Origin of the sequence: Massilia sp. DD77, from assembly GCF_036961685.1 — a bacterium.
GTDB lineage: Bacteria > Pseudomonadota > Gammaproteobacteria > Burkholderiales > Burkholderiaceae_D > Telluria.
The window spans coordinates 1-57671 of record NZ_JBAMDH010000015.1 but is presented as its reverse complement, the minus strand read 5'-3'; the positions used below and the strand labels follow the sequence as shown (position 1 = coordinate 57671).

The window sequence follows — 57671 nt, the reverse complement described above, 5'->3', positions numbered from 1 at the left end:
TGGCCAGGCGCTCCGACACCAGGTCCTGGTGCGGCGAAAAGGCGTCGTAGGGCAGGGTTTCCCAGTCGGGCAGCAAATGGCAGGACAGCTTGCCTTCCGAAAACCAGGGAATCTCGTCGAGCAGGCGCTGGCCGTCGCTGGCGTTGGCCACGATCACGGTGAGCATCTGCTTGTTGGCCTTGAGCGCCAGCGCGGCGACGGCGAGCGCGTACGCATCCGAGGAGCCGTGCAGGGCCGGCAGGGCAAAACGTTGACCTGGTTTAGGGAGATGTTTCTTGAGATCGAAGGGCATGCAGCGTGCTATGAAAGTCGCGACGATGGGCCGTCCATTATAGTCGAAGCGGCCCGGCGCCGCCGGGCGCCTGGCGCGGCGCTTCCTGGCCGCTTCCTGGCCGCTTCTTGAGCGCTTCTTGTCCGCTTCGTGCCAAGTCAGCAAGCCGGGGACAGCCTCCCGGGATGGCTGTAAACCACGTGCCGTCCGCCCCGCACGAAGCCGGCCAGGGTCAGTCCGGCGCGCTCGGCCAGCCGAACCGCCATGGCGGTCGGGGCCGAGATCGCGGCCAGCAGCGGCAGGCCGGCCCGCGCGGCCTTCTGCACCATCTCGAAGCTGGCGCGGCTGGTCACCACGGCGAAGCCGCCGGCCGTATCCACCTGCTCGCGCGCCAGGGCGCCGACCAGCTTGTCGAGGGCGTTATGGCGGCCGATGTCCTCGCGCACGCACAGCAGTTCGCCCCTGGGGCCGGCCCAGCCGGCCGCGTGCACCGCTCCGGTGGCGCGGTGCAGGGTTTGGCGCGCGCCCAGGGAGGCCATCGCGCGGTGCAGGGCGGCAGGGTCCAGGCGTCCACCCTCCGCCGGCAGGTTCGCCGCCAGGCCAGGGGAGCGCGTCTCTTCGCCGAACCAGGCCAGGCTCTCGATGCCGCACAGGCCGCAACCCGTCTTGCCGGTGCGGGCGCGCCGGCCTTCCTTGAAGCGCATGAAGGCGCTCGAGGCGATGCGCATGTCGATGGCGATGCCCTCGTCCGTTTCCTCGACGTCGAGATCGTGGATCTCGCGCGCCTGCGCCACGATGCGTTCACCCAGCGAAAAGCCGACCGCGAAGTCCTCCATGTCCAGCGGCGAGGCCAGCATCACGGCATGGGTGATCCCGTTGTAGCTGAGCGCCACCGGCACTTCTTCTGCCACGATTTCGCTGGCCGACTGCATGGCGTCCCCCTGCCAGCGCGCGGCCGCCAGTTCCGCCGCCGCGTTCACGGCGCACTCCCGGCGGGTTCGACGATGACGTCGATGGCCTTGGCGGCGGGCACCTTGCTTTCCTTGGCGTGGTGCCAGAGCGGGATCAGGGGATTGCATTCCGGGTAATAGCCGGCGATGCAGCCGGCCGGCACGTCATAGGGCAGGACGGACAAGCCGTCGACGCGGCGCTCGACGCCGTCGCGCGCCGCACAGCGCAGGTTCACCCTGTCGCCTTCGCGCAGGGCCAGGCGCGCCATGTCGGCAGGCGCCATGAACAGCACCATGCGGCTGCCGTGCACGCCGCGGAAACGGTCGTCGTGGCTGTAGATGGTCGTGTTGAACTGGCCGTCGCTGCGGATCGTGAACAGGCGCATGCTCGATGCACTCAGGCGTAGGTCGGGATCGCCCTGCAGGCTGTCCGGCACCGTGAATCCGGCCTTGCCGCTGGCGGTCTCCCATTTGCGCTCGGCGGCGGCCAGGGGTTTGCGAAAACCCCCGGGCGTCCACATGCGGGCGTTGAAATCCTTGAAGATGGCGGGATAGGTGGCTTCGATGGCCTCGCGCACCTTGCCGTAGTCGGCCACCCAGGCGTCCCAGTCCACCTTCGGGTTCGGATCCAGGGCTGCCTTGGCGATGCCCGCGACGATCGCCGGTTCCGACAGCAGGGTGGGCGCCGCCGGCTCCGCCATGCCGCGCGAGCCGTGCATGCAGGCGGTGCTGTCTTCCACCGTGACGGCTTGCTGGCCGCCCGCCTGCCGATCGATCTCGATCCGGCCCAGGCAGGGCAGCAGGTAGGAGGCCTTGCCGTGGATGACATGGTTGCGATTCAGTTTGGTGGCGATCTGCACCGTGAGCGGAATCTCGCGCCAGGCGGCTTCCATCAGCGCCGTCTCGGGCACCGCGCGCACGAAGTTCCCACCCAGCCCGACGAAGGCCTGTACCTCGCGCGCCAGGATGGCCTCGCAGGCGTCGACCGTGTTCATGCCGGGCTTGCGCGGCGGCTCGAAGCCGTATTGTTCCTTCAGCTTGTCGAGCGGGGCCAGTTCGGGCTTCTCGGTGATGCCGACCGTACGCTGGCCCTGGACGTTCGAGTGGCCGCGCACCGGACACACGCCGGCGCCCGGACGGCCGATATGGCCGCCGAGGAGCAGGAGGTTGACGATCATGCCCACGTTCTGCACGCCGTTGCGGTGCTGGGTCAGGCCCATGCCGTACACCGCCATCACGGCGCGCGCCTTGCACCATACCTCGGCGGCGGCTTCCAGCGCCGCGCGCGCCAGGCCCGATTCGCGCTCGATCCCGTCCCAGCCGGCGGCGCGCACCGCGGCGCAAAAGTCCTCGAAGCCCTGCGTGTGCTGCGCGATGAAGGCGCGGTCCAGGACAGGCGCCTGGTCGTCGGCCGCCAGGATCGCCTTGCACAAGCCCATGATGGCGGCGCTGTCGCCGGCCGGCCGCACCTGGTGGTACTGGGTGCTGATCACGGTCTCGTGACCGCTCAGCATCTCCAGCGGCGACTGCGGATTGGTGAAGCTGACCAGGCCGCGTTCGCGCAGCGGGTTGAAGGTAATGATGGGCACCCCGCGGCGGCGCGCCGCCTGCAGCTGGTGCAGCATGCGCGGACTGTTCACGCCCACGTTCTGGCCGAAGAAGAAGATGCAGTCGGTGTGCTCGAAGTCCTCGAGGCCGACCGTGCCCACGCCCACGCCGATGGTCTTCTGCAGGCCCACCGAGGTGCTTTCGTGGCACATATTGGAACTGTCGGGCAGGTTGTTGTTGCCGTACATACGCGCCAGCAGCTGGTACATATAGGAAGTCTCGAGGGAGGCGCGGCCGGAGCTGTAGAACACCACCTTGTCGCGCGCGAAGCCGCGCAGCGCGGCGCCGATCTCGGCGAAGGCGGTGTCCCAGGCGATCTCGCGGTAGGTGTCGGTGCCTGGGTCCCAGCGCAGCGGCACGGTCAGGCGGCCCTGGTCCTCGAGCTGGTGGTCGTTCCAGGTTGCCAGTTCCGCCAGGGTGTGGCGGGCGAAGAAATCGGCGCCGATGCTGCGGCTGGTGGTTTCCCAGGCGGTGGCCTTGGCGCCGCTGGAGCAGAACTCGAAAGGATGGGGATGGGCCGGCTTGGCCCAGGCGCAGCTGACGCAGGCGTAGCCGTCCGGCTTGTTCTGTTTGCGCAGCAGCGCGCCGTCCTTGGCCACGACGTCCTGGTCGAGCAGGATGGTGGCGACGTCGCTGAGCGAGCCCCAGCCCCCGGCGGGCATGTTTGGCGTGCTGGTATGCGGTTTTCCTTGGTCCTGGCCCATGGGTGCTCCTTCGACGTGAAAGGGTCACCCTAGCTTGCAGCGGTGCCGCGCTCCGTGCGTCGGCGCACCGAGCTTCCTGGTGGGCGGGACAATCGCGGGTCGGCGCTCAAGCGGCGATGCCGGGCCGGCCCGCGTCCTCGGCGCCCGTGCGCCGGTTGGCGATGCCGAAAGGCACGTGGACCATGGGGATGGTGCCGCCCGGCGCGGCCTTGAGGTGGGTGAGCTGGTCGTCGAAGAAGATGTGCGGCTTGAACACCGAGAGCACCCGCGCCTTGTCCATGCCGCCCAAAAAGAAGGTCTCGTCGGCCGAGACGCCCCAGCTCTTCAGGGTCGTGACCACGCGCTCATGCGCGGGCGCGCTGCGGGCGGTGATGATGGCGATACGCACGATCTTGCGGTAGTCCGGGTCGCGGCGCTGGGCGCGGTCTTCCAGGCGCTGCATCATGGCCAGCTTCTGGAACATGCCGGCCAGCGGCCCGGGCTGGTGCGGACGCGCCATGTGCAGGGTCTCGTGGGCGTGGAACTCGCCCAGGTCGTTGTTGCGCTTGAAGACGGTCTCGGATTCGTCGTCGGCCAGCACGCCGTCGAAGTCGAAGGCCACGCGCAGTTCCACGTCGTCCTCGTCGTCGGCGATGCGCGAAGGCAGCACCAGCCCGGCCGGGTAGTCGACGGCGATGGCGCTCCGGACGTCCTCCTCGTGCGCGCTCAGGAATAGCGAGGCGTTGAAGGCCGGCAGGTAGGCGTAGGGCGACTTCCCGTTCATGAAGGCGGCGCGCGAGATGTCCAGGCCGTAATGGGCGATCGAGCGCATCACGCGCAAACCCGTCTCGGGCGAATTGCGCGAGAACAGCACGACTTCGACCGGCGACTGGCGCGGGTAGTACTTGTTGATGTTCAGGAAGCGCCGGATGAAGGGAAAGGCGACTCCCTTGCCGAGCAGGACGTCGAGATGGCGTTCCTGGTAGCCGCGGTAGGCCTCCGGACCTTCCTGCACATAGACCTGGTGCGATTCGGACAGGTCGAACAGGGCGCTGGAGGCGACCCCGATCACGAGTTTCTGCTCGATGGGAAAGGGCATCAGTCGTCCTCGGGAGCCTGGAGTTGGTCGAATACCTGGCGCTCGCGCGGGGCCAGGGCGCCAGCGCTGCGCACGAAGCCCGGCTGGGCGGCGTCGGCCAGCAGGCGCAGCTTGGCCAGGCGGTCGCCGGCCGCCAGTGCCCGTGACAAGGCAAGGACAGGCGGCTGGGAAGAATCGCCGCCTTCGATGGCCGCGGCGACGGTGGCCGGGAGGTCCCAGGCCGCGGCGATGCGCGCCGACAGCGGACGGGCTGCGGCCAGCAGCGAGGCCATGAAGGCCTCGTCATCCGGCAGCGCGCCGCCGGGCAGCACCTGGTCGGCCACCCGCAGCGCCACCACCAGGCCGACGTTGCGCATCAGGCCCGCCAGATACGCTTCGAAGGGATCGGCGCCGTGATAAGGCGCCAGCAGCGAGGCGGCCAGGGCGCATTTCTCGGACTGGCTCCACAGCGCCGGCGCGAGCTGGCGCGCGAGCTGGCCGGCCTGCGACCCGATCACAGGCCGGAAGGCGACCCGCGCGAGCAGCATGCGCAAGCCGTTCTGGCCGAGCAGCAGCAACGCGCCTTCGATATTGCGCACAGGCGTGGCGGGGCGGTACCAGGGGCTGTTGACTTCGCGGATGACTTCGGCGACCAGCACCGGGTCTTGCGCCACCTGGCGCGCCAGGCCGGCGGCCGTGCTGGCCTCGTCGCGCAGGCTGCGCAGGAGCTGTGGAATCACGGCCGGCACGCGCGGCACCAGTTCCGCCGCGGCGTCGGGGCGGGCTTGCAGGCGTCCGAGTTCGTCCAGTACCAGGGCGCCGCCGGGGAGGGCGGGCACGGCGCAGGGGCCAGCGAGCCAATGGAAGAAAGCCAGGTCGAGCGCCTCGCCGGAAACCGGGTCCGAGTCCGCTGAAGCCGGCGCGGCAGGAGCGGCGGAGGCCGGAACCCGCGGTTCAGGCGCGGGTGCGGTGCCGGGTGCGGTGCCGGACGCGCTGCCGAACAGGCGTGCGAGCCAGCTCTTCATCGTGCGGCGGGAATGGTCGGGGCGGATGGCATGGGGCCATTCTAACCCGGGCGCGAGCGTGGACCGTGCTGGATGGAACAAACCCGGCGCAAGAGTCGACTCCGGCGCCGGGCCTGGAAGGCCGGATGGGCCGGCCAGGAGAGGCAATGCGATGGACGCTCAGCGGCGGTTCGGATCGGTCGCTTGCGGATCGGTCGTGGTTGGCGGCGTGGTGGCCGGCGGCATCGTGGTGGTGCTGGACGCGCCGACAGGCGGTGGGGTGGTCGCGCCGGTGCCGGACGAGGTGCCGGTGCCCCAGGTCGAGCTGCTGCCGCTGGTGGAACCCGTCGCGCTCGGGGCGGTGCTGCTGCTCGTGGTCGCGCTGCTGCTGGTGCCGCTGGTGCTGTCCATGTTGTCGCCGGTGGAGCTGCAGGCCGCCAGGGCCAGGGCCATCAGGCCACCCAGCAGCACACCTTGGTATTGTTTCATCGTATTCTCCTTGGGTTGGGGTTGGTCCTCTCATCATGCGGAGCGCTGCAGGCGCATGAAATAGGATCGGAGCGAGATCGCATGTAGGAAGGAACTCACGTTCTCCCGGAATGATTGCCTACTCGAAGTTTTTGTTTCCGGCGCGCAGACCGGAAACGGCGACGGCCACCGTAGTGGCCGTCTTCGAAACCTTGCGGGACGTTCAGCGTCCGGTGCCGGTCGTGCTGCTGTTGGTGCTGGTCGCGCTGCTGCCGGTCGAATCGGTATTGTTGACCGTGCCCGCAGGGCCGGTCGCGCCGGTGGCATTCGTGCTCGACTCCACGGTCGACGAGCCGGTGGCCGAGGTGCTGCTCGAGCCGCTGGCGCTGCCGGAGTTGCCGGTGGTGGTGCAGGCGGCGAGCAGGATGGCGCTCAGGCCCACGGCGACTGCGCCCTGGATGCTGTGCTTCATGAATTCTCCTTGGGTGATGGATGGGTGCCGCCATCATGGGAGCGCGGCAGCGCACACGAAATAGGAGTAATCCAGCAACACGTGTAGGACCGGCCTCACATTCTGTTCAGCTTGCCATACCCTGGCGCTCGGCCAGCCAGGCCAGCAGGTCGCTGGACGCGAGCGGCCGGCTGTAGAAGTAGCCCTGGGCCTTGGTGCAGGAATGGGAGCGCACCACGCCGGCCTGCGAAGGCGTCTCGATGCCCTCGGCCACGGTCTGCATGCCCAGGCTTTGCGCCACCTTGACCGTCGCTTCGATCAGGACCTGGTGGTGGTGGCTGGTGTCGGCCTGGCTCACGAAGGAGCGGTCGATCTTGACCGTGTCCACGGGCAGCAGGTGCAGGCTCGAGAGCGAGGAATAGCCGGTGCCGAAATCGTCCAGGGCCAGCTTGATGCCGAGGGCCTTGAGTTCGTGCAGGCGCTGCTGGACGTCCTGGTCCTGGGCCGCCAGGCTTTCGGTGATTTCGAGCTGCAAGGCGGCGGCCGGCATGCCGGTGTCGTGCAGGATGCGCGCCACATGCGCGATCCAGCCCTGCTGGCTGAGCTGGGCGCGCGACAGGTTGACCGCGACCAGGCGCGGCGCCTGTTCGCCCAGGCGCGCGCGCCAGTCGAGGAAATCGCGGCAGGCGCGCTCCAGCACGAAGTCGCCCAGCGCGCCGATCAGCCCGCTCTCCTCGGCCACCCCGATGAACTCGAGGGGCGGCACGACGCCGCGCTGGGGGTGGCGCCAGCGCACCAGGGCTTCGACTCCGGCCGCGTGGTCGATGCCGCCGTCGGGCAGCATGCCGACCACCGGCTGGTAGACCACGAACAGCTGATCCTCGAGAAGAGCCTGGCGCAGCTCGCCCTCGATGCCGGCGCGGCGCGCGGCCCGCTCGCGCATGCCCTGCTCGAACAGGCACTGGCGGCCGCCGCCGGCGCGCTTGGCTTCGACCATCGCGATGCCGGCGTCGCGCAGCACTTCGTCGGGCGTGGCGGCGGCGCCGGCGCCCCAGGCCAGGCCCAGGCTGGCGCCGCAGACCACGTCGTGGCCGTCGATCAGGTAGGGCCGCGCGACGGCCTCGAGCAGGCGCGCCGCGACCCGCTCGGCGTCTTCGCGCGAACGCATGCCGTCCAGGACCACCACGAACTCGTCGCCGCCGATGCGCGCCGCCAGCTGGCCCCCGCGACCCAGCGGATCGAAGTGGTCGCTGGGCGGGCGCAGGGCGCCGCGGATGCGTTCGCCCATGTGCACCAGCAGTTCGTCGCCCAGCGCCTGGCCCAGGTTGTCGTTGACCTGGCGGAAGCGGTCCGCGTTCAGCAGGAGGACGGCAAAGCATGCGCCATCGGCTGGCCGGAGGGCCATCAGGCGCCCGACCTCCTCGCGCACCGCGTCGCGGTTGGGCATGCGCGTGAGCGCGTCGGTGCGGGCGGCGCTGCGCAGGCGCCGCGACAAGGTGTCCTTCTCGCGCTGCACTTCCAGGGTGGCGTCGGCGACCATGAACATCAGGCGCTCCGGGTCCAGCTTCATCAGGCTCAGGGAGAGCACCTGGACTGCATTCGGGGCCTTGCGCGCGCTCGGCAGCGGCAGGCGCAGGCCGTCCACGATCACGCCGGACGGTCCGGCCCAGGCCTCGACCCGGGCGCGCAGGTCCGGGACCAGCCCGTCCAGCACGGTGAACATGTTGTCCAGCGCTGCGGACGGCGCCACCGGCATCAGCAGGTTCGACGCCATGGGGTTGACCATCTCGACGGCGCCGTCGAGGGTGGTCTGGGCCAGCCCGACCGGCGCGCGGTACAGGAAGTGGATCAGCGCCTCGTAGTCGGCGCCGGAATGGGGCGTCTCGGCGGGCGCGTCGCAGCTCATTTCCCGGCTTGTCTCGCGGCTCATGCGATGTGGCGCTGGACCAGGACGTAGCGGTTGGCGCGGCCGGGCCCGGCCAGCAGCCGCAGCGCCACCTTGACCGGGCGCATGCGCAAGGTCAGGACGTAGTCGATGGTGGCGTCGAGTTCCGCGCCTTCGGCCTCGGCATCCTCGAAGCGTTGCGCCACCATGAAGTTGTTCATGCAAGGTGCGACGCTGGTAAACAGCGGCTGCCCGAGCACGCGCTCGGGCGAGAGCCCGGCGGCTTTCGACTCGAAGGCGTTGTAGAGATGGACATTGGTGTCGGCGTCGAAGCCGATCACGCCGAAGTCGAGCTGGTCGAGCTCCCCGGTGCTGCATCGATCCAGGTGGGCGGCCAGGTCGGGGGTGTCGAAGGTGAGCGGCGTGGCGGTCATGGAAAAACTCGCAGCCAGCTGGGCTGGCGGTTGATTGTGAGAAATAGATGTTGGCATGCGGGCAGCATCGGTGTCAAATGGACGTGCTCCGTCTGTGACATTTTTATCGCCTTGTGGCGCCTTGTGGCGCCTTGTGGCGCCTTGTTCCGCGCCGCCCTTGCGTCTCGTTCGCGGCCGCTACAGGTCGACCAGTACCTCGAATCCGCCATACACCATGCGCTTGCCGTCGAAAGGCATGGCCCCGGGCTGCATCATCTCGGCCATGCGCGGATCCTTCATGACCTTGTCGTTGACTTCGTCGCGGTGGGCGCGCGACGCGTAGACGATCCACGAGAACACGACCGTTTCGCCTTCCTCCAGGTTGACGGCTTGCGGGAAGGAAGTGAGCTTGCCCGGCTTGACGTCGTCGCCGATGCACTCGCGGAACTGCAGGGCGCCGTGTTCGCGCCAGACCTGGCCGGCCTTGGTGGCCATTGCACGGTAGGCCTCGATGTTGGATTTGGGTAGGGGAACGATGAAGCCGTCGACATAAGCCATGTGTGTCTCCTCGTGGTCAGCTGAAGATGGACCGTCCCTGTACAGACCAGCAGGCGGCCCGCAAAGTTTCCGGCGCTCGGACCGAGGCCGGAAACGTTTAGCTTACCTCAAAAAAGACGGTTGTTGACCGGCGCGGCCTGTGGCGGCGGCGCGGCCGGCGGGGCGGGCGGCGTGATCGGGGCGGGCGGGGCGGGCGGCGCATCCGGCGCATTGGGGGCCTGGCTGCCCTCCGGTTCGAGTTCCGGTTCCGGCGGCGCGGCCTGGTCGAGGTCGATGCCGCGCAGTTCGGGTGCATCGACGAATTCCGGATAAACCCAGTCCTCGCCGTCGCGCATCACGTCTTCCGGCGCCACCCGCTCTTCCTCGGGGCGCTTGGCCAGCGCCACCTTCATGTAGTCGATCCAGATCGGCAGCGCCAGGGTGGCGCCGAATTCCTTGCCGCCCAGCGAACGCGGCTCGTCGTAGCCCATCCAGGCCACCGCCACCACGTTGCCGCCATAGCCCGCGAACCAGCCGTCGAAGGCGTCGCTGGTGGTGCCGGTCTTGCCGGCGATGTCGCCGCGCCCCAGGCGCTGGGTGGCGGCGGCGCCGGTGCCGTAGCGGGTCACGTCGCGCAGCATGCTGTCCGAGACGAAGGCGTTGCGCGCCGTGATCACGCGCGCTTCCTCCTGCTTCGCCCTGGGCGGCCTGGCTTCGAAGATGACGGCGCCGTTACCGTCCTGGATCTTGGCAATCAGATAAGGCTTGACGCGGTAGCCGCCGTTGGCGAAGACGGCGTAGGCGCCGGCCATCTGGAGCGGGGTGACCGCGCCGGTACCCAGGGCCAGGGTCAGGTTCTTCGCGTGGCGCGCCGGATCGAAACCGAAGTGGCCCAGCCATTCGTGGCTGTAGTCGGTACCCAGGGCGCGCAAGAGGCGCACGGTGGGCACGTTCTTCGACTTCGCCAGCGAGGAGCGCATGGTGACGATGCCGTCGAACACGCCGTCGTCGTTCTGCGGCGTCCACGGCTCGCCGTCCTCGCCGCCCGGCAGCTCGAGCGGTTCGTCGAGGATGCGGGTGGCGGGCGAATAGCCTTTTTCGAGCGCCGCCGAATACACGAAGGGCTTGATGGCGGAACCCGGCTGGCGCCAGGCCTGGGTGACGTGGTTGAACTTTTGCAGATTGTAGTCGAAGCCGCCCACCAGCGCGTGGTAGGCGCCGGTGTCGGCGTCAATGGCGACGAAGGCCGCGGCCACCTGGGGCACCTGGGCGATCGACCAGTCGCCTTTTTCCAGCTTGCTGATACGGATGATGGCGCCCGGCGTGATCCGGTGCGCGGGCGGGGCCTTCTCGGACAGTCCGCGCGCGGCGAACTTCAGGCCGGCGTCCCTGATGACGATCTCTTCGCCTTCGAGCGTCTCGACACGGACTTCCTTGGGCGTCGCGGCGAGCACCAGCGCAGGCACCAGGCCGTCGCTGGACGGACGCTTCTGCAAGGCCTCGACGATGGCTTCCTCGCGTTCCTCGGGATCTTCCGGCAGTTCGATGCGCGCCTCGGGGCCGCGGTAGCCATGGCGCTGGTCGTAGGCGATCACGTTGCGGCGCACCGAATCGTAGGCGGCTTCCTGCTCGGCCGCCAGGATCGTGGTGGTGATCGTGATGCCGCGCGTGTAGGCTTCTTCCTTGAACTGCTCGTAGACCACCTGGCGCGCCAGTTCGGCCACGTAGTCGGCGTGGGTATCGTAGCGCTGGCCGGCGTCGCGCTTGATGCGCAGCGGCTCGGCCAGGGCCTGGCGGTACTGGCTGCCGGTGATTTCGCCCAGTTCCAGCAAGCGCTTGAGCACCGCGTGCTGGCGCTGCTCGGCGCGCTTGAAGTTGGCGACCGGGTTGTGGCGCGCCGGGTTCTGCGGCAGGCCGGCCAGCATCGCGATCTCGGCCAGCGAGAGCCCGTCCAGGGTCTTGCCGAAGTAGCTGCGCGCCGCGCTCGAGAAGCCGTAGGCGCGCTGGCCCAGGTAGATCTGGTTCATGTACAGCTCGAGGATCTGGTCCTTGGTGAGCGCGTCCTCGATCTTGTAGGCGAGGGCGATCTCGGTGAGCTTGCGCGAGATGACCTTCTCGCGCGACAGGAAGAAGTTGCGCGCCACCTGCATGGTGATGGTCGAGGCGCCCTGGCGGAATCCGCCGCCCAGGTTGGATTTCGCGGCGCCCGCGGCGCGGATCCAGTCGATGCCGCCGTGTTCGTAGAAACGCGTGTCCTCGATCGCCAGCAGGGCCTTCTTCATCAGCGGCGGGATCCTCGCGATCGGCACGAAGTCGCGGTGCTCGACCCCGAACTGCCCGATCAGCACATTGTCGGCGGTATAGATACGCAGCGGGATCTTGGGCCGGTAGTCGGTGACCGCGTCGATGGCGGGCACGTTCGGCATGATCGCCGTCATCAGGTAGGCGGCGGCCCCGCCGCCGGCGAGCAGCACGGCGCCGAGGGCGACGAGGAGGAAAATGCGCACGCGGCTGGCGGGCCGCGCGGCCGTCTTCTTGGTCTTGGTCACTGCGGATCTTTCGTGGTGGGGCCGGGCGAGGGCGCCTCTAGCCGCTTCGTTGCCGATTCGTGGGCGGATTATAATCCGCTTTCATTCCATATCGGCATGTGCGATATTCACGCTTTCAGGTTCTCCCTAGCAAGGTGAACCCCGTGTGCAACGAAGGAAGAACGCAGATGCCTTACGATCCGAACCCGGCCGGGTTCAAGCCCTACATTCCGGCCAACGCCCGCCTGCCCGAATTCACCGTCCGCGCCCTGATCATGGGCGTGGTGCTGGGCATGGTGTTCGGCGCCTCCTCCCTGTACCTGGTGCTGAAGGTCGGCCTCACGGTGTCGGCCTCGATTCCGGTCGCGGTCATCGCGATCACCCTGTTCGGCGTGGCGCGCAAGTTCGGCGCGCGCGAGTCGACCATCCTCGAGAACAGCATCACGCAGACCGCCGGTTCGGCCGGCGAATCGCTGGCCTTCGGCCTGGGCGTGACCATGCCGGCGATCCTGATCCTGGGCTTCGACCTGGAGATCTCGCGCGTGATGCTGGTGGGCGTGCTGGGCGGCCTGCTGGGCATCCTGATGATGATCCCGATGCGCCGCACCATGATCGTCGACAAGCACAATGAGCTGAAGTACCCGGAAGGGACGGCCTGCGCCGAGGTGCTGAAGGCGGCCGCCACCAATGTCTCGCGCGAAGCCGCGGGCGAGGCGCTGGAATCGGATTCCGACGCCGTGCGCGACGCCAAGCGGCGCGCCGCCATCATCTTCGGCGGCTTCGGCATCGGCCTGCTGTACAAGACCCTGAGCGTGTCGCTCAAGGGCTGGAAGGACACCGTCAACTTCGAGTTCGGCGCGCCGCTCAAGGGCGGCTCCGCCGGCGCCGAGGTCTCGCCCGAACTGCTGGGCGTGGGCTACATCATCGGCCCGCGCATCGCCTTCACCATGGCGGCGGGCGGGGTGCTGTCCTACCTGCTCCTGATCCCGATGATCAAGTTCTTCGGCGATCTGCTCACCGTGCCGCTGGCGCCGGGCACCACCCTGATCCGCGACATGTCGCCGGACGACATCCGAAACGCGTATGTGCTCTACATCGGCGCGGGCGCCGTGGCCGCGGCCGGCCTGATCTCGCTGGTGCGTTCGATGCCGATGATCTGGAAGAGCCTGTCCTCGGGCCTGGCCGGCATGAGCAACTCAGTGAAATCCAATCCTGCCGCCGGCGACACCTCGAGCCGCACCGACCGCGACATCCCGATGAAGTGGGTCGTGATCGGCTGCCTGGCCATCATCGCCATCATCACCGTCGCCACGCCCCTGCACATGAACCTGCTGGGCGCGCTGCTTATCCTGGTGTTCGGCTTCCTGTTCGCCACCGTGTCCTCGCGCCTGACGGGCGAAGTGGGCTCGTCCTCGAACCCGATCTCGGGCATGGCGGTGGCCACCTTGCTGTTTACCTGCCTGATCTTCCTGGTGATGGGCTGGACCGGCGGCCAGTACTACGTGACCGCGCTGTCGGTCGGCGCCATCGTCTGCATCGCCGCCAGCAACGCCGGCACCACCTCGCAAGACCTGAAGACCGGCTTCCTGGTCGGCTCGACGCCGCGCCTGCAGCAGTACGCGATCCTGTGCGGCGCCTTCGCCTCGGCCCTGATCCTCGGACCGATCCTGCTCAAGCTGAACGACGCCGGCACCGTCTACGTGCCGGCGGCCCAGGTCGCGCCGGGCCTGACGGTCGACGCCTCGAAGCTGACCCAGACCGCCCAGCTGCAGGGTCCGCAGGCCGAGAGCGACAAGAACACCTATAAGGTCTGGCAAAAGACCGACACGGTGGGCGGCCCGGCGGGCAAATACCTGGTGGCCGACGACGGCAAGCCGGTCTACCTGGTCGACCCGGGCATCAACGGCACCCACAAGACCCGCCCGGACGGCACCGAGGTCAAGAAATACGACGCGCCCAAGGCGGTGCTGATGTCCTACATCATCAAGGGCATCCTGGACCAGGAACTGCCCTGGACCCTGGTGCTGTTCGGCGTGATGATCTCGGTGGTGCTGGAGATGGCGGGTATCGCCTCGCTGGCCTTCACCGTGGGCGTCTACCTGCCGCTGGTATCGACCCTGCCGATCGCCGTCGGCGGCCTGCTGCGCTGGATCGTCGACCGCCGCAACAATGGCTTGCCGCAGTACGAGAAGCTGACGCCGGAGCAGTGCCAGGCGGCGGGCGACCGCAGCGCCGGAACCCTGCTGGCCTCGGGCTACATCGCCGGCGGCGCGCTGGCGGGCATCATCATCGCGATCACCGCGGGCGTGCTGACCAGCTTCGACGGCGACATGACGAAGTGGGCGGAAGCGTCGAATCCCTTCTTCGCGGGGCCGGATGCGCACGTGCTCACCTTGATACCATATGCGGCGATCATCCTGCTGCTGTGGTGGGTGGCGCGGGAGAAGCCTGAGAAGAACTAAGTTGTAGAAAAGCCGGCGATTGCCGGCTTTTTTTGCCTTGGTGGCTTGCTGGGGAACTTGGTTCCCGCCTTATCGGGGATGACGTATCAAGGTAGCGGACTGACGGAATCGATCGCGGCCTGCTTGTCTCGAACGTCATCCCCGCGCAGGCGGGGACCCAAGTTTGCGTCCGGGATCCTACACGTACGCCAGATCGTGCTGCCGAATCACCACATCGATCCAGTCGTTCGTATGCCCGAACCGGTAGCCAAGCGATTTGGCCCGGGCGGTATCGAGCACCAGCGCCGACGGAAAATCGAAGGGCGACAGCACCCCGGGCGCCGCGACCTGCGCAGCCTGGCGCGGGAAGGCGTCCTCGTCGAGCGCCTTCGCCACGCGGGCATGCAGGGCGAATGCCGACAGCGGACCATCGGCGGCCGCGTTGACCGGGCCGGTGAAGGACTGCTCGCCCGCCCACATCAGGAAGTTGGCCGCTTCCTTGGCCTGCATGAAGGAGACCTCGGCCTGGACGTTCGAGTAAGGCAGCGCGGCGCGCAGGCGCACCAGGTCGACGTAGTGGGCCAGGCGGCCGGTGAAGTCGTCAGGTCCGCCCAGCACGTGGGCCAGGCGCACGGTGACGGTCGGCAGGCTGCCGTCGCGGTAGAGATAGGCCTCGGCCTGGATCTTGCCACATACATAACTCTCGACCGCGCGCGCCGGATCGTGCCATGGGTAGCCGACGTCGATCGGCTGGGCGTGCACGTTCAGGTCGCGCTCGGCGAAGGGGCGGCCGGGCGGCGCCAGTTCGCGGTAGATGTCGATGGTCGAGGCCATGACGTAGCGTCCAACGCGGCCGCCGAAGACGCGCACCGAGATCGCCGCGTCGAGCGGCGAATAGCACATCTGGTCGTAGACGATGTCGAAGCGCGCATTGCCGAAGGCGGCGCGCATGGCGGATTCGTTGCGGCGGTCGACGCGCACGCGGGTGATGCGCTCGCCGAAAGGGTCGGGCGCATAGCCCCGTGTCGCGATTGTCACACGGTGGCCGGCCAATAACAGGCGTTGCACCAGCAGTTTGCCGAAAAAGCGGGTGCCACCGATCACCAAAATATTCTTGGTCATGACTTTTCCTTGTGTGTTCGGCTATATTGTATTTTCTGGAGCTTCCTTCCTTCAACCTAGAAAAAGTACAGGTATTGAATAAGAAATTTTTATGCATGGGGCAGCCATGAAGCCTTTACGCAGCCTTTCGGGGCTGATCGACTTCGAGTGCGCTGCCCGCTGGGGCAGCTTCAAGCTGGCCGCGCGCGAACTGCACAAGACCCCGGCGGCGGTCAGCCTGCAGGTCAAGCAGCTCGAGGAAAACATCGGTTTTCCGCTGTTCGTGCGCCATCCGCGCCACATCGCCCTGACCGAAAAGGGCCAGGAGCTGGCGGTCGCCACCGGACGCATGCTGGGCGACCTGCGGGCCAAGGTGGCGGCGCTGCAGCGCGGCGACGAGGAGTCGGTGCTGCGCATCTCGACCACGCACTCGTTCGCGATCAAGTGGCTGGTGCCGCGCATGCACCGCTTCACCAAGCTGTATCCGGAGCTGGACATCCGCATCGACTCGAACGACGCGCCGGTCGATCTGCAGGCCGACAGCACCGACGTCGCGGTCCGCTACGGCCCGGTGCGCGAAGGCGATCCGGCGACCCTGTTCCGCGAACGCCTGGTGCCCGTCTACAGCCCGGAGCTGCTGGCGCCGGGGCAGGCCGATCTCACCCTGGCCGACCTGCCGCACTGCCGCCTGCTGGTGGAAACCTCGCCCGAGGCCTGGCTGCAGCTGCTCAACGAGAACAAGGCGCTCAAGGGCAAGTACGATTTCTCGCGCGGCTACAGCCACTGGGGCGTGCTGGTGCAGGCGGCCGTGGCGGGGCAAGGGGTGGCGCTGGTCCCCTACGGGATCGCGTTCCAGGACATCGCGTCCGGGGCGCTCAGGCAGATTCCCTGCCGCAGCGCGCCCTTCGGGAACGGCTACAAGTTCCTGGTCAATCCGCACAAGGAGCATATGCTCAAGGTGCGGCGTTTCAGGGAGTGGATGGTGGGGGAGATGGCGGAGATGCGGGCGTCGCTGGAGAAGGTGTGAGTTTCGGGCTGGGCCGGAAGTCGTAGGCGCCAGTGGCGCGTACGACGTGCTGAATGAGCGTGTGCTTTCAAAGCTGATCCATGCGCCGTCATCCCGGCGAAGGCCGGGACCCAAGTTCGCACCGCACCCACCAACAAAAACGGCAGCCACGCAGGCTGCCGTTTTCATGAGAAGCAAAACCCGCTTACTTCACGCCATGCATCAGTTTCTGGATCAGCGGTGCGATCAGGAACAGCAGCACGCCGCCGCCCAGCAGGATCCAGAAGCCCGAGGTGTAGCCGTCCAGCGCCGAGGCCACCGACATGCCGCTTTCGCCGGACACGTGCGAGGCGAAGATGCCCGACAGGTTGTTGCCGATACCGGTCGACAGGAACCAGCCACCCATGCCCAGGCCGACCAGGCGGGTCGGGGCCAGCTTGGTGACCATCGACAGGCCGATCGGAGACAGGCACAGCTCACCGATCGACTGGATCGTGTACACCGCCAGCAGGGTCCAGGCCGGGATCTGGCCGACCGGGTCCAGCAGCTGCGACAGCGCGTACATCAGCAGGCCGAAGGCCAGGCCGTTGATGATGATGCCCAGGCCGAATTTGCGCGGGATCGACGGGTTGACGTTGCGCTTGCCCATCGCGACCCAGATGGTGGCGATCACCGGCGCAAGCAGGATGATTGCGACCGAGTTCACCGACTGGAAGTAGGCGACCGGCATCTCCCAGCCGCCGATGTTACGGTTGACGATCTGATCGGCCAGGAAGGTGAAGGAACTGCCGGCCTGCTCGAAGAAGCACCAGAACAGGATGTTGAAGAAGAAGATGATCATCATGGCGATGGTCTTGTCGCGCGACACCTTGCCCTCGCGGACGCCTTCGACGATCAGCATCAGGGCCAGGATCACGAACATGATCGACAGGACGATCTGCAGGTTGGCGGCACCGGCGCGCAGCAGCAGGTACACGACCGGAATCACGACCAGCGAGCCGACGATCACGCCGAGCAGGCGCTTCGGGCTGGCCAGTTCGCCGACCGGCGCACCGATGCCCTTGAGCTGCTTGCGGCCGATGTAGAACCACACCAGTGCCAGCAGCATGCCGATGCCGGCGGCGAAGAACACGGCCTTGTAGGCAGGGACAGCGCCATCGCTGAGGCGCTCGGCGAGTTCGCCGGTCACGATCGGTGCGAAGAAGGCGCCGGCGTTGATGCCCATGTAGAAGATGGTGAAGCCGGAATCGCGGCGGGTGTCGTCGATCGAATACAGCTGTCCGACCATGGCCGAGATGTTCGGCTTGAACATGCCGTTGCCGACGATGATGGTGGCCAGGCCGAGCTTGAAGATCTCCGGATCGGGGAGGGTGATCATGAACAGGCCGGCCGCCATGAAGATCGCGCCGACGATGATCGAGCGCTGGTAGCCGATGACGCGGTCGGCCACGTAGCCGCCGAGGACGGCGCCGGCGTAGACCAGCGCGAGGTAGGAACCGTAGGTCAGGTTGGCGTCGGCCTGGCCGACCGCGTCGCCGCCGTAGAACTGGGCGACGATGTAGAGCACCAGGGCCCAACGGATGCCGTAGAAAGCGAAGCGCTCCCAGAATTCAGTCATGAACAGCATCCACAGCGGAGCTGGATGGCCCATGATCTGTTTGAATTCTGGGATCGGTCCCTTGGCAGGTGAAGTAGCAGCACCGCTCATGCGGTTCCTCCCGAAATAATGTTTTGTCTCGATGGATAGGTATATGGACGATCGGCGTGCCGAGAATTCCAATAGGCACGCATTCTAGTGCATATTTGTTAGCGCAAGCGAATTTTTTCCAGCTGTGTTAATACGCGCGCACGCAGGCGCACGGACCCGGCGCGCAGGGCAGACAAAATGTTGCACTTTGGCGTATATTGCCTCTCAGGCCTGTCTTCATCGGCTCGTTTGACAGTAGAGAAAAGGAAAACAACACCATGACCCATGATGTAGTCGATACGCTGATTTCCCCGGAAGGCCGCCTGGAAGTGCTGTCCAAGGCGGAGGTGGCCAAGCTGCTCGACACCAGCAAGGCCGGCCTGTATGACATTTTTCGCAAGTGCGCGCTGGCTGTCCTGAACAGCGGCAGCGACATCGATGACGGCAAGGAGCTGATGGAGCGCTACGCCAGCTTCGACATCAGCATCCTGCAGCGCGAGCGCGGCATCAAGCTCGACATCCGCGGCGCCCCGGCGCACGCCTTCGTCGACGGCAAGATGATCAAGGGTATCCACGAGCACCTGTTCGCCGTGCTGCGCGATATCGTGTACGTCCACTTCGACGTCACCGACAATCCCAAATTCGACATGAGCCGCACCGACGGGATCACCGACGCGGTCTTCCACATCCTGCGCAACGCCAACGTGCTGCAGCCGCAGCGCAATCCCAACCTGGTGGTGTGCTGGGGCGGCCACTCGATCAGCCGCGTGGAGTACAACTACACCAAGGAAGTCGGCTACGCGCTGGGCCTGCGCGAGCTCGACATCTGTACCGGCTGCGGTCCGGGCGCCATGAAGGGCCCGATGAAGGGCGCCACCATCGGCCACGCCAAGCAGCGCCTGGGCGGCGGCCGTTACCTCGGCATCTCCGAGCCGGGCATCATCGCGGCCGAGTCGCCGAACCCGATCGTGAACGACCTGGTCATCATGCCGGACATCGAGAAGCGCCTGGAAGCGTTTGTCCGCACCGGCCACGGCATCGTGGTGTTCCCGGGCGGCGCCGGCACGGCGGAAGAGATCCTGTACATCCTCGGCATCCTGCTCCATCCGGACAACGCCGAGATCCCTTTCCCCCTGTTCTTCACCGGCCCCGCCTCGGCGCGCGAGTACTTCGCGCAGATCGATCACTTCATCGGCCTGACCCTGGGCGAGGCCGCCCAGCGCCGCTACAAGATCATCATCGACGACCCCGAGGCCCTGGCGCGCGAGATGCACGCCGGGATCAAGGAGGTGCGCGAGTACCGCAAGGCGCACAGCGACGCCTACTACTTCAACTGGCGCCTCAAGATCGACCAGGAATTCCAGCGCCCGTTCCGCCCGACCCACGAGAACATGCGCAACCTGAAGCTGCACCGCGCGCAGGAGTCGCACATGCTGGCGGCGAATTTGCGCCGGGCCTTCTCGGGCGTGGTAGCGGGGAATGTGAAGGAAGAGGGGATCCGCGCGATCGAGCAGTACGGGAAGTACGAGATCCAGGGCGAGAGCGCGATCATGGGGCCGATGGATGCGCTGCTGGCGTCGTTCGTGGAGCAGAGCAGGATGAAGTTGCCGGGGAAGGCGTATACGCCTTGCTATACGATCGTGCAGTAAGTCCGCTCGCACCGTTTACTGTAGAGCCGTCATACGCGCCACTGGCGCCTTCGCCGGAAGTCGTAGGCGCCAGTGGCGCGTATGACGGTCTTGAGGTTACGGGGCATGGTGCGGTTATAGGCTGTTGACTCAAACAAAAAGACGGCCGTGCAATGCACGGCCGCCTTTTTCACTTAGCGCCTTGGCGCTTTAGTCTTCCTTGCGCAAATGCGGGAACAGCAGCACATCCCGGATATTCGGCGAATCCGTAATCAGCATCATCAAGCGGTCGATGCCGATGCCGCAGCCACCCGCCGGCGGCATGCCGTATTCCAGTGCGCGGATGTAGTCGGCGTCGTAGAACATCGCTTCGTCGTCGCCCGCGTCCTTGGCAGCCACTTGCGACAGGAAGCGCGCCGCCTGGTCTTCAGGGTCGTTCAGCTCCGAGAAGCCGTTGGCGATCTCGCGGCCCACCATGAACAGCTCGAAGCGCTCGGTGATGCCTTCGCGGGTGTCCGAGGCGCGCGCCAGGGGCGACACTTCGACCGGGTAGTCGATGATGAAGGTCGGTTCCCACAGCAGGGCCTCGGCGGTTTCCTCGAACAGCGCCAGCTGCAGCGCACCCAGACCCGCGGTGGCGAAAGGCTTGACGCCGAACTTCAGTAGTTCCTGCTTGAGGAAGTCCATCGAGTTCAGCTGCTCGGGGGTGTAGCCGGGCGCGTACTTGTCGATCGCCTCGACGATGGTCAGGCGCTGGAAAGGCTTGGACAAATCCAGCTCGCGGCCGCCATAGCTCAGGACAGCGCTGCCGTGGGCGTCGATCGCGGCCTGGCGGATCACTTCTTCGGTGAAGTTCATGATCCACTTGTAGTCGGTGTAGGCCGCATAGAATTCCATCATCGTGAATTCCGGGTTGTGGCGAACCGAAACGCCTTCGTTGCGGAAGTTGCGGTTGACTTCGAACACGCGGTCGAAGCCGCCCACCACCAGGCGCTTCAGGTAGAGCTCTGGCGCGATGCGCAGGTACATTTCCATGTCCAGCGCGTTGTGGTGGGTGACGAAAGGCTTGGCCGCGGCGCCGCCCGGAATCGGGTGCAGCATCGGGGTCTCGACTTCCATGAAGCCGTTCTTTTCCATGAAGCGGCGCATCGACGACATGGCGGCGGTACGGGCCTTGAAGGTGCGGCGCGTCTCTTCGTTCATGATCAGGTCGACGTAGCGCTGGCGGTACTTGGTCTCCTGGTCCGCCAGGCCGTGGAACTTGTCCGGCAGCGGACGCAGGGCCTTGGCGATCAGGCGCAACTGCGTGACCTTCACAGTCAGTTCGTCGGTCTTGGTCTTGAACAGGGTGCCTTCCACGCCCAGGATGTCGCCCAGGTCATAGGTGCGCAGGGCTTCCATGGCTTCCTCGCCGGCGCTGTCGAGCGTGACGTAGATCTGGATGCGGCCGCTGGCGGCCGGGCCCGAGCTGTCCTGTAGGGTCGCGAAGGCGGCCTTCTTGCCGGCCTCGCGGCGCAGCATCATGCGGCCGGCCAGCACCACGGCGACCGGCTCTGCCTCGAGTTCCTCGCGGGTCTTGCCGGTGTAGCTTTCCACCAGGTCGGCAGCCTTGTGCTGGGGGACGAAGTCGTTCGGGAAGGGATTGCCCTGCTGGCGCAGCGCAGCCAGCTTGGCGCGGCGCTCGGCCATGATCTTGTTCTCGTCAAGGGCCGGGACTGGCGCCTGTTCTTGGTTTTCCGTAGTCATGATGGATGCGATTCTTGTTAAGTTGTTCAGGCGAACAGGCTGTCAACGTCCAGCTCGGAGAAGTCGTTGACGATGGCCACGATATTGTCGAATTCTTCGAAGCTTGCTGCGGGCAGGGTGGTCGTCAGGACCACCGCGCGCATGCCGGCGCGGCGCGCGGCTTCCACGCCCAGCGGCGCGTCCTCGAACACGATGCAGTGCTCGGGCGCCACGCCGCAGCGCCGGGCCGCTTCCAGGAACACGTCCGGATGCGGCTTGCCGCGCGCGACATCGGCGGCGCCGACGATCGCGTCGAAATGGCGGCGCAGGTCCAGGCCGTCGAGGGTGAACTCGATATTGGCCGGCGGCGCGGCGGTGGCCACCGCCAGCCGGGTGCCGCCGGCCTTGGCGCCGGCGACCAGCTCTTCGAAGCCGCGCACTGCGCGCAGGTGCGGCGCGTACAGTTCGCGGTAGACGCCTTCCTTCTCGTGGATCAGGGTGGCCACTTCGTCGTCGGCCAGTTCCGCCTCGAGGTGCGAGCGGATGATCTCCTGGCCCTGGCGGCCGGCCGTGGTGCGGAAGAACTCGTCCGCGTCGACGGCCTTGCCGCGGCGCTCGAAGAAGGTGATCCACGAGCGCGTGTGGAAGGCCATGTTGTCGACGATGGTGCCGTCCATGTCGAACACGAAGGCGCGTGCTGCGGGCCTCATCTCAGATGCCTTGCTTGAGCGAGGCCGAGATGAAGTCGTCCAGGTCGCCATCCAGCACGTTCTTGGTGTTGCCGGTCTCGAAGCCCGTGCGCAAGTCCTTGATGCGCGACTGGTCGAGCACGTAGGAACGGATCTGGTGGCCCCAGCCGACGTCGGTCTTGGAGTCTTCCAGTTTCTGCTGCTCGCTCATGCGCTTGCGCAGTTCCAGTTCGTACAGCTTGGCGCGCAGCATGTCCCAGGCTTCGGCCTTGTTGCGGTGCTGCGAGCGGTCGTTCTGGCACTGGACCACGATGCCCGAGGGGCCGTGGGTCAGGCGCACCGCGGAGTCGGTCTTGTTGATGTGCTGGCCGCCCGCGCCGGATGCGCGGTAGGTGTCGATGCGCACATCGGCCGGGTTGATCTCGATCTCGATCGACTCGTCGACTTCCGGATACACGAACAGCGAGGTGAACGAAGTGTGGCGTCCGTTGGCCGAGTCGAACGGCGACTTGCGCACCAGGCGGTGCACGCCGGTCTCGGTGCGCAGGTGGCCGTAGGCGTACTCGCCGTCGACCTTGATGGTGGCGGTCTTGATGCCCGCGACCTCGCCCTCGGATTGTTCGAGGATCTCGGCCTTGAAGCCCTTGCGTTCGGCATAGCGCAGGTATTGGCGCAGCAGCATCGAGGCCCAGTCCTGGGCTTCGGTGCCGCCGGCGCCGGCCTGGATGTCGATGAAGCAGTTGGCGTGGTCCATCGGGTTGCTGAACATCCGGCGGAATTCCATGCCTTCGATGATCTTCTGGATGGCTTCGACGTCGCCGGCGACCGCTTCCAGCGTGTCCTCGTCGCCTTCCTCGCGCGCCATCTCGAACAGGTCGGATGCGTCGGCCAGGTCGGCCTTGGCTTTTTCGAGCGTCAGGACGACGCCTTCGAGCGCCTTCTTTTCCTTGCCCATCTCCTGGGCGCGTTTCTGGTCGTTCCAGATGGCCGGGTCTTCCAGCTCCTGGTTGACCTGTTCTAGTTTCTCCGACTTCTTATCGAAGTCAAAGATACCTCCGAAGTTCGGCCTCGCGACCCGTCAGGTCGTTCAGCAGGGCGGAAATGGCGTTGATGCGTTCAGCTTCCATGATCTCGGCAGTCTCGTTAGTTGGGTTAAATCGAACCCTAGATTATACCCCATCGCCGGGGGGCGCCATGCACGGGGCGCTTGCCGGGGCATATGCGCTGCCGTATGATCGTTCGGTTCATTTTGGTGGAATGCCCATGGCCCTCTCTTTGCGTTATCAGATTTGCATCGCGCTCGCTCCGGCGCTCCTCAGTTTTCAAGCTTCGGCAGCCAAGCCGCCCGCCGGCGCCACCGCCATGCTCGCGGTGCTGGAAACCACCGACCTGCATTCCAATGTGGTGGGCTACGACTACTACAAGCTGATGGCCGAGCCCTCGTTCGGCCTGGACCGGACCGCTGCCCTGATCGCGCAGGCGCGCAAGGAGTTCCCGAACACGCTCCTGCTCGACAACGGCGACACGATCCAGGGCAATGCGCTGGCCGACTACCAGGCCCAGGTCAAGCCGCTGCGCTGCGACCAGACCCTCGGCATCTACAAGGTGATGAACAAGCTTGGCTTCGAGGGCGCGGGCATCGGCAACCACGAATTCAACTACGGCCTGGCCTACCTGGGGCAGGTGACCGGCAGCCGCTTCGACGTGAAGGGCGTCAAGCCGGCCAAGAAGTGCGCCGGCCCGGGCTTCCCGATGGTGCTGGCCAACGTCTACAGCGGCAGGACGAAGAAGCCGCTGTTCGCGCCATATCACATCATCGACAAGAAGATCAGCGGTGTCGACGCGGATGGCAAGCCGGTGAGCGCGAGCGTCAAGGTCGGCATCATCGGCTTCGCGCCGCCGACCATCATGTCCTGGGACAAGCGCTGGCTCGAAGGCCGGGTCTACACCGAGGGCGTGCGCGAGGCCGCGGAGAAGTACATCCCCGAGATGCAGGCCAAAGGTGCGGAGCTGATCGTGGCGATCTCGCACGGCGGCCTGGATGCCGGCCGCTATTCGCCAAGCATGGAGAACGCCAACTACTACCTGGCCCAGGTGCCGGGCGTGGACGCCATGCTGCTGGGGCATTCGCACCAGCTGTTCCCGAACGCCGACAGCACGGTGGCCCAGTTCAACCTGCCGGGCGTGGACAAGGCGCGCGGCTTCGTGCACGGCGTGCCGACCGTGATGGCCAACCTGTGGGGCAAGCACCTGGGCGTGATCGGCCTGCACCTGAAGCACGACGGCAAGCGCTGGATGGTCGAAAAGGACAAGACCTTCGTCCAGGCGCGCGCCGCGCAGACCGGGGCCAAGTCCTTCGTCGAGGCCGATCCGGAGGTGATGGCGCTGGTGAAGGAAGAGCACGAGGCGACCATCGGGTATGTCAAGACTCCGGTTGGCAGCACGGGTTTCCGCATGTCGACCTATTTCGCCGACGTCGGCGACAGTTCGGCGATTCAGGTCGTGAACCAGGCGCAGAGCGCCTACGTGGCGAAGTACGTGGCGGCCAACCTGCCGCACTACGCCAGGCTCCCGGTGCTGTCGGTATCGGCACCCTTCAAGAGCGGTGTGGCCGGGCCGTCCGACTACACGGACGTGAAGGCCGGCGCCCTGGCCCTGAACAACGCGGCCGATCTCTACCTGTACCCGAACGCGCTGTATGCCGTGAAGGTGAACGGCGCCCAGCTCATGGCCTGGCTGGAAAAGGCCGCGCAGCGCTTCAACACCATCGATCCCGGCAAGAGCGAAGCGCAGGAGCTGGTGAACCTGGCGGTGCCGAGCTATAACTTCGACACCATGACCCACCCGGACGTCGCCTACGAGATCGACGTGACGCGCGCGCCGGGCGAGCGGATCCGCAACCTGCGCTGGCGCGGCAAGCCGGTCGAGGCCGGGCAGGAATTCCTGGTGGCGACCAACAACTACCGCGCCAGCGGCGGCGGCAATTTCCCGGGCCTGGACGGCAGCAAGACCGTGATCGCCTCGCCGGACAACAACCGCGACGTCCTGATCGCCTACGTCAAGGAGACGAAGCAGCTGACCCGCGCGGCCCATGGCGCCGCGCGCAGCTGGCGTTTCGCGCCGGTGAAGACGGCCGGGCCGGTGGTCTTCCATTCGGCGCCCGGCATGATCGAACTGGCGCACGAGGCCGGGCTGCATAATGTCAGCCAGGTGCTGCCTGACGATGGGCGCGGCAAGGGCACGGCGCTGTACGTGATCGATTTGTCGAAATGAGGGCTGTGTTCGTGACGATGCTGGCGGCGCTGCTGCTGGCGCTGCCGGCTGCGGCCCAGCATGGCGACGAGGGCGACGCCGCGCTGAGGCGCGGGCTGGCCTATCGCGGCAATGGCGATGCGGCGCTGGCGGCGCACTGGCTCGGCGTGGCGGCCACGCGCGGGGTGCCGGAGGCGATGTTCATCCTGGCGAACATGCTGCTCGAGGGCGAGGGCGTGGCGCGCGACGAGCCCGAGGCGCGGCGTCTGCTGGAGGAGGCGGCGCAGATGGATTATGCGGAGGCGTGGCAGCAGCTGGCGCTGATGGAAAAGGATCCGGTGAAGGCGGCGCAGTTGATGCGGCGGGCGGCGCATGCGCTCACGCATCGGGGGGAGGGGAAGCACTAGGGGGTGGCGATGAACTTGGGTCCCGGCCTTCGCCGGGACGACGGTTTCAGAGTTAATGGCAAGTTCAAGCACGTCATCCCGGCGAAGGCCGGGATCCAAGTTCCCTACCGCAGTCGGACACTCAGTGCAGCTGCCTCTTCTCCAGCTGCACCAGCACAAACGGACTCACCACCGACGCCCACAAGGTCGCATCCGCCGCCAGCCAGCTCGCCGCCTGCTGGTCGTTCACCTTGGCGATCTGTCCCGATTGCATCCAGCGCGCGATGCTTTCCCTGTCGTCGTGCGCGATGCGCAGCGCGACCTCGATCAGGTCCAGCTCCTGGCTCACGTACACCACCGAGCCGCTGGCGAAGTGCCGTTCCAGTTCGCTCCACTTGACGCGGCCGGTCTCGCGGTTGATCTTGTCGTGCAGTTCGGTGTCTTTGTCGGGATTGGTCTTCATCATGCTCAGCTCAAAATCTCCACCGCGGGCTGCGGCGTACCCCGCCATGTTAACCGATAGGTCTGGGCCTTGCGCACATTCCCCACCAGCGCGGGGCGGAAGCAGGCCAGGCAGGTGCCGCCTTCGTGCCGTACGCTGGGGTAGAGCACGCCCATCGAACCGGCGTCCAGCAGCTCGGCCGCCAGGGCCTGCGAGGCCACGTAGCTTTGCGGATCGAGGCAGTCGCGGTAGGCGTCGATGCCGCGCAGGTCGTGGAAGGGCGCGCTGAAGTCGGCCAGCAGGCATTGGTAGCTGACGCTGTCGTCGAAGCGGTTGATCTCGTGGTACTCGACCGTCTTGTGGAAGATGACTTCGGCCAGCGAGGTTTCGAGCGCGAAGCCGCAGTACCAGGCGCCGCGCTCGCCGTCGTTGAAGCGGCTGCCTTCCGGACGGGCGTAGGTATAGGCCGCGTTGATGATGCGGAAGTTCGGCACGCCGAACACCAGCTCGTCCATGCCGATGCCCGGCAGCAGCCCGGATTCGCCGCGCAGGCGCTCGTTGGTGGCGTTGTCGAGGTCGAACAGGTCGCGCAGCACGTCGTCGTCCTCGGCCAGCGGGGCCAGTACGGAATCTTCCAGGTCGGCGAAGCGGGAGGGAATCAGGCGGCAGGTATCGAACTGGCGCAGCGGGGTGAGTTTGGGAATCAGCCTCAAATCACAGGCCTCCACGGCGCGCGTCCAGCAGCCTGCGTACCGTTTGCATCGCGATCAGCCCGCCGCCGAGCATGTAGGCGAGCGGGGTGCGTCCGGCAAAGACCGGATTGGTGTTGGGGAGGTGGATCCATTCGTCGGCCAGCTTGTCGCCGTAGAGGATGTGCAGGGCCTTGTAGATCCCCAGCAGGTAGGAAATGCGGGTGATGCGGTCGACTTCGAGCACCCGGTCCGGGTTCTTCTTCCAGTCGTAGTACGAGGAAGAGGACAGTCCGCCGAGCAGCTCGCGGGCATCGTCCTCGCGCAGCTGCCAGGCCCCGGCCAGTTTGAAGAAGCCTTTCAGCGCCGAGCACGACAAGCGTTCGCGCTCGGCCTTCGAATTCAGGTCGACCAGCACGGCCGGCTCGAATCGGCTCTTGGGGTAAGAATAGGCTAGGCTCATGGTTCCTCCGGTTATGGAGTCGTTATACTCCGTTTTTGGAGTATTTGCAACCCACGGTTGTCAAGTGCGAGCGACCGTGACAGAATCCTAAACTTGCCAAATCGAAAAGGATTTGTCCATGCGTCTACGTACGATTTCCCTGCTGGCCGCCTGCCTCATGCTGGCGGCCACGGCCAGCAGCGCAAGGGTGTCCCAGGAGGACCTCAAGAAACAGGTGGCGGACAGCGAACGCGCTTTCGCCGCGACCATGAAGGCACGCGACTTCGACGGTTTCACCCGCTTCGTGGCGGACGAGGCCATTTTCATGTCCGGCGAGGGCGCGCTGCGCGGCAAGCAGGCGGTGGCCCAGGGCTGGCGCAAGTACTACGACAAGCCGGAGGCGCCGTTCTCCTGGGAGCCGGACGAGGTCGAGGTGGTGGCGTCGGGGACGCTGGCGTACAGCGGCGGGCCGATCTACGACAGCAGCGGCAAGAAGATCGGGCGCTTCAATTCGATCTGGCGGCTGGAAGCGCCGGGGAAGTGGAAGGTCGTGTTCGACCGGGGGTCGGATTTTTGCGAGTGCAAGAAGTAGGCGCCTGATTTAGCCCGCTCCTTCGAACGTCGTCCCCGCGAAGGCGGGGACCCAAGTTTCACGCACACCGTTAAGGTCTAACGTAGTTGGTTTGCAAGCAAACCTGGGTCCCCGCCTGCGCGGGGATGACGGGATAGCGCCAACTATTTTTCGAGGCGATACCGCTGCTCCCGATACAACAGCGACGGCAGCATCACGTGCGCCATCGCCTGTTCCACCTGCGCCGGCGTCGGCGTCCCCGCATTGAAATCCACCTTCCCGCTGGCCGCATCGTACCTGGCCAGCAGCGGCGCCTGGCCCGGCCGCAGGATGGTCGCCGACGCATCGTCCAGCCACGCAAAATAATCGTTGAACTGGATCAGCGCCCGCCCCGGCGTCGTGTCGTCGCGCGCGAAGTCGCGGCCGATCATCGGGTGCTCGCTCGATACCCCCAGCAAGGACAGCAGGGTCGGCCCCAGGTCCACCTGGCTGGCGATGGTCGCGATGCGCCTGGGCTGGATGTCCGCTCCCAGGATCAGTCCCGGAATGTGGAATTTCTTGATCGGCACCAGGCTGTCGCCATAGACCCGGTTGTCGTGGTCGGCCACGATCAGGAATACCGTTTCCTTCCAGTAGTCCTGCCGCTTGGCCTCGCGGATGAATTTGCCGAGCGCGAAATCGGCATACTTGACCGCGTTGTTGACGGTCTGCTTGGGCGCCTCATGCAGGGCGATCTTCCCGTCCGGGAATTCAAAGGGTTCGTGATTCGACGAACTGAAAATCAGGCTGAAGAAAGGCTTGCCCTGGTCGTGCAGGTGCTTCAGCCTCTCGAGCGACTTGTCGAACAAGTCCTCGTCCGAGGCGCCCCAGCTGCCCACGAAGCGCGCTTGCATGTCGGCCTGGTCGACCACGTTCTGGAAGCCGTTGCCGGTGAAGAAGCTGCGCATGTTGTCGAAGTGCGCTTCGCCGCCGTAGACGAATTCGGTGTGGTAGCCCTGCTTGCCCAGGCCTGCCGCCAGGGTGTAGAAATTCTGCTGGGCCAGCGACAGCTTGACCACGCTGCGCGCCGGGGTCGGGGCGAAGCCGGCCACCACGGCCTCGATGCCGCGCACCGAGCGGGTGCCGGTGGCGTACAGCTGTTCGAACCACCAGCCTTCGCCCTTGAGCCGTTCCAGCTCCGGCGTGACGGGCAGGCCGCCCAGCGACTGCACGAAGGTCGCGCCCAGGCTTTCTTCCAGCACGATCACCAGGTTCAGGGGTTTGGCGCGCGGGACGGCGGCAACCTGGCGGTGCAGGGTCGGCAGCCCGGCGTTCGGGAAGCGGTAGTCCTTCAGCCAGGGAGCCGCCTTGACCTGGGCCAGGATGCGCTCGGGCGGCAGCTTGCCGTAGATCTCGGACGACCTGGCTTCCTTGCCCATCGAATTGATCGCGTCCAGCACCGACCACGGCGAATTGACGATCAGCGAATTGAGCATCGCATCCTTGGTCAGGGCAAACATCGCCGGATTGGCCGGGCGGTGCGCGGTGGTCGAGCGGATCTGGAAGAACACCAGCAGCACGATCAGCGGCCAGGTCAGGAGCAGCTTCCTCGCCGGCCACGGGCTGGCCGTGCGCGACGCCGCCTTGAGCAGTCGGTAGAAGCTCACGCCCAGCACGACGGTGGCGCCCACGCCCAGCAGCAGGGCGATGCGAAAGCCCTCCCACAGGGTCGCGAAGACTTCGCGCGGCTGCGCCAGGTATTCGATGAACAGGCGGTTCGGGCGCACGTCGTACTGCATGATGAACTGCGGCGTCGACACTTCCATGAACGCCACGAACGCCAGCGCGAGGGTCGCCCAGGAGACGGTGAGGATGCGCCAGCTGCGCGTGCCCGCGCGGTGGGCCAGCAGGGGCGCCAGCAGGAGCGGCGGGACGAGCAGGTAGCCGAGCAGGATCAGGTCGGCGCGCACGCCCTGGAGCAGCATCTGCCCGGCGATGCCGCCGGCCGCCACGCGCTCCCACTGCCAGGCCATCAGGCCGATGCGCGACAGCGAGAACAGGGCCAGCCCGAGCACGAGCATCTGGACCAGGCTGGCGTAGGGCCCGGCCCAGCGCGTGAGCCGGGCCAGCCATGCGGCGCTGGTGTTCAGGGGTTGCCGGGCGAAGGTCGGCCGGTTGAAGATGGCTTCAGGATCGATGCGCATCGGCGCCCCCGAACGGTCAAGGTGTTGGTTATGCGCCGGTTGCGCCGACGCCGGCGCTCAGGACCCAGGACACGAGCAGCAGGAACAGCAGCAGCATCGCGAACAGCGTGCTCACGCGGCGGCCTTCGACGGCGCCCGCGAACAGCGGCGTGCGCTGGTAGGCCACGCCGACGAAGTAGGCCCCGAACACGGTCGCCAGGTAGTGCACGGCGCCGAACATCTCGCCCAGTTCGCCCTTGCGCGGGTGGTCGATCAGCAGGTGCGACAGGATCACTAGCACCAGGTAGGGAATCGAGGCGGACAGCGGCGGCAGATACAGGCCGAAGCGCTCGACCAAGGTCTTGACGCCGGGGCGCGAACGCGCCAGCAGCGGCAGGACCAGGTTGTGGATCAAGCCGGTGATGACGATCAGCTTGAGGATCACGTTCTTGTGCAGGCTGCCGCTGCCGACCGCGAGGTTGTGCAGGTTGGTCTCGGCCTGGCGGTTATTCTGCAGGAAGAAGTCGGGCGACTGCACCTGCAGCACGCGCTGGAACCAGCTGATCTCCTCGACGGCGGCCAGGGCCACCAGCAGGCTCAGGCCGGCAAGGGCCAGGATCTCGAGGCGGCCGCGGTTTGGCTCCCCCTTAGGTTGACGCGCGCGTTCGATCGTCACGAAGGCCAGCAGGCCGGCGATGACGGTGAAGCACAGGAACTGCATCCATTCGACGATGCCGTCCTCGCCCAGCAGGCGCCAGAGTTGCTTGGGGTCCGGGCCGGACCAGGCCACTGCCAGGCCCAGTACGAACACGTTGACGGCGATCCCCGTCGCGATGGCCGGATGCGCGAGCCAATTCCTCGCGCTGTTATTTGCTGCTGAGGTTACCACTGACTTTACCACTGACTTGCTCCTTGATGGTTGAATACGGGTCGACGCCGGCCACGCTCAGGACCGGCGCGGGTTCCGGCTGGGTGTCATGGACGGCCGGCAGGCGGCGCATGCGGCGCAACGCGGCGGTGGCGAGGGCGACGAGCGCCCAGCCCCACAGGATCGGGTCGAGCACCGCGTCCCATACATTGCCGGTGGGTAGGCGCAGCAGCGAAAACAGCAGCAAGGCGCCCAGCAGCGGCAGCGCCTGGCGCCGGCTGCGGCCGCGGATGATGGCGGCGGCGCAGGCGGCGCTGGCCAGCACGGCCAGGATCGGCACCGCGGTGGCCGAGAAGCCCGCGTAATAATACCCCTGCGAGATCACACCGAAGGCATCCAGGTAGAGCGCGGCGCCGGCGATCGCCAGCGGGGCCGCCAGGCCGGGGGGCAGGGCGCAGATGCCGCGCAGGCCGCGCCGGCGATCCAGCAGCTTGAGCAGGCAGCAGCTTGTGAGCAGGGCGCTCGGGTACTGGAAGGCCAGGCCCAGGGTCCACGCCGGCGAAGACTGGCCCGGCAGCAGGCAGGCGAGCGCCATCAGGCCCAGCGCGGCAAGCGGCAGCCGGCGGCTGTGACGCCATGCGCCAGGGACGAGGGCAGTCAGGAGAGTGGCCAGGACGATGGCCCAGGCCAGCCGTCCGTACACCATCTGCCAGGTCAGGTCGGGCAAACTCATCAGATAGGTTCTCCAAGCGCGATGCGGTAGCGATGGTGGGCGATGGATTGGCGCTGGTGGGTATAGGTGACGTGCAGCTCGTCGCCGACCTGCTGCATGGTCGGGTAGGAGAACTCGTCGCCGGCCGGGCCGCGCGCGATGTCGGCGACGGTGCGCCAGGCGTGGCTGTCGTGCGAGATCGACAGGCGCAAGGTACTGCGCGAGGAACCGCCGGCCTCGACGTGGTTGTGCAACATCAGGTACTGGCCGCTGGTAAGGCGGATCACCGCCAGCGAGGTGCCGTGATTCGGCAAGTCCAGCGCAGGCTGGTCTTCCCAGCTGCTGCCGCCGTCGCGGCTGGTGGCCTGCTGGACGCGCTGCTCGTCGCTGGCGTCGCGCATCCAGGCGCGCACTTCGGTGGCCGAGACCGGCACGATGGCCGGCTGAAGGGTCGTGGTGCGCTCGCCGATGCGGCCCAGCCAGGTGGGTTGGCCGGCGGCGTCGAAGGCCATCAGCATCGGGTACTTGATGCCGATTTCGAAATACAGGGGCAGCCACCAGCCGCCGTCGGCCATGCCGACCGGATTGGTGCGTACCAGGACACTGGTGTTGAACAAGGGCGACATCGGCAGCATGCGCCGCACCTGGAAGCTGGCGCCGTGGTCGGTCGAGACCATGTGGGCCACGCGCGAGGCGGCCCAGCCGCCCAGGCCGGTTGCCACGACATACAAATGGATGCGGCTGTCACGGTCGGTCCAGGCCACCGGGTTGCCGATGCGGCGCACCCCGAAGCCGAGGGCCTTGCCGAGCGAGGCGCGGCTGGCGACCTCCCAGGGGGCGCTCCAGCCGCCGTTGTGCCAGCGCGAAGCGTAGACCTTCACGTCAGGCCCGCTTTCGCGGCTGCCGGCCCACCAGAAGGCCAGCATGCGGTCGCCCGGCAGGGTGGCCAGGGCGCTGGCGTGGGCGGAAGGGACGCCGTTCGGCATCGGAATATGGGAGCGCGAGAGTTCGGTCAGCGCGATCCGGCTGGACGACACGGCCTGGGGGATGCTGGGAGTACTGTCGGAGCGGGTCCGCGACGCCCAGCGCAGGCTTTCCGCGCCGGCGATGAGCAGGACGATCAGGACGCAGGCGAGCACGGTCCAGTTGATGCGGCGCGACTGCGGGTTCTGGTGACGCTCCATACTCTTCCAGTAGCGGAAACCTTCCCAGGTAAGGCAAGGTGTCCGGACGTTCACGTTACCGGCGCCGCAAGACGGCAGCCTCGGCTGAGCTATTTTCGGAGGGCTTCGGACGGGATTGCCGCCAGCTGAGTTACCCGCGAAAAAAGCGATATCCTACAGGAAACTGAGAGCGCTGAACAACGCGGAGTTTGTAACAGGAACGGGGAAAATGACAGGCTGGCAAGGATGGGTGGCGCGGCGGCGTATACTCGTGCGAATTTCCCAACTTCCGGAAGGCTTTTGTCGTCCATGCGCTACATGATTTCCTTGGCAAGCCTCGCGGCCGGCCTGCTGCTTGCCGGGTGCGCCGGCATCAATCCGTACTACGACGACGCCAAGCCGCATCACCGGCCCGAGGGCTTCGTCAACAACTATCCCGCGAACCCGGCCTACCGGCGCCCGCAAACGGGCTTCGTCGAGGGATGGGTCGCGCGGGTGAAGAACTGGACCTCGGACGGTTCCGCACGCCTGCCGCTGGCGCCGATCCCGGTGCGCAAGCCGGACCTGGCCTTCATCCACGCGAACAAGGCGCAGCCGGCCCTGACCTGGATCGGCCACGCCAGCTTCCTGTTCCAGTCCGGCGGCGGGCTGAACATCCTGACCGACCCGGTGTTCGAGGAGCGCGCCTCCCCCCTGTCGTTCGCCGGTCCCAAGCGCCACCAGCCGCCCGGCCTGGCCCTGGCCGAGCTGCCGCATGTCGATGCGATCCTGATCAGCCATTCGCACTACGACCACCTGTCGCAGGATTCGCTGCGCGCCCTGTACCGGCAAGCGGGCGGGCCGCCGCTGCTGGTGGCGCCCCTGGGCGTGGATGTCTGGCTCGAAGAGAACGTGACCGGAGGCGACCGCTCGCGCATCGTGCGCCTCGACTGGTGGGACAAGCTCGAGCTGCGGGGGCACGAGATCCGCCTGCTGCCGGTGATGCACTGGTCGGCACGCACGCCCTGGGACCGCAACGCAAGCCTTTGGGGCGCCTATGCGGTGACGCGGCCGGGCTTTTCCTTCTTCTTCTCGGGAGACCTGGGCTACTCGCGCGACATCGCGGACATCGCGGCGCGGTATCCGGGCTTCGACCTGGCGGCGATCGGCATCGGCGCCTACCAGCCGGTGTGGTACCGCAATTCCCACGTCAGCCCGGACGAAGCGGTGCGCATCCACCGCGAGCTGAAGGTGAAGCGCAGCGTCGGCATGCACTGGGGGACGTTCCCGATGGGCCAGGAGCGGCTGGACCAGGCGCCGCGCGACCTGGCCGTGGCGCGCAGGGAGCAGGGCGTGGCGGACGATGCGTTCTTCGTGATGGCGGTCGGGGAGACCTACAGGGCGCAGCCTTAGGATCCCGGCAACTTCGGCGTTGTCATTGGATGCTCCACGCCTCGTTCGCACGAAGCATTCTGGGTTCGGCCATGCTTGTATCACCCGCATGGAGGCGTGATCCTACCGTGGGGCGCGCAAAGTCAGCTTGAGCATCTCGCCCGGCTTCCACAAGCGCATGCGCGGTCCCCAGCCGCCAGCCCCTCGGGTCACGATGATCTGCATGTCCCCGACATGGTGCGCGCCGTCCACGTAGGGAAAGCGCTGGGCCACCAGGTAGTTGAAGGGCCAGATCTGGCCGCCGTGGGTGTGCCCGGACAACATCAGGCCAACGCCGCGCGCGGCCGCCCGGTCGATCACCGGAGCTGCCGGGATGTGGGCCATGAGGATGGTCGCGCCTTGCGCGGCGCCGGGGTAGAGCTGGTCCAGCCCGGAGAGGATATTCCCGCCATTGCGCATGCGGCTGCCGATGTCGTCGATGCCCGCCAGGTGCAGGCCCGGCAGCAGCTCGATCCGTTCGTCGCGCAGCCAGCGCACGCCGCCGGCCTCGAACTCGGCGATGGTGCCGGCGGCGTTGCCGTAGTATTCGTGGTTGCCGGTCACGGCCCAGACGCCGCGCGGGGCGCGGATGGCGCGCAGCACGCCGGCAAGGCGCGGATCGTTCGCCGGCTCGTCCTCGACCTGGTCGCCCAGCAGCAGCACCGCAGCCGGATTGACCGCGTTGATCCGTTCGACCACCCTTTCCATCCACGCCGCGCGGCGCTGCGCACCGAGGTGGATGTCGCTCAGCGCCACCAGCACAGTGCCGTCGAGATGCGCCGGCAAATCCTTCAGCACGAGCTCATGCTCGACCACCACGGGCGTGCGTACCGCCTGGTAGATGGCGAAGGCGCTCACCAGCGCGCCGGCCAGCGCGGCGCCGGCAGTAAGCTTGCGGTTGTGAGGACGCCACCAGTAGCCGAAGCAGGTAGCCAGGTCCGAGACCAGCAGGCACACCGACGTGATGAAGAGGATGCCGAGCCAGGTCATGGCGAACTGCCCCGGCCACCAGCGCCAGTCGAGCGCCTCGTCGCCCAGGTGGACGCCGCCGAGATAGACCAGCCACAGGAGCAGCGCGCCCAGCGCCCAGGCGCCCGGCCGGATGCGCGAGCGGATCGCGTCGATGCGGTACAGGCGCGCGGCCACATACAGGTGCATCAGCGATCCTGCGACGTTAAGGACGATGTTGAACATCCGCTAGGCCGGCTCCGCGTGCTCGACCAGCAACTGGACCTTGGTCACGCCGTTGTATTCGTTGGCGTCCAGGCGGAAGGCCACGCGCGCCCGCTCCGGCAGGCCTTCGTTGTGGCCGAACCAGATGGCGTCGTAGCGGCGCCCGTTCTTTTCCAGCAGCAGCTTGAGGTGGCGCTCCTTCAGCACACGCTGGCTGACGACGCGGAATTCGTCGCAGAAGACCGGCGGCGCGAAGCCCTGGCCCCAGACCTGGCCATCGCACAATTCGATGAACTGGGTCGAGTAGTATTCGTCTTCCAGCGGCCCGTCCGTCTCGATGATGCGCTCCAGCTGGGCCTCGGTCAGCCAGGCGCGCCCCACGGCCTCGAAGGCCTCCGAGAAGCGGCTGAAGGCGTCGGCCCGGATCGACAGGCCGGCCGCCATCGCGTGGCCGCCGAACTTGTCGATCAGGCCGGGCACGCGCTTGGACACCAGGTCGAGGGCGTCGCGCAGGTGAAAACCCGGAATCGAGCGGCCCGAACCCTTGATCCAGCCCTCGCCGGCTGGGGCGAAGGTGATGGTCGGGCGATAGAACTTCTCCTTCAGGCGCGAGGCGACGATGCCGATCACACCCTGGTGCCAGCCTTCGTCGAACACCGCGATGGTGCTGGCGCCCGAGGGCTCGAAGCTGTCGAGGTGGAGCAGGGCGGTGTCCTGCATCTCGGCCTCGATCTCGCGCCGCTTCAGGTTGATCTCGTTGAGCTGCTGGGCGATGGCCCAGGCGCGGCCCTCGTCGTCGGTGACCAGGCATTCGATCCCGAGCGACATGTCTTCCAGCCGGCCGGCGGCGTTCAGGCGCGGGCCGAGCGCGAAGCCCAGGTCGAAAGGCGAGGCGCAGCGCGCTTCGCGTCCCGCCACGCGGAACAGGGCGGCCACGCCGGCATGCATGCGGCCCGCGCGCATGCGGCGGATCCCCTGGGCCACCAGGATGCGGTTGTTGGCGTCGAGGCGCACCACGTCGGCCACCGTGCCCAGCGCCACGAGGTCGAGCAGGCTGTCGAGCTTGGGCTGGGTCTGGGCGTCGAACACCCCGCGCCGGCGCAGCTCCGCGCGCAGGGCCAGCAGCACGTAGAAGACCACGCCCACCCCGGCCAGGTGCTTGCTGGGGAAGCCGCACTCCGGCTGGTTCGGGTTGACGATCACACGGGCCGGCGGCAGGGCGTCGCCGGGCAGGTGGTGGTCGGTGACGACCACGTCGATGCCGCGCCGGTTCGCTTCCAGCACGCCGTCCACGCTGGCGATGCCGTTGTCGACCGTGACGATGATGTCGGGCGCTTTTTCGCGCGCGGTGAGCGCGACGATCTCGGGCGTCAGGCCGTAGCCGTACTCGAAGCGGTTCGGCACGATGTAGTCGACCTGCGCGCCCATCGCGCGCAGGCCGCGCAGGGCGGTCGCGCAGGCGGTGGCGCCGTCGCAGTCGTAGTCGGCGACGATGGTCATCTTCTTGCCGCCTTGAATAGCGTCGGCCAGGAACACGGCGGCGGCGTCGATGTGTTTCAGACCGCCTGGGGGCGACAGCGCCGCCAGCTCGCTCGACAGCTCGCGCGGGTCTTCGAGGCCGCGCGCCGCGTAGAGCCGCGCCAGCACGGGATGAACGCCGCCCTGGCGCAGCAGTTCCGAGGTGCGGAAAGGGCAGGGACGGGTGGCGATGCGGGTCTTGATGCTCAAGTCAGTCGTTCCAAAGTCGGGCGGCGCCAGAACTTGCGCTGGGCCATGCCGGTAGTCGTCGATTCAAGGAGGCCTTCGCGGCTGCTCAGGACCAGGCGCAGTTCGCGGACCCGGCCCTGGCGCAGCGCGCCGAGCAGGGGCGCGAACAGCTGCTCTTCCAGCTGCTGCATGCCCATGATCCAGCTGCCCCAGTCGGCGGCGATGGCCGATTCGGCCAGGCTGCCGGCCACCAGCAGACTGTCGCCGTCCAGCGCCCCATCCAGCTCGCCGAGCGACGCCAGCTTGTGCGCGCCGAGTGCGGCCAGCCAGCCAGGCGCGGCGTAGGTCGCGAGCTTGCGCGCCGCAGCGGCGGGAGGGCGGCCGGCGGCGCCCCACAGCCAGAAGGCGTTCACCGCGGGCAGGCGGCGCGCTTCGCGGGCGGCGTTGGCCGGATGGCTGTGCCACTGCATCTGCACCTCGTTCTGCAGGCGGCGGTAGGCCCGGGCCTGCTCGCCCTTGGGCATGAAGTCGATCAGGTCCATGCCGACCGCCGTGTCCGGCGTGGCCGTGTCGAGCCCCGCCCAGTCATCGGCCCGCAGGAACCAGGTCTGGGCGTCGCCGTAGACCAGCGGATGGCCGGCTTCCTCGCACAGGGCGCGCGCGGCCTCGAACAGCGCGCGGCTGTCGTCCTCGCCGAGCGCCAGGTGGCGCAGGTCGGCCATCATCAGGTGGCTGCGCGCGATCTGGATGTGGGCTGGGTTGACGATGAACCAGATGCCGTCGCCGGGCGCGAGGCCGAAGCCGCGCATGGCCGCGCCGGCAAAGGCGGGCCGGCCGTCGGGGCCGGCGCCGAGGGCGCGCGCCAGCCACTGCTCGTGCGGCAGGGCGCGCACCTCCTCGCTCACAGGAACCCGCCGCTGGCCGGCGCTGCGCGTGAGCAAGGCGGCCAGCGCCGGGGTATCCAGGTTGCGCACCAGGTCGGGGGCGAATTCGGGAAGCGGGAGTGCGTAAGGCAGGACAAGCGTGATGGAAGACATCCCGCTATTTTAGGCCAAACCGGCCCGGGACGAACACTGCGGCGTCCTTTTTCGGCTGGCTTTGTCACCTCGGCAATCTGGATTTTTTAACAATTCATGCAAGGGAATGGGTTTGTCTGGCAAACTGCGGGGTTGACGACCCTGAACCGGATTTCATGAGCACCACCCACAAGCTTCCCTACGAATGGCAGATCGGCCTGCGCTACACCCGTGCCGGCAAGCGCAGCGGGCGCAACCGCTTCATTTCGTTCATCTCGATGGCCTCGGTCGCCGGCATCGCGCTGGGCGTCGCGGCGCTGATCGTGGTGCTGTCGGTGATGAACGGGTTCACCAAGGAAGTCACCAACCGGATGCTGTCGGTGCTGTCCCATGTCGAGGTCTACGACGCCCATGGCGCCATGACGGACTGGCGCAGGGCCAGCCAGGAAGCGCTGAGGAACCCCGAAGTGCGCGCCGCCGCGCCCTTCCTGGACGCCCAGGCCATGCTGCTGAGCGGCGACGTGATGAAACCGGTGCTGCTGCGCGGCGTGCTGCCGGAGCAGGAAGCCAGGGTGTCGGACGTGACGCGCCACCTGAAGCAGGGCAGTTTCGATGCGCTGCAACCCGGAACCTACAACATCGTGCTGGGCAGCGCGCTGGCGCGCGCGCTCGACGTGAAGGTGGGCGACCGCGTCACCCTGCTGCTGGGGTCAGGGGTGCCGGGCGCCTCGCAGGACGCATCGTCCAATCCCTTGCCGCAGACCCGCGCCCTGGTGGTGGGCGGGATCTTCGAGGCCGGCCATTTCGAGTTCGACTCGGCGCTCGGCTTCATGCGCCTGGAGGACGCGGCCGGCGCCCTGAACGCCCCAGCGCCGAGCGGCATCCGCCTGCGCCTGGCCGACCTGCACCAGGCCCCGCGCGTGGCCGAGGATCTGCGCCAGTCGATGTCGGGCCAGCTGATCATGCGCGACTGGACCAAGGTCAATGCGATCTGGTTCGCCGCGGTCGAGTCGCAGAAGCGCATGATGTTCATCATCTTGACCATGATCGTCGCCGTGGCCGCCTTCAACCTGGTGTCGACCCTGGTGATGACGGTGCGCGACAAGCAGGCCGACATCGCCATCCTGCGCACCCTGGGCGCCTCGCCCGGCTCGGTCATGAAGATCTTCATGGTGCAGGGCACGCTCGTGGGCCTGCTTGGCGCCGCATTGGGCGTGGCCGCGGGCGTGCTGGTGGCCGCCAACGTGGACGTGATCGTGTCCGCCATCGAGCACCTGTTCAAGGTGCGCTTCCTGTCGCAGGAGGTCTACCTGATCGACGAGATCCCGTCCGACCTGCGTTGGGAGGACGTGAGCTGGATCGCGGGTGTGGCCGTGCTGCTGTCCTTCCTGGCGACACTTTACCCGAGCTGGTCGGCATCGCGGGTGAAGCCGGCCGAGGCGCTGCGCTATGAGTAAAACCTGCGCAGTGATCCGTAGGGTGGGCGGCGCCGCCGCCCACGCGGTGATCGTTGGCAGCGGCGCTGCCGCGGGTGTGCCGGCGCCTGTCGAACGCGTGGACGGGAAACCCGTCCACCCTATGGAGTCGCCCCTTGGTGTGGGAAGTAATGAGAAACACAGGAACACATGAGCATCATCCAGACACTGCCCTATGAATGGCTGGTCGGCCTGCGCTACACCCGCGCCGGCAAGCGCAGCGGCCGCGACAGCTTCATCTCCTTCATCTCGCTGATCTCCGTGACCGGCATCGCGCTCGGCGTGGCGGCCCTGATCATCGTGCTGTCGGTGATGAACGGCTTCCAGAAGGACGTCACCGACCGCATGCTGTCGGTGCTGGCCCACGTCGAGGTGTTCGGCCAGGACGGCGGCATGCCCAACTGGCGCGAGGCTGCCCGGCAGGCCGGCAAGCACCCGGCGGTGCGCGGCGCCGCGCCCTTCGTCGAGACCCAGGCCATGCTGCTGCGCGACGGCGCCATGCGCCCCTCGGCCATCCGCGGCGTGCTGCCCGGCGAGGAGGAAAAGGTGTCCGATGTGGCGCGCCAGATCGTGCAGGGCCGCTTCGAGGACCTGCAACCGGGCCGGTTCAACATCGTGCTGGGCGACCTGCTGGCGCGCTCGCTGAACGTGGGCGTGGGCGACAAGCTGACCATGCTGCTGGCCCAGGCCCAGACCACTCCGGCCGGCATGCTGCCGCGCACCCGCTCGTTCACCGTGGTCGGCATCTTCAAGTCCGGCCACCCGGACTTCGACGCCTCCTTCTCCTTCGTGCACGTCGAGGACGCCCAGCGCATGGAGCGCCTGGGCGCGCCCGCCGGCCTGCGCCTGCGCATCGACCAGGTGCGCGATGCGCCCCAGGTGGCCGAGGAGCTCAAGGCGTATTTGCCGGCCGGCGTCGTGATGCGCGACTGGTCCAAGCTCAACGCCAACTGGTTCGCCGCGGTGCAGACCGAAAAGAAGATGATGTTCATCGTGCTGACCCTGATCATCGCGGTGGCCGCCTTCAACCTGGTGTCGAGCCTGGTGATGACGGTGACCGACAAGCAGGCCGACATCGCGATCCTGCGCACGCTCGGGGCCTCGCCCGCCTCGATCCAGAAGATCTTCATGATCCAGGGCGCAGTGATCGGCCTGCTCGGCACCGCCGCCGGCGTGCTGCTGGGCGTGCTGGTAGCCCTGAACATCGACGTCATCGTCCCCTTTATTGAAAACCTGCTGGGAGTGCAGTTCTTGTCGAAAGATATCTACCTGATCAGTACCGTGCCGTCGGAATTGCGCTGGCCGGACGTGGCCCGCATCGGCGTGGTCTCGGTGCTGCTGGCCTTCGCCGCCACCCTCTACCCGAGCCGCTCGGCCGCGCGCGTGAAACCTGCGGAGGCGCTGCGCTATGAATAACCACGGAGCACCGGTCCTGGCTTGCCGTGGCCTCGGCAAGACCTTCAAGCAGGGCGACTACACCGTGCAGGTGTTGAAAGACATCGACTTCGCCGTCCATCGGGGCGAGCGCGTGGCCATTGTCGGGGCCTCGGGCTCGGGCAAGTCGACCCTGCTGCACCTGCTGGGCGGCCTCGACACGCCCAGCACCGGCGCCGTGACCCTGCTGGGCGAAGACTTCGCCACGCTGTCGGAAGCGCGGCGCGGCGACGTGCGCAATTCCTCGCTCGGCTTCGTCTACCAGTTCCACCACCTGCTGCCGGAATTCTCGGCGCTCGACAACGTCATGATGCCGCTCCTGATCCGGCGCGAAAAGCGCGACGCGGCCTTGGCCAAGGCCCAGGCGATCCTCGAGCGCGTGGGGCTGGGCAAGCGCGTGATCCACCGTCCCGGCGAGCTGTCAGGCGGCGAACGCCAGCGGGTGGCGCTGGCGCGCGCCCTCGTCACGCAGCCGGCCTGCGTGCTGGCCGATGAGCCGACCGGCAACCTGGACCACAGCACGGCCCAGAACATCTTCGACCTGATGCTGGAACTCTCGCGCACCCTCGGCACCGCCTTCGTGATCGTCACCCATGACATGGAACTGGCGCGCCGCTGCGACCGCATGCTGCGCCTGACCGAGCACGGCCTGCAGCCGCTGGAGCCCTGAATGTGGATCGACACCCACTGCCACCTGGATGCGCATGAATTCGGCGGCGCAGCGGTCGACATCGCGCGCGAAGCCGGGGAAGCAGGGGTGTCGATGATCGTGCTGGTGGCCGTCGACCGCGGTAATTTCGCCGCCGTCGCCGATCTCGCGGCGCGCATCCCGAACGCCTGCTATGCGCTCGGCATCCATCCGATCTTCGTGCCCCAGGCGGCGGACGAGGACCTCGTCGCGCTGCGCGCGGCGGTGGAAGCCGCGCTGGACGATCCGCGCTTCGTCGGGGTGGGCGAGATCGGGCTGGATTTCTTCATTCCAATGCTGTGCGAACCGGACATGCGCGCCAAGCAGGAACGTTATTTTCGCGAGCAGCTGCGCATCGCGCGCGACTTCGGGCTGCCGGCCCTGATGCACGTGCGCCGCTCGCAAGACCAGGTGCTCAAGCACCTGCGGAGAATCACCCCGCCGGGCGGCATTGCGCACGCCTTCAACGGCAGCTTCCAGCAGGCGCAGAACTTCATCGACCTGGGCTTTCACCTGGGCTTCGGCGGCGCCATGACCTTCACCCGCGCGCTCCAGATCCGCCGACTGGCGTCCGAGCTGCCGCTCGAGGCGATCGTGCTCGAGACCGACGCACCCGACATCGCTCCCGCCTGGATCCACCCGGGGCGCAACAGCCCCGGCGAGCTGCCGCGCATCGGCGCTACCCTGGCCGCATTGCGCGGGCTGGACGAGATGGAAATCCGGCTCGCAACCCACCGCAACGCCCTGGCGGCAATGCCCCGGCTGCATTCGCTCATCACCCTCTAATACCAGCCGCCGACCACGTCAAGACAGGGAAGTTCAGCCTGTTACCCATGATCGCGAGCAAGCTCCGCCAGGTGCCCCTCTGTCAAGATGATGACTTCGCTGCGACAGCGGCCATCCCCGACAGGAGAGACACGTGGACAGCGCGAGCGAATTCCTGCGCATGCTGCAGCATGAGAAGTCGCTGACGACCGCCCACCGGCCGATCCGCCTGCGGCTCGGACATGCCGACCACCTTGCCGACGAAGTCCTGCTGCCGCAGCGCGTCAGCGGCAGCGAGTCGGTCTGCGGCGGCCTGGAGTATGTGGTCACCTGCGTGGCAAGCACGCCGCGCCTGCCGCTCAAGGAACTCATCGCCCTGCCGGCCGAAGTGCAGCTGGTGACCGACCGCGGCCAGCTGCGCGGCGTGTGCGGCATCGTGGCCGAGGCGCGCGCCGGCGACTACGACGGCGGCCTGGCGGTCTACCAGCTGGTGATCCGCGATGCCCTGGCCATCATGGAAAAGCGCATCAACAGCCGGGTGTTCCGCTACCAGAGCGAACTCGACATCGTCCAGCTGCTGTTCGAGGAATGGAGCCAGTCCAATGGCGTGATGGCCAGCGCCTTCGACTACGAGCTCGATCCGCTGGTCGACCTGCGCCAGTTTCCGCCGCGCGAGCAGACCATGCAGCACAACGAATCCGACGCCGCTTTCGTGCGGCGTCTGCTGAAGCGGCGCGGGGTGGCGTGGACCTTCCGGCCGGGCCGCTCCGGCAGGACGCGTCCCGGGAGGGCGCAGGAGGATGGCCTCGATGCCGAACGCGACGCCGTACCGTCGCACACCCTGGTGCTGTTCGCCGACCCCAACTCCCTGCCGCGCAGCAGCGCCGGCAGCGTGCGTTACCACCGCAACGACGCCACCGAGGAGCGCGACAGCATCGATTCCTGGTGCGCCGCGCGGCGCCTGCAGCCGGGCAGCACGACACGCCACAGCTGGGACTACCGCAACCCGATCGGCACCCAGTTCATGACCGCCTCGGCGCGCAGCATGGCGGACCAGGGGCGCAGCGGCAACGAGCTGGCGGCGAGCCTGGACGACTACGTGGTCGAGATTCCGCACGCCGGCAACGACGTCGAGGACCACTGGCGCCTGGGCCAGGTGCGCATGAACCGGCACGAATTCGACACCAAGTGCTTCCACGGCGCGGGCTCGGTGCGCGACCTGCGCGCCGGCGAGTATTTCACGCTCCTGGACCACCCCGAGATCGACACCCACCCGGCTGCAGAACGCGACTTCGTCGTCACCACATTGCGCATCGAGGCCGAGAACAACCTGCCGGCCGACGTGGCGGCGCGCGTGCGCCGCCTGATGGGACCCTACCGCGGCGATGGCGCCCCCGCCCTTACTGGCGAGCGCGGCGACACCCTGGCCGGCCTGATGGCGGGCGCGCGCGTGCGCGTCAGCTTCGATGCGGTGCGGCGCGGCATCCCGCTGGTGCCGTCTTTCGATCCGCGTGTCGACCTGCCGCATCCGCAGCTGCAAAGCGCCATCGTGACCGGCCCGCCTGGCGAGGAAGTGCATTGCGACGCCCTGGGCCGGATCAAGATCCGCTTCCCGGGCATGCGCCCGCAAGACCACCGCCACGCCCACGGCGCCGGCGCCTCGGACACCCCGGCCGATTCGGCCTGGGTGCGGGTCGCCTCGAACTGGGCGGGCGGCGGCCCGGGCAGCAAGCAGCAGTCCGGCACGCTGGGCCTGCCGCGGGTGGGCAGCGAGGTGCTGGTCGCTTTCCTCGGCGGCGACCCGGATCGGCCCATTGTCCTGTCCCAGCTGTTCAACGGACGGTCCCGGCCGCCGGCCCTGAGCCGCCTGGGCGAGCTGCCGGGCAACCGCTACCTGTCCGGCATGCGCAGCCACGAGGTGGGCGGCACCCGCGGGGGCCAGCTGCTGTTCGACGACACGCCGGGGGAAATCGGTGTGCAGCTGGCCAGCGAGCATGGCGCATCCGAACTCAATCTCGGCTGGCTCGGCGAACCGCGCGCCAATGGCCGGGGGGCGCCGCGCGGCGAAGGCGCCGAGCTGCGCAGCGACAAGGCGGTGGCCGTGCGCGGCGGCGGGGGCGTCCTGATCAGCGCCGGCGGCAAGCAAGACGATGGCGGCGGACAGCTCGAGCGTGGTGGCCTGGTCGGCATCGGCGAGGTGATGCAGGGGGTGCTGGAGGAGCTCGGTAGGCTGGCGGCGGAACATGGCGAGTACGAACACGCCAAGCCGCGCCTGGCCGAGCTGGTCGACAAGCTGCGCCGCTGGCACGAGGGCTCGAACGTCGCCCCGGCGTCCGGAAAGGGCGGCCAGCCGGTGGCCGCGGTGACGGCGCCCGCCGGCGTCATGCTGGCCACCGAGGACAGCATCGCCCTCGGCGCCCAGCACAAGATCGACCTGGTGTCGGCCGGCGACATCGAAGTGGCGGCCGGGCGCAGCCTGTTCCTGCGGGCCGCCCGCGCCCTCAACCTGTTTGCCTACGAACTCGGCCTGCGGCTGATCGCGGGGCGGGGCAATATCGTGGTCCAGACCGACAAGGGCGACATCGAGATCAAATCCTCCGGCCACCTGCGCCTGATCGCCGCCAAGGGCATCGAGCTCGAGGCGCCGGCGGTCAAGGTGGTGTCGCAGGGCGCGCAGACCGACTGGGACGGCGGCGCCATCACCCACCAGAGCAGCGGCAAGCACGTGGTCAAGTCGGGCGGCGTCGACTACCTGGCCGGAGGCACCGCAGAACCGGACGGGCTGAAGCTGCCGGAGACGGCGCTCGAGACCGACGAGCGGGTGGTCGTGATCGACCGCCAGACCAGCATGCCCGCCAAGGGCCGGCGCTACATCGCCCGCCACGAGGACGGCACCACCATCGAAGGCGTTACCGACGACGAAGGGCGCACCAGCATCCTGCACACCTATGCCATGGGCGACATCGAAATACGCCTCCTGCCGGATGACGCCCCGGATGACGCCCCGGATGACGCTCCCAGTCCACCGGCAGCGGGAAAGGCATGAGCGAGCCGACCCGCCCCATCCACCAGCCGAGAGTCGAAGCCGACGGTAGCTTGGTGGCGCATACGGTTGCCACGCCCACCGCCTTCAAGGTAAGGGCGCGCGTGACGGTGGGGTCGCGCAAGGTGATTCCCGTGATTTTTGTGCCGGGGATCATGGGTTCGAACCTGCGGGCGCGGAAAGACTTGAAACCTGAGCCCGGAGCCGCACTCAAGCCGGGGGAGTCCGCGTGGCGGCCTCCTAACGGGCTGATCGATGGCGGCAGCGAGGTTCGCAAATGGTCCAAGCGTACGCCTGCGCAGCGGCAGCGGATTCTCGATCCCTCCATCCTTGAGGTCGACCCTGATGGTGAACTCGCCTATTCGGGCTCGATGCTGGACGAGTCTGAAATGCGCAAGCGCGGCTGGGGCGAGGTGCATGCCGCCTCCTACGGCGGTCTCCTGATCGACTTGCAACGACGGCTGGACAAGACCTATCGGCGAGGACCGGGCGGTGAACGGGAGGTCCGTCCGTACTGGAAACGCGTCATGCAGGTCGAACCGCAACGCTGGGGCGTTCGAAGCATTCAGAAAGTGACGGAGGCGGAGCTGGAGAAATATGCGGCCTACCAGTATCCCGTGTATGCCTTCGGCTATAACTGGCTCGAATCCTGCGAGGTGTCGGGCCAGCGCCTGCGCGCCAGGATAGACCAGATCAAGAAGTTCTGGACAGAGCGGAAGCACGAATGCCAGCACGTCATTATCGTGACCCATTCGATGGGTGGACTGGTGGCGCGCGCCTGCGCCCGGTTGAGCGAGCCAAAGCAGGGGGCAGCTTCCGATATTGCCGGCATTATCCACGGCGTGATGCCTGCACTGGGGGCGCCGGTGGCGTATCGGCGGATAGCCTGCGGCACCGAGGGCGGGCACTTTACGAACACCTTGGGGGACAACATCAAGGCGGATGCTTTTGCCCTCATCGCGGGGAAATCAGCGGCGGACACCACGCCGGTCATGGCATGCTCGCCCGGCATACTGCAGCTGTTGCCGAATCAGCTCTACCCCAGACCCTGGCTACAGATCAAAACCGTTCGCACCGTCAACCGGAAGGAGGAAGTACGCGATTTGCTCGCGCTCCCTGACGGCAATCCCTATGACTTCTATCGTGATATGAAATCCTGGTATCGGATGATTGATCCGGGACTGGCTGATCCGGCACGCCGTTATAGGAAGCACAAAGACGCGGTCGAAGGCATCGTTCTCGCTGCGATTGATATCGCAGAACATTTCCATACCAACGTCCTTGTTGATTCCGGTTCCGGCGATAAGAACAAACCCTACTACCATCCCCATACCTACGCGTTCTACGGTGCAGATGCCGCCTTACGATCCTATGGCCAGATCAGATGGGTAGCGCGCGAGCCAGCCAGTACCAGCACTGCATTGACACCGGCAAATATCCGCTCAGGCCAGCACGTCGAGACGGATTCGGACGGGGCGCGCGAGATTAATATCGCGAACGGTCCGCGCCTTCGCTTTTCGATCTGGCCCCAAGATGCTCATGGGGATGAAACGGTTCCTGTGCAGTCTGGCGCAGGCCCGCAAGCACATGTACGTCAGATCTTCGCTCCTGGAGGATTCAGACACCAAGACAGCTATCAACATGAGGACATGCTGCTGTTGACGCGGCATCTCATCGTAAAGATTGTGCAGGAAGTCAAATGATTCGGCTTGCGGGCCGGCGGATGCGAGTCGTAGGTGTACTGATGGCGTTGGGGCTGACGCTGGTCTCCTATTTCGCTAATTCGGTACAGACCGTGCAGGATCAGCGGAAAGTGGCGAATATGATGAGCAAGATGAAGACTGTATGTGTGGGACGCTTCCTATTGGATATCCCTGCGGGAGCTGCACTCAATATCGATCGGGGGTTCGTGAGCGGATATGATATATCGACGTCTACCCACGAAACGGACGAGGAATTTGCAACGCGTCTCCGTCAGTTCGAGGCTGAGGTCTCCTCGGCCCGTAAGGAGAATGGTCGTCCCAGCCTTGAGTCCAGCAAGGTGCTTGCGTTTGGCCCGGGTCGAGGGAAGGTGTTTGTACATAGCCGGCGCCGCGGCAAAACGCTGGAGAATGACCGCATTGTCATGACCGAAAGCGTGAGCGTGCGTGGCATGCTCCGTTTCCCGGGCTTGAGCATCACAGCCAGCGCCGAGGGAATGGACTTCGATAGCGGCGCCGAACTGGCCCGGTTACTCGGACGTATCCGGCCGCTGGCGACGGGGGAGATTCCTGCGGAATCCGGCTTTTGCCTCGATCATGCGATCGTCCGTGATCCCTATCCGGACCCTGAAGGCGAGAGTGCCGTCATGTTCGCCGGCTTCCTGGGCCATCCCGACGTCAGTATCGTCCTCTCCACAATGGCCGGTACCGCGCCCGCGCCCGGCCTGTTGGCGCGCAATGCGGCTGCGGCGGAGCGGGAGCCGCTTTTCATGCGCCTGGCCTTTACGAACCTGCGGGAGCGCTCGCGTACGATCAATGGCCTGCCGGGTGAAGAATTGCTGTTGCGGATACGCGAGACCAACTTCACGACGGGCTATGACTTCCAATGGGAGATGGCGGGAAATGAGGACGACATCCTTGCGCCTTTGCTGACATTGGAACTGGGAGCGGGAACCAACCCGGTCAGCGGAGGCAAACCCGTCCAGTCGTCCCTGTCCGAGGAGGTTTTGCTGGAACTGTGGGAGCGTATGTCGAGCAGCATTCGGATACGCCCTAGTGCTTCCGCGAAGGGTGCCCAGTCGGCGCCACTGCCGGTCGCGCTTGGCACCAGTTCGCTCGCAGGCGAGATTTGCCCGGAGACAGGGTGGTGGCAGTGTGGCGACGGCGGCAATGGGGTCGGCGTATTTGGTGGTGAACGTCAGTTCCTCAAGAAGGGACAGCGCATGCCGCAGGCGCTGCTGCTTCCGCCGGCGACATTGTGGCAGCGGCTGCGCGGCATGCAGCCCAGCTACGAAACCCGCAATCCCACATTGTGGACACTCGCAGACAAGCGAAGCAGCGCTCGCATCCCGCCTCCAGCCGGGCTTGCGCACGCATTGCCCGGCGTAGATCGGGGCGTCGTGCCGGCCGCAGCGACACCTGGTGCAAGCATCGAGGCGCCCATCGGCAGCATCGCGAAGACGGGCGCAGCGTGTCCGGCAAGCGGCTGGTGGCGCTGCGAAGACAGCCACGCACTCGATGGGACCCGTTGGTTCGCCGCGGGCAGCGTGCTGCCGGCGGCGACCTTCCGTCCCCAGGGGCACGGCCGCGGAGCGGGCCATCCCGAACTCATCCATCGCCGTAGCGCCTGGCAACTGCTCCGCCTTGCGGAGTCGGGCTCCGAAGCCGACGCTCTCCGTGCGGGGGCCGTGTCGCCGGGTGTTCCTTCAACCGGATCATCCTAGGCAGGATTGCAGCTCACTGGGCAACAGCGGGGAAGCAGGCAGGATGCGGCTCCAATCGTTGCCGGAATCGCCGAAGCCGGACACCTGTAACGAGGACGATGTGCGAGAACAAGCCGATGCGCACTGCCATTCTTGCATTCCTGGGCGGGACCTGGTTCCTGCAAACCAGGCCGACCTTGCCGGACCAAAGCAGCCTCCTGCTCTGCCTGCTGGTCGCCACAGGTGCAGTGGCCCTCCTCCGCGGCGCATGCCGCCATCTTCTTGTCGGCAGCCTGTTGGGCTTCCTGTGGGCGGCATCGATGGCGCAGCTCGCGCTGTCGCAGAGCCTGAGCAAAGCCGACGAGGGCCGCGACCTGGCCATCGTCGGCACCATCGACAGCCTCCCACACCGCTTCGACGGCGGTGCCCGCTTCCAGTTCCGGATCGAGCAGGTCGACACACCCGGGGTGGCGCTGCCCCGGCGCGTCGCCCTGTCGTGGTACGGCCAGCAGGCCTCCGACCCGAGCCTGGTCCAGCCCGGCGAGCGCTGGCGCCTGGTCGTGCGCCTCCAGCGTCCGCACGGCAACGCGAATCCCCATGGATTCGACTACGAAGCCTGGCTGCTGGAGCAGGGCGTGCGCGCCACCGGCTATGTCCGCCCGGCGGGACCGGACAACCGCCGCCTCGACCCATGGGCGCCTGGCCCGCGCAACCTGGTCGAGCGCACACGGGCCCGGCTGCGCGACCGGATCACCGGCATCCTGGCGGACGAGCCCTACGCGGGCGTGATCGTCGCCCTCGTGATCGGCGACCAGCGCGGCATAGCCCAATCCGACTGGGACGTGTTCAACCGCACCGGCATCAGCCACCTGGTCTCGATCTCCGGCTTGCACATCACCATGCTCGCCGGCCTGGCGGCATGGACGGCCTCCTTCCTGTGGCGGCGTTCTTTCTTCACCGCCGCCCAGTTGCCGCTGGTCTTGCCCGCGCAGAAAGTCGCCGCGCTGGCCGGCGCCTCGGTGGCGCTGCTTTATGTGCTGCTGGCCGGTTTCGGCGTCCCTGCCCAGCGCACCTTCACCATGCTGGCCGTTGTCGCCCTCGCGCTCTGGCTGGGGCGGATCACGGCGGCCTCCCAAGTCCTGTGCCTGGCGCTCGGCGTGGTGCTGCTGTTTGACCCCTGGGCCATGCTGTGGCCAGGCTTCTGGCTCTCGTACGGCGCCGTGGCGGCCATCCTGTATGCCAGCGCCGGCCGGATTGGGCGGCCCCAGCGGGGATGGCGCGGCAGCCTGCTGGTGGCCGCGCGCACCCAATGGGCCGTCACGGTGGGCCTGGTGCCGCTCACCTTGCTGCTGTTCGGGCAGGTCTCGCTCGTCGGCCCGCTGGCCAACGCGCTGGCCATTCCGGTGATCAGCCTGTTCGTCACGCCGCTCGCGCTGCTCGGCAGCGTGCTGCCGGCGCCGTTGGCCGGCGCGGTACTGGGCTCTGCGCACGCCGCCGTCGAGCTGCTGGCCGCCATCCTGGGCTGGCTGGCCGCCCCGCGGCTGGCCGTATGGAGCGCCCCCGCACCTGATGCGTGGATGCTGGTGCTGGCGCTCACGGGCACCGCGTGGCTGCTGGCGCCGCGCGGGTGGCCGCACCGCTGGGCGGGCCTGGCCGCATGGAGCCCGCTACTGGCCCAGTTGCCCTCGGCGCCGCCGCCGAACACATTCAGCGTCACGGTCTTCGACGTCGGCCAGGGCATGGCGCTGCTGGTCGAGACGCAGCGTCATCGCCTGCTCTACGATACCGGCCCCCAGTACGCGCCCGGCGCCAACGGCGCCACCCGCGTGATCCTGCCCTATCTGCGAGGGCGGGGCATCGCACGGCTGGACACGCTGGTGGTCTCGCACAGCGATCTCGATCACTCGGGCGGCGCCGCCGACCTGCTGTCCACCCTGCCGGTAGCCGAGGTCCTGTCCTCGCTGCCGCCTGCGCATCCGGCGCTGCGCGGCGCCGTCCGCCGTACGCGCTGCGGCGCCGGCCAGGGGTGGCGCTGGGATGGCGTGCTGTTCGAGATGCTCGGGCCGAACCCCGCCAGCTACGGCGATCCTGGACTCAAGGCCAATGCCCGCAGCTGCGTCCTGCGCATCAGTGCGGGGGGACGGGCGATCCTGCTGGCGGCGGATATCGAAGCGGCCCAGGAAAACGAGCTGCTGCGCCGCGTGCCGCAGGCCTTGCACGCCGACGTGCTGCTCGCGCCACACCACGGCAGCGGCACCTCGTCCACCACCGCCTTCCTGGAAGCGGTGAAGCCGAGCCTGGGCGTGTTCCAGGTCGGCTACCGCAACCGCTACCGGCATCCAAAGAAGGAGGTGTATGCGCGCTATGGCGAACTGGGCATCCGCCGCCTGCGCACCGATGAGTCGGGGGCGGTGAGCCTGCATTTCGGCCGGACGCTGGAGGTCGGCGAACAGCGCCGGACGGCTGCGCGCTACTGGCACGGCCGCTAGGCGCCAGCCATGCCGCGACCGCTACCATTTCTGCGCAATCATGCGTGTCTACGGCGTACTCGCCGGTTCCGCCGCGGGCAAGCTGATCGTCACCTGCAGCCCGCCATCCGTGCGGTTCGCCGCCGTGATCGCGCCGCCGTGCGCGTGCACCACGCGCTGGGCGATCGCCAGGCCGAGGCCGTGCCCATCGACGCTGGCGCCGGCCGGGTTGGCGCCATGACTGGCACGATAAAAGGGCTCGAAGACATGAGGCAGCTCCGCCGGCGCGATGCCGGGGCCGCGGTCGAGTACATCGACGCGTGCGCCGCCGCGGACGGCGGCCACCGTGATATGTACCGCGCCGCCGGCCGCGCCATACTTGACGGCGTTGCGAATGACGTTCTCCAGCGCGCTCCACAGCAGGTCCGGATCGCCGCTAACGCTGACACAGCCCTCGGCCTCCACGATGATGCGCGGTGTCGCGTCGGGATCGGCCTGGCCGGCTTCGAAGCGCGCGTCCGCGGCGATGGCGTCCACCAGTTCGGTCAGGTCGACCGCTTCGCGCCGGGCGATGCCGCTCGAGGCTTCCAGGCGCGACAGGGTCAGCAGTTCGCCGACCAGCCTGTCCATGCGGATGCTCTCGCGCTCGATCCGTTCCAGCGAGGAGGCGATCTTCTCGGGCTGCTGGTGCGCCAGTCCCACCGCCGCCTGCAGGCGCGCCAGGGGCGAGCGCAGCTCGTGCGAGACGTCGTGCAGCAGGCGGCGCTGGCCGTCCATCAGCATGCGCAGCTGGCCGCTCATGCGGTCGAAGTCGCGACCCAGGTCGCTCAGCTCGTCGCCTCCGGCCGGCCTGGCAGTGAAGCGCGGCGCCAGGTCGCCGGCCGCCGCCGCATCGAAGGCGCTGCGCAGCGCGCGGATGCGGCGCGAAAAGTACAAGGCGAGGAGGGCGGCGAACAGCAGGCTGGCCAGGACCGCGGCAATGATGCCGGCCGCCTGCCCGACGCGCCGCCCCCAGCCGGGCTCCATGCCGGGCACCGGCCCGCCGCGCCCGCGGACGCCTTGCTGCGGCGGGCCGAAGCGGCGCGAGACCAGCGCCAGGTAGCGGCTGCCGTCGCTCGCCACCAGCTGGCGTGCGCCGCGCACGGGGCCGCCCTCGCGCAGGCTGCGTTCCGCTTCCCGGACCAGCTCGTCCGGCACGGCGCGTCCCAGGATGTCCTTGTGGCGCGCGTCCAGCACGAACACCTGCGGCCTGCGCATCTCCGCCAGCATGCCCTGCAGGGCGCTCATGCCGCCGTGCTTGAGGGTCGCGGCCGCGGCGTCGAGGGCGATGGCGGCCGGCGGGCCGGTGTCGAGCACCGGGGCCTGGCGCTGGCGCGCCTGGTCGCGCAGCCAGAAGGCGCCGCCGATGCCGATCGTGGCCGCGACCTGGGCCAGCAGGATCGAGAGGAAGAACTTCCAGAACAACCTGCCCATGCTACTCCCGGATCAGCTGGTAACCCTGCCGGTAGATCGTCTGCAGGCAGGAGCGGCCGTCCGACAGGGGGCCGAGCTTATGGCGCAGGCTGCTCAGGTGGACGTCGATGTTGCGGTCGAAGCGCGCCAGCGGCCGGCCCAGGCCTTGTTCGGACAGTTCGTTCTTGCTGACCGGGCGCCCGGCGTTGCGGGCCAGGACTTCGAGCAGGTTGAATTCGGTGCTGGTGAGGTCGAGCAACGCGCCGTCCCAGGTGGCGCGGCGCTGCTCGGGCAGCATGGTGAGCTTGCCGACGCTGATCACGACACCGGGGCTGTTGTCGTTTTGAGCATGGGTGCGGCGCAGGATGGCGCGCACCCGCGCGGTCAGCTCGCGCGGGGTGCAGGGCTTGGCGACGTAGTCGTCGGCGCCCAGCTCCAGGCCCAGGATGCGGTCGGCGTCGTCGCCGCGCGCGGTCAGCATCAGGACCGGAATGCGGCTGGCGGCGCGGATCCGGCGCAGGGCCTCGATACCGCTCATGCCCGGCATCATGACGTCCAGGATGACGATGGCATGCAGGCCGGACAGTGCTTCGCGCACGCCGTCTTCGCCGTTGTGGACGCAGGACACCCCGAAACCCTCCTGTTCGAGGTATTCCGCGAACATGCCGACCAGTTCGACGTCATCGTCGATGAGCAATACGTGATTCATGGTGCAAGGATAGCAAACCGCACGCTCCTGTCCTGTTGTCTAAAGGGAAGATTTACGCGCTTTTACATGGCTTGTCCGCGCTTTACGTGGCGGCGCAACAGAATGGCGGCACTGAACCACACGAGGAGCCACCATGAACACCTTTTCCCTGCAATTGGCCGCGGCATGGGCCGCCTGCCTGATCGCCGCCCCGGCCGCGCTGGCCCATCCCGGCCGCGACGGCCCGCCCATGGAAGGGCGCATGGCGCATGCGCGCCACGGCGGCCCTCCGCACCTGGCAGGGCTGGACCTGAGCGAGGCCCAGCAGGACCGCGTGTTCGCCATCCTGCACGAGGCCGCGCCCAAGCGCCGCGAACTCGACAAGGCCGAGCGCAAGGCGCGCGAGGCGCTGCGCGAGCTCGCCGGCGCGCCCCAGGTCGATGCGGCCAAGGCGGGTAAGCATGCCCAGGCCTTGGGCCAGGCAATTTCTGACCAGGAACTGCTGCGCCTGCGCACCGACAGCCAGGTGAGGGCGGTGCTGACGCCCGAGCAGCGCGCCCGGCTGGAGCGTGGACCACGGCGTCCGGAGCCGCGCCGCCAGCCCGGCCAGGACCCTCAGTAAGCCAAACCGATAGGACCCGCCATGCACGACCACGACCATCACCAAGGCCTTCGCGCCGACCTCGATACCATGCTGTCCCGGCCCGCCAGCCGCCGGCAGTCGCTACGCTGGCTGCTTCTAGGTGCCGCCAGCCTGCCAGTTGCCGGCTGCGGCGGCAGCGGCGCCGACGGCAACTACGGCATTACCACTTCCACCTCGACCGGCACAGGGACCGGATCCACCACAGGCGGCACCACCGTGGCCTGCACCGTGATCCCCGAGGAAACCGCCGGGCCCTATCCCGGCGACGGCAGCAACCGCAACGCCAGCGGCGTGGCCAATGCGCTGGCCTTGTCGGGCATCGTGCGCGGCGACATCCGCGCCAGCGTGGCCGGCGCCGCCGGCGTGGCCGAGGGCATTCCGCTGACGATCCGCCTGCAGCTCGTCAACGTGGCGGCCGGCTGCGCGCCGGCGGCGGGCGCCGCGGTCTACCTCTGGCACTGCACCCGCGAGGGCGGCTACTCGATGTACTCGAACGGCATCGTGAACGAGAACTACCTGCGCGGCGTGCAGGAGGCGGACAGCCAGGGGAATCTCAGCTTCACGACGATCTTTCCGGGCTGCTACGACGGCCGCGTGCCGCACGTGCACTTCGAGGTGTATCCGAGCCTGGCCAAGGCGGGCAGCGCGGCCGGCAAGATCAGGACCTCGCAGTTCACCTTTCCGATGGCGACCCTGAACGAGGCCTATGCGGCGAGCGGCTACGGCAGCAGCGCCGCCAACCTGGCGCGCGTGAGCTATGGGAGCGACATGGTGTTCAGCGACGGCTTCAGCCTGCAGATGGCGAGCGTCAGCGGCAATGCCGTCCAGGGCTATGTGGTGACCCTGACAGTAGGCGTTTCCCTCTAAACAAGCTGCGTGGGGCCGCGGTAGAACGGGTGTGCTATTAGAATGGCCTGGCTTGTTCCACCACCGTCCCCGCGACCATGTCCAAACCGCTCCTACATTTCGCCCACGGCAACAGCTATCCGGCCGGTTCCTATAACCGCATGCTCGAAGCGCTGCGCCAGCACTACGAGGTGCGCACCCTCGACATGCACGGCCACGACCCGCGCTATCCGGTCAGCGACGGCTGGCCCGGCCTGGTGGACGAGCTGATCGTCCAGCTGGAAAGTTATGGCCGGCCGGCGATCCTGGTCGGCCACTCGCTGGGCGGCATGCTGTGCGCGATGGCCGCCAAGCGCCGTCCCGAGCTGGCGCGCTGCGTGGTGATGCTGGATTCGCCCGTGGTGGCGGGCTGGCGCGCCTTGGTGTGGCGCGCGGTCAAGGGCCTCGGCCTGGGCTCGCGCTTCTCGCCGGCCCAGTTCTCGGAAAAACGCCGCCACCTGTGGCCGGACCGCCAGGCCGCGTACGAGCATTTCGCTTCGAAACCGATGTTCCAGGCCTGGGCCCCGGGGGCGCTGGACGACTACCTCGACCACGGCCTGGCGCCGCATTCGGAAGGCGTGGCCCTGCGCTTTCAGCGCGAGGTCGAATCGGCGATCTATAACAGCCTCCCGCACCACATGGGGGAGATCATCCGCGAGCCTTTTCCGGTGCCGGTAGGCTTCATCGCGGGGACCGATTCCGAAGAGCTGCGCCAGGCCAGCCTGGCGCCCACGCGCAAGCTGGTGGGCGAGAACCTGGTGATGATCCAGGGGAGCCACCTGTATCCGATGGAAAAGCCGGAAGCGACCGCGCGCCTGACGCAGGACATGATCGCCCGCCTGCTGGGGCAGCAGGCGCAGGCGAGGACGGAGCAGCTGGTGCAGGCCGGCTGAGCCGGCCCCAACGCTTATTCGCCCGGCGCGTTGAGCGGGCGGGCCTGGTTGTCCATCGAGCTGCGGAAGGCTTGCTGGCCCACCGAGCGGACCACGCGGTCGGTGGTCTTGGGATTCGGAATGCGCGAGCCGGTCAGCTGGTTGTGGTTGGTGCCGCTGCTTTCCGCGCCTGCGGCCACTTCCACCGGTTCCTCGCTGGCGGGCGGCAGGGCGCAGCCCGCGAGTGCCAGTGCGCCTGCCGCCAGCAGGGCTTTCGTTGCGATGTGCATCTCCACCTCCATGGTCAGAAAATCCCATCGTACGCACAAATTGCCATTGCGGCAATACCGTCTGTACTGACAGGCGACCGTGTCGGATATTTAGATTAAAATTGCAGGATTTTCTTCCTGTTTTGGAAACACCACGATGACTATTAAGAGCGACAAATGGATCCGCCGCATGGCGGAGGAAACCGGCATGATCGAACCCTTCTCGCCGCAGCAGGTGCGCGAGTCGGACGGCCGCAAGATCATCTCGTGGGGCACGTCTTCGTACGGCTACGACATCCGCTGCGCCGACGAGTTCAAGGTGTTCACGAACATCAACAGCACCATCGTGGACCCGAAGAACTTCGATTCCAACTCCTTTGTCGACGTCAAGAGCGATGTCTGCATCATCCCGCCGAATTCCTTCGCGCTGGCCCGCACCATCGAATACTTCCGCATTCCGCGCAACGTGCTGACTGTCTGCCTGGGCAAGTCGACTTACGCCCGCTGCGGTATCATCGTCAACGTCACCCCCTTCGAGCCCGAGTGGGAAGGCTATGTGACCCTGGAATTCTCGAACACCACGCCGCTGCCCGCCAAGATCTACGCCGGCGAAGGCTGCGCCCAGGTGCTGTTCTTCGAGAGCGACGAAGTCTGCGAGACCTCGTACAAGGACCGCGGCGGCAAGTACCAGGGCCAGCATGGCGTGACCCTGCCGAAGACCTGATTCAGCTTCGGCGGGTTGCTCGATCACCGGATCATATTTGACGGGAAACCGCATGTCCGACTGCTGTGATGGCGGCTGCTCCTCCGGCAAGCCGCCGATCGACCCGCGCTACCGGCGCATCCTCTGGATCGCGCTGTGGGTCAATGCCCTGATGTTCGTCGTCGAACTGGCGGGCGGCTGGACCGCCGGCTCGGTCTCGCTGCTGGCCGACGCCGTCGACTTCCTAGGCGACGCGGCCAATTACGGCATTTCGCTCTTCGTGCTCGCGCTGGCGCCGGTCTGGCGCTCGCGCACCGCCCTGGTCAAGGGCGCGACCATGGGCGGCTACGGCCTGTTCGTGCTGGGGACGACCTTCTGGCACCTGCGCTCCGGCACCGTTCCCGAAGCCCACACCATGGCCGCCATCGGCCTGGCCGCGCTCGCGGCCAACTGCCTGGTCGGCGCCTTGCTGTTCGCCTACCGCAATGGCGACGCCAACATGCGCTCGGTCTGGCTGTGTACCCGCAACGACGCCATCGGCAACCTGGCCGTGCTGCTGGCCGCGCTGGGGGTGTGGCAGGCCGGCAGCGGCGTGCCCGACCTGCTGGTGGCGGCCGTGATGGGCCTGCTTGGCCTGTCGGCGGCACGCAGCGTGATCACCCAGGCGCTGGGCGAGCTGCGGGTCGTGCCCCGGCCGGCCGCTTCCAGCGTGGAACTCAAGCGCCGCTAGGGTCTGT

At 67.3% G+C, this 57671-nt stretch carries 49 protein-coding genes (1 of these 49 running past the window's edge); 20 read left to right on the top strand and 29 right to left on the bottom strand.

Annotation, left to right across the window (positions count from 1 at the left end; all coding sequences use genetic code 11):
• The 11 genes from mfd to V7778_RS10670 form a co-directional block, all read right to left on the bottom strand.
• On the bottom strand, positions 1-292 hold the 5' end (the start) of the coding sequence (gene mfd / locus V7778_RS10720; RefSeq protein ID WP_335555000.1) for a transcription-repair coupling factor. It extends 3155 nt beyond the left edge of the window; 292 of the gene's 3447 nt are visible here — the first part of the coding sequence; the start codon lies at positions 290-292; its stop codon lies beyond the left edge, outside the window.
• Between the two features lie 137 nt (positions 293-429).
• Positions 430-1251: a formate dehydrogenase accessory sulfurtransferase FdhD gene (fdhD, locus tag V7778_RS10715; RefSeq protein WP_335554999.1), complete on the bottom strand. Its 822-nt coding sequence runs from the start codon at positions 1249-1251 to the stop codon at positions 430-432.
• Complete coding sequence (locus tag V7778_RS10710; RefSeq protein WP_335554996.1) at positions 1248-3533, bottom strand: FdhF/YdeP family oxidoreductase; 2286 nt, start codon at positions 3531-3533, stop codon at positions 1248-1250. The genes fdhD and V7778_RS10710 overlap by 4 nt, the downstream gene beginning before the upstream one ends.
• Before the next feature lie 106 nt (positions 3534-3639).
• Positions 3640-4611, bottom strand: coding sequence for a 5'-nucleotidase (locus V7778_RS10705; protein WP_335554995.1), 972 nt, complete (start codon positions 4609-4611; stop codon positions 3640-3642).
• Positions 4611-5615: an HDOD domain-containing protein gene (locus V7778_RS10700; RefSeq protein ID WP_335554994.1), complete on the bottom strand. Its 1005-nt coding sequence runs from the start codon at positions 5613-5615 to the stop codon at positions 4611-4613. The genes V7778_RS10705 and V7778_RS10700 overlap by 1 nt, the downstream gene beginning before the upstream one ends.
• Before the next feature lie 159 nt (positions 5616-5774).
• Positions 5775-6083, bottom strand: a complete 309-nt coding sequence (locus V7778_RS10695) for a hypothetical protein (protein ID WP_335554992.1) — start codon at positions 6081-6083, stop codon at positions 5775-5777.
• 202 nt (positions 6084-6285) lie between these two features.
• Positions 6286-6534 carry a hypothetical protein gene (locus V7778_RS10690; protein ID WP_335554990.1) on the bottom strand — a complete coding sequence of 83 codons (249 nt, stop codon included), beginning with the start codon at positions 6532-6534 and terminating at the stop codon, positions 6286-6288.
• A 106-nt stretch (positions 6535-6640) separates the two neighbouring features.
• Positions 6641-8443: a putative bifunctional diguanylate cyclase/phosphodiesterase gene (locus tag V7778_RS10685; protein WP_335554988.1), complete on the bottom strand. Its 1803-nt coding sequence runs from the start codon at positions 8441-8443 to the stop codon at positions 6641-6643.
• The gene (locus tag V7778_RS10680) at positions 8440-8832 is read right to left on the bottom strand and encodes a phosphonate transporter (protein ID WP_335554986.1); all 393 of its coding nucleotides are present in this window, start codon (positions 8830-8832) and stop codon (positions 8440-8442) included. The genes V7778_RS10685 and V7778_RS10680 overlap by 4 nt, the downstream gene beginning before the upstream one ends.
• A 177-nt stretch (positions 8833-9009) precedes the next feature.
• Positions 9010-9369, bottom strand: coding sequence for a DUF1428 domain-containing protein (locus V7778_RS10675; RefSeq protein ID WP_335554985.1), 360 nt, complete (start codon positions 9367-9369; stop codon positions 9010-9012).
• Between the two features lie 107 nt (positions 9370-9476).
• Positions 9477-11897, bottom strand: a complete 2421-nt coding sequence (locus V7778_RS10670) for a penicillin-binding protein 1A (protein WP_335554983.1) — start codon at positions 11895-11897, stop codon at positions 9477-9479.
• Between the two features lie 167 nt (positions 11898-12064).
• On the opposite strand from V7778_RS10670, the gene V7778_RS10665 reads away from it, so the two are divergent.
• Positions 12065-14338 (top strand): OPT family oligopeptide transporter, encoded by a 2274-nt coding sequence (locus V7778_RS10665; RefSeq protein WP_335554981.1) that lies wholly within the window; start codon positions 12065-12067, stop codon positions 14336-14338.
• A gap of 177 nt (positions 14339-14515) precedes the next feature.
• On the opposite strand, the gene V7778_RS10660 is transcribed toward V7778_RS10665, so the two are convergent.
• Entirely contained in the window at positions 14516-15439 is a 924-nt protein-coding gene (locus tag V7778_RS10660; protein ID WP_335554979.1) for an NAD-dependent epimerase/dehydratase family protein, read from the bottom strand.
• 106 nt (positions 15440-15545) lie between these two features.
• Here V7778_RS10660 and V7778_RS10655 point away from each other — a divergent pair, with 106 nt between their 5' ends.
• Positions 15546-16445 carry a LysR substrate-binding domain-containing protein gene (locus tag V7778_RS10655; RefSeq protein ID WP_335554977.1) on the top strand — a complete coding sequence of 300 codons (900 nt, stop codon included), beginning with the start codon at positions 15546-15548 and terminating at the stop codon, positions 16443-16445.
• Between the two features lie 184 nt (positions 16446-16629).
• On the opposite strand, the gene V7778_RS10650 is transcribed toward V7778_RS10655, so the two are convergent.
• Positions 16630-18075: a peptide MFS transporter gene (locus V7778_RS10650; RefSeq protein WP_442920715.1), complete on the bottom strand. Its 1446-nt coding sequence runs from the start codon at positions 18073-18075 to the stop codon at positions 16630-16632.
• A 314-nt stretch (positions 18076-18389) separates the two neighbouring features.
• On the opposite strand from V7778_RS10650, the gene ppnN reads away from it, so the two are divergent.
• Positions 18390-19760, top strand: a complete 1371-nt coding sequence (gene ppnN / locus V7778_RS10645) for a nucleotide 5'-monophosphate nucleosidase PpnN (protein WP_335554974.1) — start codon at positions 18390-18392, stop codon at positions 19758-19760.
• Positions 19761-19949: 189 nt separating this feature from the next.
• On the opposite strand, the gene lysS is transcribed toward ppnN, so the two are convergent.
• From lysS to prfB, 3 genes are all read right to left on the bottom strand, one after another.
• Positions 19950-21485: a lysine--tRNA ligase gene (gene lysS / locus V7778_RS10640; RefSeq protein ID WP_335554972.1), complete on the bottom strand. Its 1536-nt coding sequence runs from the start codon at positions 21483-21485 to the stop codon at positions 19950-19952.
• 26 nt (positions 21486-21511) lie between these two features.
• Positions 21512-22174, bottom strand: coding sequence for an HAD family hydrolase (locus tag V7778_RS10635; RefSeq protein ID WP_335554971.1), 663 nt, complete (start codon positions 22172-22174; stop codon positions 21512-21514).
• 1 nt (position 22175) lies between these two features.
• Positions 22176-23280, bottom strand: a protein-coding gene (gene prfB / locus V7778_RS10630) for a peptide chain release factor 2 (RefSeq protein WP_335554969.1) whose coding sequence is annotated in 2 segments (ribosomal slippage) — positions 22176-23198 and positions 23200-23280 — 1104 coding nt in all. Because the reading frame shifts where the segments join, the coding sequence is not laid out codon by codon here.
• Positions 23281-23410: 130 nt separating this feature from the next.
• Between prfB and V7778_RS10625 the strand changes: the two genes are divergently transcribed.
• A complete protein-coding gene (locus V7778_RS10625) occupies positions 23411-25426 on the top strand; it encodes a bifunctional 2',3'-cyclic-nucleotide 2'-phosphodiesterase/3'-nucleotidase (RefSeq protein ID WP_442920714.1) in 2016 nt (671 codons plus the stop codon).
• A 5-nt stretch (positions 25427-25431) separates the two neighbouring features.
• Positions 25432-25812, top strand: coding sequence for a tetratricopeptide repeat protein (locus tag V7778_RS10620; RefSeq protein ID WP_335554965.1), 381 nt, complete (start codon positions 25432-25434; stop codon positions 25810-25812).
• A gap of 121 nt (positions 25813-25933) precedes the next feature.
• Here V7778_RS10620 and V7778_RS10615 read toward each other — a convergent pair whose 3' ends face one another.
• From V7778_RS10615 to V7778_RS10605, 3 genes are read right to left on the bottom strand one after another with little or no spacing between them, the layout of a single operon-like run.
• Positions 25934-26254: a DUF2288 domain-containing protein gene (locus tag V7778_RS10615; RefSeq protein ID WP_335555142.1), complete on the bottom strand. Its 321-nt coding sequence runs from the start codon at positions 26252-26254 to the stop codon at positions 25934-25936.
• A gap of 5 nt (positions 26255-26259) precedes the next feature.
• Positions 26260-26946 (bottom strand): RES family NAD+ phosphorylase, encoded by a 687-nt coding sequence (locus V7778_RS10610; RefSeq protein WP_335554963.1) that lies wholly within the window; start codon positions 26944-26946, stop codon positions 26260-26262.
• A 1-nt stretch (position 26947) separates the two neighbouring features.
• Positions 26948-27385: an MbcA/ParS/Xre antitoxin family protein gene (locus V7778_RS10605; protein WP_211519883.1), complete on the bottom strand. Its 438-nt coding sequence runs from the start codon at positions 27383-27385 to the stop codon at positions 26948-26950.
• Between the two features lie 118 nt (positions 27386-27503).
• On the opposite strand from V7778_RS10605, the gene V7778_RS10600 reads away from it, so the two are divergent.
• Complete coding sequence (locus tag V7778_RS10600) at positions 27504-27956, top strand: YybH family protein (RefSeq protein ID WP_335554961.1); 453 nt, start codon at positions 27504-27506, stop codon at positions 27954-27956.
• Between the two features lie 143 nt (positions 27957-28099).
• On the opposite strand, the gene V7778_RS10595 is transcribed toward V7778_RS10600, so the two are convergent.
• From V7778_RS10595 to V7778_RS10580, 4 genes are read right to left on the bottom strand one after another with little or no spacing between them, the layout of a single operon-like run.
• Positions 28100-30118, bottom strand: coding sequence for an LTA synthase family protein (locus tag V7778_RS10595; RefSeq protein ID WP_335554959.1), 2019 nt, complete (start codon positions 30116-30118; stop codon positions 28100-28102).
• Positions 30119-30146: 28 nt separating this feature from the next.
• The gene (locus V7778_RS10590) at positions 30147-30908 is read right to left on the bottom strand and encodes a hypothetical protein (protein ID WP_335554957.1); all 762 of its coding nucleotides are present in this window, start codon (positions 30906-30908) and stop codon (positions 30147-30149) included.
• A 55-nt stretch (positions 30909-30963) separates the two neighbouring features.
• Positions 30964-31698, bottom strand: a complete 735-nt coding sequence (locus V7778_RS10585) for a hypothetical protein (protein ID WP_335554956.1) — start codon at positions 31696-31698, stop codon at positions 30964-30966.
• Positions 31698-32861, bottom strand: coding sequence for a sialidase family protein (locus V7778_RS10580; protein WP_335554954.1), 1164 nt, complete (start codon positions 32859-32861; stop codon positions 31698-31700). Before V7778_RS10580 ends, V7778_RS10585 begins: the two co-directional genes overlap by 1 nt.
• 288 nt (positions 32862-33149) lie before the next feature.
• Between V7778_RS10580 and V7778_RS10575 the strand changes: the two genes are divergently transcribed.
• Entirely contained in the window at positions 33150-34232 is a 1083-nt protein-coding gene (locus V7778_RS10575) for an MBL fold metallo-hydrolase (RefSeq protein WP_335554952.1), read from the top strand.
• A gap of 102 nt (positions 34233-34334) precedes the next feature.
• On the opposite strand, the gene V7778_RS10570 is transcribed toward V7778_RS10575, so the two are convergent.
• The 3 genes from V7778_RS10570 to V7778_RS10560 are packed head-to-tail and all read right to left on the bottom strand — an operon-like array spanning position 34335 to position 38167.
• Positions 34335-35408, bottom strand: a complete 1074-nt coding sequence (locus V7778_RS10570) for a metallophosphoesterase (RefSeq protein WP_335554950.1) — start codon at positions 35406-35408, stop codon at positions 34335-34337.
• 39 nt (positions 35409-35447) lie between these two features.
• Entirely contained in the window at positions 35448-37151 is a 1704-nt protein-coding gene (recJ, locus tag V7778_RS10565; protein WP_335554948.1) for a single-stranded-DNA-specific exonuclease RecJ, read from the bottom strand.
• Positions 37148-38167: a hypothetical protein gene (locus V7778_RS10560; protein ID WP_335554946.1), complete on the bottom strand. Its 1020-nt coding sequence runs from the start codon at positions 38165-38167 to the stop codon at positions 37148-37150. Before V7778_RS10560 ends, recJ begins: the two co-directional genes overlap by 4 nt.
• A gap of 155 nt (positions 38168-38322) precedes the next feature.
• Between V7778_RS10560 and V7778_RS10555 the strand changes: the two genes are divergently transcribed.
• The 8 genes from V7778_RS10555 to V7778_RS10520 all read left to right on the top strand — a co-directional run bounded on the left by V7778_RS10555 (position 38323) and on the right by V7778_RS10520 (position 51443).
• A complete protein-coding gene (locus V7778_RS10555; RefSeq protein ID WP_335554944.1) occupies positions 38323-39603 on the top strand; it encodes a lipoprotein-releasing ABC transporter permease subunit in 1281 nt (426 codons plus the stop codon).
• A 168-nt stretch (positions 39604-39771) separates the two neighbouring features.
• Positions 39772-41037 (top strand): lipoprotein-releasing ABC transporter permease subunit, encoded by a 1266-nt coding sequence (locus V7778_RS10550; RefSeq protein WP_335554942.1) that lies wholly within the window; start codon positions 39772-39774, stop codon positions 41035-41037.
• Positions 41030-41725, top strand: coding sequence for a lipoprotein-releasing ABC transporter ATP-binding protein LolD (gene lolD, locus V7778_RS10545; RefSeq protein ID WP_335554940.1), 696 nt, complete (start codon positions 41030-41032; stop codon positions 41723-41725). The genes V7778_RS10550 and lolD overlap by 8 nt, the downstream gene beginning before the upstream one ends.
• Positions 41726-42529, top strand: a complete 804-nt coding sequence (locus tag V7778_RS10540; RefSeq protein ID WP_335554938.1) for a TatD family hydrolase — start codon at positions 41726-41728, stop codon at positions 42527-42529.
• A 133-nt stretch (positions 42530-42662) separates the two neighbouring features.
• Entirely contained in the window at positions 42663-45554 is a 2892-nt protein-coding gene (locus V7778_RS10535; protein WP_335554936.1) for a type VI secretion system Vgr family protein, read from the top strand.
• Positions 45551-47254 (top strand): esterase/lipase family protein, encoded by a 1704-nt coding sequence (locus V7778_RS10530; protein WP_335554935.1) that lies wholly within the window; start codon positions 45551-45553, stop codon positions 47252-47254. Before V7778_RS10535 ends, V7778_RS10530 begins: the two co-directional genes overlap by 4 nt.
• A gap of 20 nt (positions 47255-47274) precedes the next feature.
• Complete coding sequence (locus V7778_RS10525) at positions 47275-48975, top strand: T6SS immunity protein Tli4 family protein (RefSeq protein WP_335554933.1); 1701 nt, start codon at positions 47275-47277, stop codon at positions 48973-48975.
• Between the two features lie 116 nt (positions 48976-49091).
• The gene (locus V7778_RS10520; protein ID WP_335554931.1) at positions 49092-51443 is read left to right on the top strand and encodes a DNA internalization-related competence protein ComEC/Rec2; all 2352 of its coding nucleotides are present in this window, start codon (positions 49092-49094) and stop codon (positions 51441-51443) included.
• Positions 51444-51491: 48 nt separating this feature from the next.
• On the opposite strand, the gene V7778_RS10515 is transcribed toward V7778_RS10520, so the two are convergent.
• The gene (locus V7778_RS10515) at positions 51492-52895 is read right to left on the bottom strand and encodes a sensor histidine kinase (RefSeq protein WP_335554929.1); all 1404 of its coding nucleotides are present in this window, start codon (positions 52893-52895) and stop codon (positions 51492-51494) included.
• A 1-nt stretch (position 52896) separates the two neighbouring features.
• The gene (locus V7778_RS10510) at positions 52897-53583 is read right to left on the bottom strand and encodes a response regulator transcription factor (protein WP_335554927.1); all 687 of its coding nucleotides are present in this window, start codon (positions 53581-53583) and stop codon (positions 52897-52899) included.
• Between the two features lie 133 nt (positions 53584-53716).
• Here V7778_RS10510 and V7778_RS10505 point away from each other — a divergent pair, with 133 nt between their 5' ends.
• The 3 genes from V7778_RS10505 to V7778_RS10495 all read left to right on the top strand — a co-directional run bounded on the left by V7778_RS10505 (position 53717) and on the right by V7778_RS10495 (position 55983).
• Complete coding sequence (locus tag V7778_RS10505) at positions 53717-54184, top strand: Spy/CpxP family protein refolding chaperone (protein ID WP_335554925.1); 468 nt, start codon at positions 53717-53719, stop codon at positions 54182-54184.
• Between the two features lie 21 nt (positions 54185-54205).
• Positions 54206-55072, top strand: a complete 867-nt coding sequence (locus tag V7778_RS10500) for a dioxygenase family protein (protein ID WP_335554924.1) — start codon at positions 54206-54208, stop codon at positions 55070-55072.
• A 77-nt stretch (positions 55073-55149) separates the two neighbouring features.
• Positions 55150-55983: an alpha/beta hydrolase gene (locus V7778_RS10495; protein WP_335554922.1), complete on the top strand. Its 834-nt coding sequence runs from the start codon at positions 55150-55152 to the stop codon at positions 55981-55983.
• A 14-nt stretch (positions 55984-55997) separates the two neighbouring features.
• Here the strand turns inward: V7778_RS10495 and V7778_RS10490 are convergent, their stop codons facing one another.
• The gene (locus V7778_RS10490) at positions 55998-56252 is read right to left on the bottom strand and encodes a hypothetical protein (protein WP_335554920.1); all 255 of its coding nucleotides are present in this window, start codon (positions 56250-56252) and stop codon (positions 55998-56000) included.
• Positions 56253-56388: 136 nt separating this feature from the next.
• Here V7778_RS10490 and dcd point away from each other — a divergent pair, with 136 nt between their 5' ends.
• Complete coding sequence (gene dcd, locus V7778_RS10485) at positions 56389-56955, top strand: dCTP deaminase (protein WP_335554918.1); 567 nt, start codon at positions 56389-56391, stop codon at positions 56953-56955.
• A 52-nt stretch (positions 56956-57007) separates the two neighbouring features.
• A complete protein-coding gene (locus tag V7778_RS10480; protein WP_335554916.1) occupies positions 57008-57664 on the top strand; it encodes a cation transporter in 657 nt (218 codons plus the stop codon).
• The last annotated feature ends 7 nt before the right edge of the window (positions 57665-57671 follow it).

Coding starts and splice junctions, on each gene's coding strand:
- V7778_RS10710 (WP_335554996.1), bottom strand. CDS start 3,533: ATGGGCCAGGACCAAGGAAAACCGCATACCAGCACGCCAAACATGCCC.
- V7778_RS10705 (WP_335554995.1), bottom strand. CDS start 4,611: ATGCCCTTTCCCATCGAGCAGAAACTCGTGATCGGGGTCGCCTCCAGC.
- V7778_RS10700 (WP_335554994.1), bottom strand. CDS start 5,615: ATGAAGAGCTGGCTCGCACGCCTGTTCGGCAGCGCGTCCGGCACCGCA.
- V7778_RS10695 (WP_335554992.1), bottom strand. CDS start 6,083: ATGAAACAATACCAAGGTGTGCTGCTGGGTGGCCTGATGGCCCTGGCC.
- V7778_RS10690 (WP_335554990.1), bottom strand. CDS start 6,534: ATGAAGCACAGCATCCAGGGCGCAGTCGCCGTGGGCCTGAGCGCCATC.
- V7778_RS10685 (WP_335554988.1), bottom strand. CDS start 8,443: ATGAGCCGCGAGACAAGCCGGGAAATGAGCTGCGACGCGCCCGCCGAG.
- V7778_RS10680 (WP_335554986.1), bottom strand. CDS start 8,832: ATGACCGCCACGCCGCTCACCTTCGACACCCCCGACCTGGCCGCCCAC.
- V7778_RS10675 (WP_335554985.1), bottom strand. CDS start 9,369: ATGGCTTATGTCGACGGCTTCATCGTTCCCCTACCCAAATCCAACATC.
- V7778_RS10665 (WP_335554981.1), top strand. CDS start 12,065: ATGCCTTACGATCCGAACCCGGCCGGGTTCAAGCCCTACATTCCGGCC.
- V7778_RS10660 (WP_335554979.1), bottom strand. CDS start 15,439: ATGACCAAGAATATTTTGGTGATCGGTGGCACCCGCTTTTTCGGCAAA.
- V7778_RS10655 (WP_335554977.1), top strand. CDS start 15,546: ATGAAGCCTTTACGCAGCCTTTCGGGGCTGATCGACTTCGAGTGCGCT.
- V7778_RS10650 (WP_442920715.1), bottom strand. CDS start 18,075: ATGGGCCATCCAGCTCCGCTGTGGATGCTGTTCATGACTGAATTCTGG.
- ppnN (WP_335554974.1), top strand. CDS start 18,390: ATGACCCATGATGTAGTCGATACGCTGATTTCCCCGGAAGGCCGCCTG.
- lysS (WP_335554972.1), bottom strand. CDS start 21,485: ATGACTACGGAAAACCAAGAACAGGCGCCAGTCCCGGCCCTTGACGAG.
- V7778_RS10635 (WP_335554971.1), bottom strand. CDS start 22,174: ATGAGGCCCGCAGCACGCGCCTTCGTGTTCGACATGGACGGCACCATC.
- V7778_RS10625 (WP_442920714.1), top strand. CDS start 23,411: ATGCCCATGGCCCTCTCTTTGCGTTATCAGATTTGCATCGCGCTCGCT.
- V7778_RS10615 (WP_335555142.1), bottom strand. CDS start 26,254: ATGAAGACCAATCCCGACAAAGACACCGAACTGCACGACAAGATCAAC.
- V7778_RS10605 (WP_211519883.1), bottom strand. CDS start 27,385: ATGAGCCTAGCCTATTCTTACCCCAAGAGCCGATTCGAGCCGGCCGTG.
- V7778_RS10600 (WP_335554961.1), top strand. CDS start 27,504: ATGCGTCTACGTACGATTTCCCTGCTGGCCGCCTGCCTCATGCTGGCG.
- V7778_RS10595 (WP_335554959.1), bottom strand. CDS start 30,118: ATGCGCATCGATCCTGAAGCCATCTTCAACCGGCCGACCTTCGCCCGG.
- V7778_RS10585 (WP_335554956.1), bottom strand. CDS start 31,698: ATGAGTTTGCCCGACCTGACCTGGCAGATGGTGTACGGACGGCTGGCC.
- V7778_RS10580 (WP_335554954.1), bottom strand. CDS start 32,861: ATGGAGCGTCACCAGAACCCGCAGTCGCGCCGCATCAACTGGACCGTG.
- V7778_RS10575 (WP_335554952.1), top strand. CDS start 33,150: ATGCGCTACATGATTTCCTTGGCAAGCCTCGCGGCCGGCCTGCTGCTT.
- V7778_RS10570 (WP_335554950.1), bottom strand. CDS start 35,408: ATGCACCTGTATGTGGCCGCGCGCCTGTACCGCATCGACGCGATCCGC.
- V7778_RS10560 (WP_335554946.1), bottom strand. CDS start 38,167: ATGTCTTCCATCACGCTTGTCCTGCCTTACGCACTCCCGCTTCCCGAA.
- V7778_RS10555 (WP_335554944.1), top strand. CDS start 38,323: ATGAGCACCACCCACAAGCTTCCCTACGAATGGCAGATCGGCCTGCGC.
- V7778_RS10550 (WP_335554942.1), top strand. CDS start 39,772: ATGAGCATCATCCAGACACTGCCCTATGAATGGCTGGTCGGCCTGCGC.
- lolD (WP_335554940.1), top strand. CDS start 41,030: ATGAATAACCACGGAGCACCGGTCCTGGCTTGCCGTGGCCTCGGCAAG.
- V7778_RS10540 (WP_335554938.1), top strand. CDS start 41,726: ATGTGGATCGACACCCACTGCCACCTGGATGCGCATGAATTCGGCGGC.
- V7778_RS10530 (WP_335554935.1), top strand. CDS start 45,551: ATGAGCGAGCCGACCCGCCCCATCCACCAGCCGAGAGTCGAAGCCGAC.
- V7778_RS10525 (WP_335554933.1), top strand. CDS start 47,275: ATGCGAGTCGTAGGTGTACTGATGGCGTTGGGGCTGACGCTGGTCTCC.
- V7778_RS10520 (WP_335554931.1), top strand. CDS start 49,092: ATGCGCACTGCCATTCTTGCATTCCTGGGCGGGACCTGGTTCCTGCAA.
- V7778_RS10515 (WP_335554929.1), bottom strand. CDS start 52,895: ATGGGCAGGTTGTTCTGGAAGTTCTTCCTCTCGATCCTGCTGGCCCAG.
- V7778_RS10510 (WP_335554927.1), bottom strand. CDS start 53,583: ATGAATCACGTATTGCTCATCGACGATGACGTCGAACTGGTCGGCATG.
- V7778_RS10505 (WP_335554925.1), top strand. CDS start 53,717: ATGAACACCTTTTCCCTGCAATTGGCCGCGGCATGGGCCGCCTGCCTG.
- V7778_RS10500 (WP_335554924.1), top strand. CDS start 54,206: ATGCACGACCACGACCATCACCAAGGCCTTCGCGCCGACCTCGATACC.
- V7778_RS10495 (WP_335554922.1), top strand. CDS start 55,150: ATGTCCAAACCGCTCCTACATTTCGCCCACGGCAACAGCTATCCGGCC.
- V7778_RS10490 (WP_335554920.1), bottom strand. CDS start 56,252: ATGCACATCGCAACGAAAGCCCTGCTGGCGGCAGGCGCACTGGCACTC.
- dcd (WP_335554918.1), top strand. CDS start 56,389: ATGACTATTAAGAGCGACAAATGGATCCGCCGCATGGCGGAGGAAACC.
- V7778_RS10480 (WP_335554916.1), top strand. CDS start 57,008: ATGTCCGACTGCTGTGATGGCGGCTGCTCCTCCGGCAAGCCGCCGATC.